A 56,563-nucleotide genomic window follows, 5' to 3' on the forward strand; every position below is an offset into this window, starting at 1 on the left:
TGGCGCCTTCCGAGGCCCGATCGATAACCGCCTTGCGTGAGGCCGTATCAGTTTTCTGCGTCCTGATATTGGCGAGACGCCTCTTTTTCTTCTGTTCGTTTTCAATGTCCGTCAAGAACAGCGCGTAGAGAACGCCGCCGGCCGCAAGCCCGGCGAGAGCGATCATCGCGACGACGGAAACGGGTAGACCGAAGATCACCATTCCGGTCGACCTCGCAGGTTGTACCGAACGCGGATCACGAGCCTGCTACCTCCATCGAATCGAGCGCGGCAGCAAGCCTTTGCTCCTCGTTGTAGTAACGGGCGCGGTCCCACATCGCCGGACGGCCAACGCCGGTGGAACGGTGCTTGCCGATGATGCGGCCGGATGCGTCCTCACCCTCCATGTCGTAGACCATGAGATCCTGGGTGATGATGACGTCACCCTCCATTCCGATCACCTCGGTGACGTGGGTGATGCGCCGTGATCCGTCGCGCAGCCTGGCCGCCTGCACGATAATGTCGACTGACCCGACGATGATCTCGCGGACGGTCTTCTGCGGCAGCGTGAAGCCACCCATCGCGATCATCGATTCCATACGGCTCAGACATTCGCGGGGGGTATTCGCGTGGATCGTGCCCATGGAACCGTCATGGCCAGTGTTCATCGCCTGAAGCAGGTCAAACACTTCAGGTCCACGCACCTCACCGACGATAATCCGTTCGGGACGCATGCGCAGGCAGTTCCTGACGAGATCACGCATGGTTATCTCACCCTCGCCCTCAAGATTCGGCGGGCGGGTTTCGAGACGAACCACATGCGGCTGCTGAAGCTGGAGTTCCGCAGAATCCTCGCAGGTGATGATGCGCTCGTCCCCGTCGATATAACGTGTCAGACAGTTCAGGAGAGTTGTCTTACCAGAGCCCGTACCGCCGGAAATGACGACGTTGCAGCGTACACGGCCAATGATCTGAAGCAGCGTCGCGCCCTCAGGCGATATCGATCCGAAGTTTACCAGCTGATCGAGGGTCAGCTTGTCCTTCTTGAATTTACGAATCGTCAGTGCAGTGCCGTCGATAGCAAGCGGCGGTGCAATGACGTTCACACGCGAGCCGTCGGGCAGTCGCGCATCGCAAATTGGGCTGGACTCATCGACACGTCGCCCGACCTGGCTGACGATCCGCTGACAAATGTTGAGCAATTGCTGATTGTCACGGAACCGGATGTCCGCATCGACCACCTTGCCATTTACCTCAATGAAGGCGTGTTCGGCGCCGTTGATCATGATGTCGGCAATATCATCGCGAGCCAGCAACGGCTCAAGCGGACCATAGCCGAGAACATCATTGCAGATATCGTCGAGCAGTTCCTCCTGCTCGGAAATCGACATCGCGAAATTCTTGATCGCGATAATGTCATTGACGATATCGCGGATTTCCTCGCGCGCGCTCTCCGAGTCCAGCTTGGCGAGCTGCGAAAGATCGATGGTTTCGATCAGCGCGGAAAACACCTGCATCTTGGTGTCGTAATACACGTCGTTGCGCTGCGTTTTCGCACGCGGCTTGTCTGGGCCGGGCGCGGAATAGCGCGCCGACGAGGCCCGCGCCGCAGTCGACATGGCCTCAGGGGGCTTCGGCAAGGGAACCTCGCCTGATTGCGGCTCGCGAGCCGGTTTTTCATTGGCAGCGGCCGACGCCTCGGATTCCGGCTCCGACCAATCCAGCTTTTCCGGTGCTGGTTCAGCCGTGCGAGCCGGACCGCCGAACGATCCACCCGATCCGCCGCTGCCTTTTTTTCCGAACATCAATCCGTTCCGCTACTGGGCCTTGCCAGGCCTACTTTTTCTTCAATTTCGATAATATTCCCTGAAGGCCGGATTTGGGCTTCTCCCGCACCACGCCCCTCCCTGTAACCACGTGGGCAATGTCGGAAAGATTTGCGACGATCGGGCTTGCCGCGTCCGTTTCGGCCAGCATGCGACCGTTGTTTGAAGCTGTGCCGAACAGATGTGCGTCAAACGGGATGATCGCAATCGGCTCGATCCCGAGTGGTTCAGCGAAATCGTCAGGGGCGATTTCCGGACGCTTTGGCGTGCCCACCTGATTGATTATCAGGCGTGGCGCAGGATCATTTGGACGAAGTTTCTTTAGGGTGTCGATCAGGTTTTTGGTATTGCGCAAATTCGCCAGTTCCGGTGCCGCGACGATGACCACCTCGTCGGCGCGCTCCAGCGTCCGCTTGGTCCAGCCATTCCAGACATGCGGGACGTCGAGCACGACACACGGTGCCGTGCGCTGCGCCACGTCGACCAGTTGCGAAAACGCGTCGGGATCGAAATCATACACCTTGTCAAGCATCGAGGGGGCGGCGAGAAGAGAGAGATTTTCGGCGCAACTGGCGAGCAGACGATCAAGATAGACCTCATCGATGCGATCGGAAGAAAATACCGCTTCGGCGATACCCTGCGCCGGATCCTGATCGAAATTGATGTTGGCCGTGCCGAACGGCAAGTCCATATCGGCGATAACCACCTGGCTCTGAAAAAGCGTCGAGATGGCCCATGAGACATTGTGCGCAATGGTGGAGGAGCCAACCCCGCCCTTGGCCCCGACAAAAGCCACCGTCTTGCCCAGCGGATCGGCATCCGGGTCAACGAACAATGTGCTAACGACGTTCATTAGATCGGCAATGGCGACCGGTGCTACGATATACTCCGAGATGCCGTTCCTGATCAGCTCGCGATAGAGCGTCACGTCATTCTGATGGCCGACGATGACGACCTTCGTGCTCGGGTCGCAGACTTCGGCCAGATCGTTCAGATCACGAAAAAGGGCATCCGGCGAGGATGTCGTTTCGATGATGATCAGATTGGGCGTCGGTGCGGTCTGGTAAAACTCCACGGCAGCACGGATGCCTCCCATATACACCCGCGTCTGGGCTTTGGCCATTCTACGATCCTCGCCCATGCGACCGACCGGAGCCGCAACGCCCTCCGACTCGCAAAAGGCCTGGATCGAAATGCGGGGAACCGGCCGTACGTCGTCCAAGGAGGCGATGTCACCCGCCTCGTCCGGGGCGTTGGCATTTAATTCTTCGCTGAAGGCTGCGTCTGACATGCTTTTCCTTCCCGCCTAGTAGGCGACCTCGGATGCGGCGCCGCGAGGCCCGGATTGATAACCTTCGATGACAGCAGCCCGTTGAATCGCGTCGATCTGGCTTGTCTCGCGCGGCCCCATCAAATCAACCGGATTGGCGATTATCGCCGCCAAGTTGCTTTGCGTCGCGCATCCGTAATTGTAATAATGGCGGTTCTCTGCCGTTTTGCTCAGATCCGCGGGCCAGTTGCCGCAAGGCGCTGTCGACGCCGCGACCGCATTGTATGACAGACGAACCGGCGCCGCCGGCCCGTAAGCGCCGGCGTCGTAATGCTGCACGATCACACGGCCCCGGGCCGCGCCGCCATCGGCGATGGCTTGAATGATCTGCGGCCGGACGAAGTCGACGGCGTGGGCATTCGGGGAGCCGGTGGGCATCATCAGGTAAAGAGATCCGGTCCCCGCACTTGCAAACGCCGATGCGAAGGCCCGAATGTTGCTCTTGACCGGAATGTTCAGTTCACGCTGGCCGGATGCAATCGGCACATCGAGCGTCTGTTCCTTTTCCGACAGAATGATCGGGTGCCGCGTACGGTAATCATCGGGAAGCCCGCTCACCTGGATGGGATCGGCGGTATTGCAAGCTGCGGTCGTCGCCGCAACCGCCAAGACACCAGCGGTCCTGACAAATGCTTTGATACTCATCGAGCCCACTCCTATTTGTAAATGAAGCCGACCGCGCCATGGTAACGGCCCTTCGGCAAATCTTTCTGAACGGTGCCGTATATGCGGTTAACCCGTCCGAGAAGGTTGGCGGTCCGGTCACTCGGCGGCGCGAAATTATCGGTCGGCAAAGCGATCTGGTTAGGCGCGACCGGCCGGACGAGATAGGGGGTGACCATGATGACCAATTCGGATTCGTTGCGAACGTAATCGCGGCTGCGGAACAGCCTGCCCAGCACCGGCACCTTCGAGAGGCCCGGGAACCCGCTTATGACCTGACGGACATCATCGCGTATCAGCCCGGCTATCATCATCGCGCCGCCGGACGGCAGTTCTACGGTCGTGTCCGCAAGACGCTTGCGAAGAGAAAGCACGTTGGTGGACGGTCCGCCTGCCACCCCGATGCTGAGCGGGACGGTGCCTTCTACCGTCGGTTCCGATACGGATGTCCGTACCTTGAGGCTGATCCGTCCAGGCGCGAGGACGACAGGGGTGAACTCCAGGCCGATCCCGTAATCGAGCGTCTCAATATCGTACGTGATGCCATCCTCGCCGGAGGTCGATCCCTTGATGATGTTGTACTCCCCGCCGACGCGGAACACCGCTTTCTCGCCCGAGATGGCTGTCAGGGTAGGCGATGCGAGCGTCTTCATGACGCCGGCCTCCTCCATCGCGCGGAAATAGGCATCGATCTCAACACCGCCGATCGATGCACCAAGACCGAAGCCACTGTTGGAGAGCGGTTTACCCAAGGCACCTGCGATACCTTCCGAAATTCCCGAGAAGGTGATTCCGTTGTTCGCCGCTGTCCCGTTGCCGATGATGTTGACGCCCAGTTGCTTCATCACGGAACGCTGCACTTCCGCGACTGTCACCTTGAGCGTGACCTGATCCCCGCCGACGATATCGAGAAGATTGACGATCTGGCTGTTGCCACGACGGAAGAAGAAGCTGAAACCGTCGCTGGTGGCGTCGCCGCCCTTGACGAAGATCTCTGCGAGCTGCCCTGCCTTGGCGGCGTCCTGCGGCGTCTGAACGGTGCCGGTCAGAACGATATTGTCGTTGATGATCTCGGTCTTGATTGAAGAATCGGGGATGAACCGGGCGAGGTACCGGTCAAGGCCCGACACGTCGCGCTCGACCCGGAGATCGAGGCTGACCACCTGCTTGCCGGCGCGGTCAAAGATGAAGATGTTGGTCTCGCCGACTTCCTTGCCGAACAGGTAGATCCGGCGAGCCGTGCGCGTGACCGCATCCGCGACTTCCGGGTTGGCGACGAGGATGTCATGCGCATCGACCGGGAGGTCGAGCACGATGGATTTGTTCAAGCCGAGCGAAACCCGCTCGCTTCCGCTTGTGTCACGGCCAACCTTGATGATGCTGCTCGCCTTCGCGTCCGTTAGGAATCCGGCGGTACGCTCTGCAGGCAGAATTGCTAGAAAGCTGAATGCGACACCCGCCAAGGCGAGGGATCTGGCGAGACGGGTGAGACACATGGCCGGAAGGTCCCTTTTTGCTGGTTTAGCGTCAAAGCGAGAGAGATTACGGATCATCGTGTCTGTACCTCGCTGCGCTGGCCCGATTTGATCACGGTGATCGCGCCGCCGCTGGCGGCCGCGCCGCTAAGAAGGTGCTCCGCCCCCTTGTCGCCGCCGTTCGTATCGACGTCACGCACTGAGCGCAGAGCCAGCGTCAGGCGGTCCGCCATCTGTTGCGCCACGGTGATAATCTCTGCCTGTCGAGGGGTGAGTTGGAGGGTCGCGGTCTGACCCACCTGAACAAGCCGACCGTTCTCGTCCTCACGGATGGTCTGGTCGATCGCCAACACCCGGATGTTTTCGAGAATGGTCTCGGTGACGAAGCTGCCTTCGCGGCCCGGCGGGCGCGTGGTCATTATAACGTCAACGTAATCGTCCGGAAGAATGAAGCCACCGGCGGAGGTATCCGCGGCGATCGCGGTGGCGACAGCGCGCTTTCCGGGCGGCAGGATGGAAGACATGAAGCTCTGATCCGGGCCGAGCAGCTTTATCGAACGAACGGGCTCCCCCTGCGCAATCGTCGAGCGGACCACTGAGCCGGTGAGTTCCATGATCGCTTCGGGTCTGACGGATCGGGTAATAAAATCGGGCGAGAGCGAGCCGACCGGCCAGTCCTGCCAGCGCAGTTGCCCGTCCAATGCCGTCCCCGTGGGAATGGTCTTGCTGGCGACGAGCACCTCGTCCAGTTCGATGGCGGGCGCAACCTCGGCTACTTCCGCAACTTGTGTTTGGGAAGGCGACGCCATGTTCATGGCGATATATCCCGCAACGCCGGCAGAAAGAATCGCTATCAATAGAATGACAATACGCTTCGACATGACGATACCCGCTTTCCGGATCTATTCCGGACCTCTTGGCGGCATCTTTCGAGTGCAATGGTGTAATTACGGTTAATGAGGCCGTAATTGTCTTGCTTAACGGAGCGTGAATATCCGGAGTGGGTTATGTCATCCGGCGAAATGGGCGAGTGCCCATCGCATTGCGGAGGTCTCTGGGAACGCCCACAATCCGCCAATCCCGAGTGCGACGCCGTAAGGAACATCCTTCTCGTCGATCATGCGACGCAGCATCGGGACCTCGCCGGCGTAAACCGCAAGGGTTGATGTGCGGAAAAGCACCAGGAAAAGTGTGAACGCCCCACCGGCGACTGTCGAGATCAACAGGTAGTCGACGAGCGCCGGGCCGAACCCCATCCACAGGCCCGTGCTGGCGAGAAGTTTGGCGTCGCCACCACCCATTGATCCGGCTGCAAAAAGCGCGAATGTGACGGCCAGAACCAGCGCGAAAGCTGCCAGATGCATGCCGAACTCCAGCCAGCCAATGCCGATGAACGGCGCGACGAGCAGGAAGCTCCCGATCAGGGCGAGCGAGACGCGGTTGCTGATCGTCATCGTGAAAATGTCGGACAGCGCCGCGAATATCATCGAAAAGGGAAAGACGACCATGACAATGGCGGCAATCATTGTGACCTCACTGCGGTACCATCCGCACCCTAGCGCCAGCGCACTGAAAATTCGGTAAACCGGGCGCCGGGAGAACGTTGCAAAAGCAAAGGCCCGCCTCCGGAATGAAGGCGGGCCTTTGTGTGATCGCTATCTGCCGCCTGTCGGCGGGAGCGAGATCAGGCAGTCGTGCCGACCTTCGTAGCAATTGCGTCGAACTTGGCGTTCAGGTTGGAACCGAGCGTGGTAGCACCGGCAATGATCGCGACGGCGATCAGTGCGGCAATGAGACCGTATTCAATAGCGGTCGCACCCGACTCGTCTTTCAGGAAACGTGCAAACATGGTTGAACTCCTATTCTCGTTTTCACAGCACCCCCGTCAACGCTCATTGGTGGCGCCGATCGGATGAGGGGAAACTACAGGGGTCCCATTGCCACTGGCTTAAGGAACACGGTTGCCAAACCGTTAAGAGAACAAACGACGTGAAATGGTGAACGAAGAGTTGACGTTCGGTCAGCTACGCCGGTTGGCCGCGTTCGCGAACCAGCATTCCCCGAAGCAAGGGTCGGCCCTCAATCTGCCGCAATCCGCGCGCAATGGGCGGGAGAGGCGATACCGGGCGCCAAGGCGGCGTGCGGATAGGGATCGTGAGGATTCCAAATCAAGGCAGCTCTGCCGGCGAAAGGCCGGCCGCAGACGGGCCGCCTCGAACCTAACCTCTATCAAAAAAGGTATTCGCCGATGCGCGTTCTCGTCACTGGTGCGGTTGTTGCCGCCACGCTTTTCCTCTCGTCCGCACTCTCACCGGCCATCGCCGACACGGTTACCGCCAAGGTGAAGCTGTGGAACGCCGAGACGAAAATTCTGACCCTGGATTCAAACGAGGAGTTCCCGATCGATGCAGGCGTTGAACTGCCGGAAGACCTGAAAGTGGGCGACACCGTCACGATCGACTACTCCTCGACGGAAGACGGTGTCACCGCAGTGTTCTCGGTCAAGAAGGCCGGCTGACCGCAGCTTCCATGACAAAACCTCCCGCGCGTCTGACCGGAAGCGCGGGAGGTGACCTTGTTACCGCCGCGGCGGGAGATCGTCCTTAGCGGGTGACGCTCGCCTGCTGCAGGAGTTCGACGCACTCGGCGTCCTTCTTCTCTTCCAGAAGGGTTTTTGCCTCTTCACTCATCAGCACGGTGCGCTTGAGTTCCCGCTCGCTGACGAACCAGGATTCATAGGGCTCCGACAACTCTTCCTCGCCGCCGACATAAACGAAGGAACCGTCCGCCATTGCCAGGATCAGCGGTTCCTTTGCGGCGGCCGCGGCGATCTGGCCGCGATTTTTCTCGCGCTCGTCGCGCAGGCTGGAGACGCCCTTGTCGAGTTCGTCCAGCATCGACTGGCAATTGCCGGTCCCGGCGGTCTGGATGTCATCGACCGGCTTGTCGCCGGTGCCGGTATCGTCAACCTGCGTTCCGGCTTCCACCAGCGCTTCGTCGGCGGCTTCCATCTCGCCCTCGCTTGGCTGCTGGGCCTTGGCTTGCGCACCACCCGCGTCCGGAACTTTCGCCGCAGCATCCTCGCCGACGACAACCTTGGTGCTGCCGGCCGGTGCGGCATTGTCCTGCGCCAGAGCCAAGGTGGAGACGCTGATCAGCGCAGCCGGAATGAGGGAAAAGAGGGTGGTTTTCTTCGCGGTGCGCATCGTCATCGTCTCCTCGGAAATGCGTCAGGTACAGCGTTTGAACGTGCACCCACGCAAATGGTTCCGGCGAACGCCGCCCGGCGAGGAGAGCCGGTTCGATCGCGATCGGAGCGGGCGCCGGGCCGAAGTCAGCCTTCGGCGCTGGCTCCGGGGCGCCGGATAAAGGACTTGTAGATATAACCCTGCCGGCCCTCATAGACGACCGCGCACCAGTGTTCGCAATCGTCCTGCGCCATGATGGAGGCGTTGGCGGGCACCACCGTGAGGACGGCGGCGTCGTTGTCGGGGCCGGCGCGCATGTTGACCCAACCGGCCGTCTGGCTCTGGGTCAGATCATGGCGGTGCGGCGGCGCTTCGGCGGGCGTCGACGCGACCTCGAAATTCTCCGCGCCCTCGGACGCCAGCTTTTCCTCGATCTCGGCGATGTCGCTCTCCGTCTCGGCGATCTCGACGCGCCCGGTGGAGCCCTCGCCCGCGATCATCGCCGATGCGAGCGGGGAGATCGAGCCGGTGCGCGAGGCGTCAACCTCTTCCCGGGCACCCGGCTGCGCGGGCGCGAGGCGCGCGAAGGCCGTGTCGACGCGTTCAGCCGCCGGTAGCGTTCTTGCCGGCGACCCGAACCGCGCGGACCCGGAGGGCAGCGCCCCGATTTCTTCCGTGAGCGCAACCGGTGCGGGTTGCGGCGTCTCCGGTTCGGCCGCCGGCGCGTCGGGCTCGGCCCGGGCAAGCGCAACGGGCCTTTCGGGTTCGCTCGCCGGTTTACTTGCCGCCTCGCCTGCCGGTTGGGCCGGCGTCTGCGCAACCTCTTGCTCGGGCGCCTGCTGCCGGTCCGCGGCCGCCGCCGCCCGGATTTCGGCAGGGGGCGCGACCGGGGCCTGGCGCGCCACGGCCATGGCGACGACCGCAACGGCCGCAACCCCGGCAATCGCAAACACGCCGGTGCGGCGCGGATTGCCTCCCGCCGCTCCGTCCGCCTGACCTGCAATTCCAGGCCTCGTGCCGTCCGCCACGCGGCCGGTCATCCCGTTCAACGCTCTACGCATGATCTTACCCCACGCAATTCTGTCGTGCGGCAGGCCGGCGCCCCTTCCGCGCCGCCGCCGCATCCCGAAAAAAGCAGCTAACCGCCGATATCCGCCCGGAATCGGGCATAACCGGCGAGAAACGTTCACTTTCGGAGTCGTTCGAAAACGCCGCGTGATTGGGGCCGCGTGCTTGCGAAGAGGGGAAAAGCGCCCCTCAATGCCCGGTCTTCGTCGCGGGCATCAGCGAAGTAGCGACGGCCGGGTGGGGTGTCCGGTCTCGTGCAACTGTACCCCCACCCAGCCGTCGCTAACTCGCTGCCGCTCACAAGCTCCGGCAATCCCTCCCCACAAGGGGGAGGGAAAGGCCGACTGGCCGTCGGCCACTCTTGGCCGCGCACGCGCAGCCGTCTCGCGCCAGCGAGACTGGCGTGAGCGAATGAACTGGAAGACGGGCGGCCGGGGGATCGCTCATCTGATTTTGGTTACGTGCGTTCCACAGGACCGCCCGCTCGGCGTTCTTGCGGCTTCAGTCCCCGCGGCGCCGTCTCCGTGAGAGAGAGGCTTCCCGCCGGTAGAACCCGGGGCCGATCCACTCACGGAGAAACGCCCCGGGCCGGGCGGGTCGGTGGAGTTTCAATCGCAAGCGGCGAGCCGCTGTCCGATTTTCCCTTCGTAAGCGGCAAGCCGCTGTCCGGGATCCACACGCCGCGAACCATCATGCCGCCCTGCCGTGGAGGTTCACCACCAAAACCGCGACACTCCCTCGCGGCCCGACAGGCACCGTTCCCCTCCCCGCTGCCGGTGCGCATCCGGGCTTCCAACGAGAGGACAGCACCGAGGATACCGCAGCGCCAAGAGGTGTTGATAAGTTTCTGGCGGAAAAATACGAAAGCCGCGTCCTTTCAAAGGGTTGGGCGGAAGGCGGCGAAAAAGTTATCGACATTTTGCCCCCTCTCCGGCCCTTCGGGCCACCTCTCCCCCGCTTCGCAGGGGAGAGGAAAGGCGCGGCGTGTGACGAGAGTCGGGGAGGATGTCGGGGGAGGTCCTCGTCACGCGGCGCGGCGCGGGCCTCAGAACCGGCGGGCGCGCTCCCAGACCGGGGCGGCGTTGGGGTGGGCGAAGACGCGGGAGCGCTCGCGGCCGCCGGGATGGATCGGCTCGAGAACGATGGCGCGGGCGGCGGTAAAGGTCTTGTGCGGGGTCATGGCGGGTCTCCTCCTGGATCGGTTGCCGGGAGCGAGACTGCCAACAGCGCGTTTCCGCCGTGTGTCGGGCGGGAAAGCGAAATGTTTCGATTGTTTCTGCGAGTGGCGGGGGATCTATCTCGCCCCTGATGGGCGAGAAAGCAAAATCAACGTCTTGGCGTTGGCCAAGCGTTAGATTTTGCAAGAGCGGGGGTTTTTGTCTCGATAATTGATGACCCCCTCTCTGGCAAAAACCAAGGGCTTAGCTTTAGCTAAACCCGGGAATTCAACTGGCGCTCCGCTATGGCTACGCGCGTTCGTCGCTCCAATCGACAAATCGTTGTCGATTGGCCGGCTGCGCCGACCGCTTCTCACCGTCGCTGGCGGGCCAGTTCTTCGTCCCGCCCTTAAGCTCCTCGCCAACGGCTCGTCGCTGGCGGGCCAGTTCTTCGTCCCGCCCTTAAGCTCCTCGCCAACGGCTCGTCGCTGGCGGGCCCCTATTGCCCGCGCAGCTCGTCCACGATCTTCTGCATGGCGACGGCGTCGTTGGAGAAGATCCACTCCACCTCGCGGTTGATCTCGCGGCAGAGGCAATTGCGCGAGGCGACGAAGCCGGTGCCGACGCGGCGGCCCTCGGCCTCGTGCGCGCGCCTGATCGCGCCGTTCAGCAGAAGATAGTGGCCGGTGATGCCGCCATAGGGGGTGCCGAGCGTGCGCCGGTGAATTTCCGCCATGTTTTCGAGCGCCACCGACAGGCAGCAGGAACGGGGCTCGATGCCGAGCGTCTCGAACAGGCCGGGGTCGAGCGCCAGGATGTGGTAGTCCCGGCCCGGTTCCAGCCCGGCGAGATGCTCGCGCAATATCCGTTTCTGGCTTTCGATTTCAGGAAAAATTTCCGCCTTCAGTTCCAGCATCAGATGGGTGTTGCCGCCGAAGCGTGTCACAAGTTCTGCGAGCGACGGCACGTCGGGCACGGCGGCGCGCAGTTCGGCAAACGTCACGTCGGCGGCCGTCACTTTCGGCCCGAAGACGCGCGCGGTATCGGGATCGTGGATGAGGACGGGGACGAGGTCGGCCGTCCAGCGGATATCGGTCTCGATGCCCCAGACGCCGCCCGCCCGCGCCGCCTCGAAGGCGGCAAGCGTGTTCTCGCGTGCGGTGGTGTTTTTGTCATGCTGGCCGCGATGCGAGACAATTTTACACTGTTCCATCGCCGCGTTGCACGGCTTTCGGCGCGGCACCGCCGCCATGACAAGATCGGCGGCGGCCTGGGCGGTGTTGCTGAGCCAGTGTTTCAAGCGGCGTGTCCCCGTGGGTCAAGGCGGCGAGGATAGCATGGGCGGGAATGGCGGGCTGCATACCCCCCCCCTTTGCGTAGCGGACTCGCATACAGGTAATTGCGTATCTTCGCCCCCTCTCTGCCTCGCCATTCGCCGGGCTCATGGCTCAACACCTCTCCCCCATTCTCCATGAGGGAGAGGAATCGCCCGCGCCGCCATCGCGCCTTTCCTCGCCCCTGCGAAGCGGGGGGTCTGAGAGGTCCGCGTCCCATACCACCCTTCGTCATCCTCGGGCTTGACCCGAGGATCCACGGACCAAAGGCGCCGTCCAGCCATGGATCCTCGGGTCAAGCCCGAGGATGACGACCTTTGGTTGAGCTTCAGGGCCAGCCGCAGACATCGAGACACGCGCCATCGCCGCCGCGTCTCGCCGGAACGCAGCCCGCCAATCCGCAGGTGCGGGCAGCGGCTATGAGGTGTTCAAGGCGTCCAGCGCGCGGATGCGCCGGCAGAGGGTTTTCGCGTTCACCGGCTCGCCGTGCGGCAGACGGGGCGCGTGGAAGGGCGCGGTTTCAGGGGGTTGGAATGCGGGCGGGTGGGATTTCTCCACCGTCGCCGACTAACCGCCCTTGCGCACCTGCCAGGCCATCCAGGCGAGCGCCGCGCCTTCGCTCAGAAGCTGGATGCCGACGAGGAGGCCGAGCAGCTAGGCGGCGGTGACCGGCATCTGCGCGAACAGGATCACGCCGAGGCCAAGGCCGACGATACCGGAGCCGAGGATCCAGCCCCAGTGCGGGAAGGGACGTGTGGTGAGTGCGAAGACGATCTTCGCCATGCCGCCGACGATGAAGAAGACGATCAGCGACAGGGCGCCCGAGATCAGCTGCAGCCAGAAATGCGGCACGTGGCGCCCACCGATCAGCCCCGTCCTCTGCAATATGCCGGCGCCTTCGTCGCGGCGCTCGAATATGCAAGCGAGCGCGCCGGGCGAAACCGCGATGATCGGCGCGACGTGGACTTCAACCCCTCGACCGCTGTCGCCACCGTGCTCACCGGTGCGCTCGTACATATGGGGAGTGGAAAGAGGGCGACGCCGCGGGCAGAGCCCGCGGTGAGCTTTGAAGCGGAGGATTTTGGGGGACGTGGTGTGACAGAATATGCGGTAGCGAGATGGACGCGCGGCGATCTAAATATTTAAGTCTCCAGCCTTCACCGGCCTTCGTGGTGCTGGTTTATAACGTTGCAGCAGCAATGCTTCTCATTGATAATGACGAATGATTTTTTGGACCTTGGCAGCGGTACTATATGACGCCTGAAATTATCTTTTTAGGTTTCTGCAATCGCGCCGAACTGAATCGGGAGCGCACAAGCTGGAATGTTATTGGCTTATCTAATTTATCATTTTCCAGCCTATTTCCGACGCGAGGTGCTCGTTTTATGGCGTTTTCGGTGGATACTGAGATCAAAGAAAAGGAGGTAAAGATAGGAATATACGACTCTTTAGAAAAGAAAGTCACTTCCCTGAATTTTCGCATTGAAGAAAAGACAGCCAAAAGCACTGATGCTCTCGACCCAATAGGGGAAAGAAGCTTTGTACTAACAGGCGGTCGCTGGCAAACTGTATTTTTGCCTACTGCCCAAGGTGACTTTTTAATTCCGAGACCAGGGATCTATTTTCTGAAGCAGTAAAAAGATAACAAAACTACAGAAGTGGGACATTTTCAACTCGTACATGTTACGCCACCTCCATTAACCCCCGAAAGGATTGAAGCAATCAAGAGTGACCCGCATTCAAGTAAATCCGTGCGCGTCAATGTGAAGTGTCGGGAGTGCGGTTCCGAATACAAAACTTACTTCGGACTTGAAAGAAATGAGGCGACTGAAAATGATCGGTGGAAATGGGCGGCTGAGATCGAGGACGAATCAGAATTTAGGTGTTCGTGCGGCAAGACCGTCTATCCGCTCAAATACATGAAAACAGGCCTTCAGGGATTGCTCGGAAAGCCGGTTTCGGAGGAAGAAGTCGAAATCACTCCGCTTTACGAAGGGACCGCCTTGCGTCGCGTGCGAGAGGACTTCCTCGATTTGATAAACTCGAATCCAAAAGAAGAAATCGTTCAAAAATTCATCCAGAAAAACCCTATTTTATTACATATGTTTTCGGCCAAAAAGATCATAGAAAAACCCACGATAGGAACTAAATACTATGCAGATTTTGCGATCTTAGATTCGCGTAACGATTTAATTCTCATAGAAATAGAACGCCCCAACACTCGCCTCATGAAGAAGGACGGACACCGGTCGCAAGAGCTCATACACGCATTTGATCAAGTTGGTGATTGGAAAATCCGCTTTGAAGAACATAGAATTTCTATTCTCGACGAAATCGGTGTAAGTCCAAGCGAAGTCAACAATGTCCGTGGCGCTGTAATCGCTGGTCGTGAAAAGGGGGCAGACGCTTCTCATCTAAGAGCGCTCAAGATGCGCCGCAACGATGATCTTCTTGTTATGACGTATGATGATATTATAGGCGCAATGGACACTCTGATCACAGAAATCGAGCGGCGATAGAGAAAAAGACTGCACTCTCCACCAGCTACCTCCCAAGTTTAGACAAGACCCCTCTCTTGCGATTTCTGGCACTTAGCCGTCGGCTAAGACGCTGAAATCGCTTTCTCCCCCACCAAGGGGGAGAGTCGGGCCGGGTCCCCTCTGCTCCGCAGCGTCCCGGCGTTCGCACGCTCGCGACGATTCACTGGATCGTCGCGTCGGGCAAATGCCCGAACGCTACTCACTCACCCACCTTCAGCACCTGGATAAACGCCTCCTGCGGGATCTCGACCTTGCCGAACTGGCGCATGCGCTTCTTGCCCTCCTTTTGCTTGTCGAGGAGCTTGCGCTTTCTTGAGACGTCGCCGCCGTAGCATTTGGCGGTGACGTCCTTGCGCATCGCCGAGATGGTCTCGCGCGCGACGACCTTGCCGCCGATCGCCGCCTGGATCGGGATCTTGAACATGTGGCGGGGGATCAGATCCTTCAGCTTCTCGCACATCAGCCGGCCGCGCTTTTCGGCCGCGGCGCGGTGGACGAGCATGGAGAGCGCGTCGACCGGCTCCTCGTTGACGAGGATCTGCATCTTGACGAGATCGCCCTCGCGGTAGCCGTGCAGCGCGTAGTCGAAAGAGGCGTAGCCCTTGGAGATCGACTTCAGCCGGTCGTAGAAATCGAACACGACCTCGTTGAGCGGCAACTCATAGGTGACCATGGCGCGCGCGCCAACATAGGACAGGTCGGTCTGGATGCCGCGGCGCTCCTGGCAGAGCTGCAGGATGTTGCCGAGATACTCGTCCGGGGTCAGGATGGTCGCCTTGATCCACGGCTCCTCGATGGAGGCGATCTTGACGACGTCGGGCATGTCGGCCGGATTGTGCATCTCGGTGGTCGAGCCGTCCGTCATGTTCATGCGGTAGACGACCGACGGGGCGGTGGCGATCAGGTCGAGGTCGAACTCGCGGGAGAGGCGCTCCTGGATGATTTCCAGATGCAGCAGGCCGAGGAAGCCGCAGCGGAAGCCGAAGCCGAGCGCGGCGGAGGTCTCCATCTCGAACGAGAACGACGCGTCGTTGAGGCGCAGCTTGCCGATGGCGGAGCGCAGATCCTCGAAATCGTCGGCATCGACCGGGAACAGGCCGCAGAACACGACCGGCTGGGCCGGCTTGAAGCCCGGCAGCATGGCGGCGGTCGGCTTCTTGTCCTCGGTGATGGTGTCGCCGACGCGGGTGTCGGCCACTTCCTTGATGGACGCGGTGAAAACGCCGAGCTCGCCGGGGCCGAGTTCCGGCACGACGACAAGCTTGGGGGTCAGCACGCCGACCCGGTCGACCGGGTATCGGGCGTCGGTGCCCATCATGCGGATGGTCTGGCCCTTCCTCATGACGCCGTCGATCACGCGGACCAGCACGATCACGCCGAGATAGGCGTCGTACCATGAATCGACCAGCATGGCCTTCAGCGGCGCGGCGCGGTCGCCCTCCTTCGGCGGCGGCAATTTCGTGACGATGGCTTCGAGCACGTCCTCGACGCCCTGCCCGGTCTTGGCCGAGATCAGGAGCGCGTCGGAGGCATCGAGGCCGATGACCTCCTCGATCTGTTCCTTGACGCGGTCGGGCTCGGCGGCGGGGAGATCGGCCTTGTTGAGGACGGTGACGATCTCGTGGTCGGCGTCGATCGCCTGGTAGACGTTGGCGAGCGTCTGCGCCTCGACGCCCTGCGACGCGTCGACGACGAGCAGCGAACCCTCGCAGGCGCGAAGCGAGCGCGACACCTCGTAGGCGAAGTCGACATGGCCGGGCGTGTCGATCAGGTTGAGGACGTAATGCTGGCCGTCCTTCGCGTCGTATTCGAGGCGCACGGTGTTGGCCTTGATGGTGATGCCGCGCTCGCGCTCGATGTCCATCGAGTCGAGCACCTGCTCCTTCATCTCGCGCTCCTCCAGCGATCCGGTCATCTGGATCAACCGGTCGGCAAGGGTCGACTTTCCGTGATCGATATGGGCGACGATGGAGAAGTTGCGGATGTTTTTCAGGGGTGTCTCGGTCATGGCGCCCATATAGGCGGAATGGGCGCGGGCGGGAAGCGGAGATTTGCGGCGAAGGCAACGCCAGGGGTGCTTCGTGCGCGCCACCGGCGAAAACGCCGGAAAGCAACGGACTCTAGCTTCCCGTTTCACATTTTATTGAGAGATTTCGCCCTATCGTGGGTGCTTGCCACACCGGGAGCGAACCGTGCGTTATTTTTTCACCCTTTTCCTCATCATTTCACAGATCTTCGCGATCGGATCGGTCCAGGCCGGATCGAACAACTGGACGGTCGAGCGCGTCAGCCGCACGGCCATGTATACGCTGGATACCGGCAAGACGTGGCGGATGGTGAAAACCGGCATGACGCTGCCGGATCGGGCCTGGGTCAACACCGGCAGCGGGGCCAAGGTGCTGCTGAAGCGCGGCAAGGACACGATCATGGTCGGTCCGAACACCATGGCCGCCGCCTTCAAGAACGGTAGCAGCAAGACGAAGGTGCATCAGGGCTTCGGCAAGGTCGAAATCGATGTCCAGAAGCGTGGCTACGACCACATGGCCGTGCAGACGCCGTTCATGGCCGCCGTGGTCAAGGGGACGAAATTCTCGGTGACCTCCAACAAGAGAACAAGCACCCTTTCGGTGGAGCGTGGTCTCGTCGAGGTGACCGACAGGGCCAGCGGCCGGGTCGCCAGCGTCGGTGCCGGCGGCCAGGCCTCCTCCCACGCGTCCGGCCAGGGCGGATTGAGCGTGTCGGGACGGAACGCCTCGGTCACCGCCAGCGCGGCGAGCCCTGCTGCGGGCAACTCCGGCAAGTCAGGCAAATCCGGCAAAGGGCAAGGCAAGGACGCCAAGGGCGAGAGCGGGAAGAGCGGTAAAGGCGGAAAGAGCGGCAAGGGCAAGAGCGGCGACGATGGTGACGAGAGTGACGAGAGTGACGATGGTGACGATGGTGACGATGGTGACGATGGTGACGATGGTGACGATGGTGCAGGAAGGAGCAACAGCGGCAAAGGCAACAGCGGCAAAGGCCGCGGCGACGATGGCCACGATGGCGACGACGACTAAGGGGCAGCCAATCTTCGTGCCCCGCGGAACCGGCTAAGTGTTCGCCCGCCCCTACATCGCGCTGCTGTTTTTCTTCGGGATGGCGGCGGTTCAGGCCGCGGGTCTGCTCAATCCAACCGACAGGTCGCTCGCCGACCTGCGGTTCGGTCTCCTCTCGAGGGAAGCGTCAGGCGAGATCGCGTTCGCCGCGATAGACAAGCAGAGCCTGGACGCGATCGGCACATGGCCATGGCCGCGCGAGATCCATGCGCGATTGATCGACCGGCTGGTCGAGGCGGGAGCGTCGGAAATCGTCCTCGATATCGACTTCTCGACCCCCTCCGTTCCCGAGCAGGACCGCTACCTTGCCGCGAGTATCGCAAACGCGGAAGGCCGCGTCGTCCTACCGGCCTTCCTGCAGAAAACGTCCGCAAGCGGCGCGGGAAGCGAACCGCGTCTGACAACCCCGCTCGAGATGTTCACCCGCGACGCCTGGCTCGGCACGGTGAATGTTTACCCGGATCCCGACAGCATCGTGCGGCGTTTCCCGCGGGGTCAGATGGCGGATGGCGAATTCGTGCAATCGATTCCTGCGATGATCGCCGGCTCGCCTATCGAAAAGCAGACCGCGATTGCTGTGGATTTCGGCCTGGATCTCAGTTCCATACCGGTCGTGAGCGTCGCTGACATCCTGCGGACGGACAGCGTTGCCGCGGCGATGGAAGGCAAGACCGTCATTATCGGCGCGTATGCCGCCGAATTGCGCGACACCTACGCGGTTCCGCGCCATGGCTTCATTCCCGGGGCGGTGCTGCAGATAATCGCCGCCGAGACGGAACTGGCCGGCAGGGATCTCGTCTTCGTCAAAGACTTCGCCGTCACGCTGTTCACGTTCGGCATGCTGGCGTTGATTTTTCTCGCGAACCGGCGCCGGGACATCTTCCTCACCGGTCTTTCCCTGGCAACCCTTGTAGCCGGAGCGGAATTGCTCGCCGGTTTCCTTTACGTCAAATTTGCAGTCGTGGTGCCGACCGCGATCATTCATCTGTCGGCGATCGTGGCATTCAGTGTCGCGGCGCTAGCCGCCAGCGAATTCTTTCGGTCGATGCTTGCCGAGCTTTCCATCGAATCGCGAAACACCAAAATGCTGCTGAAAGAGGTTTTCCGGGAGAACTTCGACGCGATCGTCGTCCTCGACGAGTCTGGCAACATCCTCCAGAGCAGCAAGGCATCGAGCGAGATCTTCGGCATCGATCGATCCGTAACAGCGGCGAACCTTACCGACGCAAGCCTCCTGCCCGACCAGATCGTGCGGGAATGCCGCGAGGCCCTAGCTGCACGAAAAAAGGACCGAAACCTGCCCGCGTCCGTTCGCCAGGCCGAAATCCGCGCTCCTGACGGGTCCCGAAGGTGGGTGGAATATTCAATCGGCGTGATTCAGCCAAAACGCGCACGTTCCCTCAAGAAGGGCGGCGGGGATGCCGATGCGCCGCTGGTGGCCTGCATCACCGCGCGTGACATCACGAAGCGACGGAATCTGGAAAGCCGGCTGCGCTGGGTATCGATGAATGATGAATTGACACGTTCGCAGCGCCGTCATGCGTTCATCGCTTCCGTCGACAAGTTCCTTGAACGTGAGCGGACACTGCCAGCCGGGTTCACCGTGGTCGCCGTCAACCTGCATCGGTTCAAGACGGTCAACGTCTCCCTAGGGCGCCCGGCCGGGGACGCCGTGCTGAAACAAGTGGCGGAGCGGATCGCGGCGTTCTCCGCGAGCGCGGACTCAGTCGCACGACTGGGAGGCGATACTTTCGCGGTGCTGATTACCTCGACGCCCACAGCTGAAACAGCCAGTGCGGCGTGCCAAAAGCTGATCGAGCATTTGCGCCAACCCTACCCCGTCACCCGCGGGGAATGCCACATCGGCATTCAGGCGGGCGCCTTCTTCGGCGGCCCCGGCACGCTCGGAGCGCTGAACGCCGAACAACTTCTCGGCAATGCTGAAGCGGCGCTCGACGAGGCCCGTACAAACGGCGGGTCACGGGTTGTCTTCTTCGACAGTGAACTTGCGGAAGCACGCACACGCAGCCGGGTGATCGAACGCGATCTCTGGTCGGCGATCGAGACATCGCAGATCACGCTGGCGTACCAGATGATAGTCACGCCTGAAGACCGCCGGGCAATGGGTGCCGAGGCGCTGGTGCGGTGGGAACATCCTGAACTCGGCAAGGTTGGCCCGGACGAGTTTATTCCGATCGCCGAAGCGAACGGCCTGATCGACTCGCTCGGACGATGGGTTTTGCGCCAAGCATGCCGGGACGCGGCCGGTTGGCATCACGATCTCGGCGTCTCGGTGAACCTCGCGCCGCAGCAGTTGCAGAACGGTGACATTCTATCGGAGGTGACCAGCGCGCTCGCTGCCTCAGGTCTGGCCCCCGAACGCCTCACCCTCGAGATCGTCGAGAGCGAGTGGCTCGAGATGTCCGGCACACTTCTCGACAGTATTCGCGCATTGAAGGGCCTGGGTGTCACGTTCGCTCTTGACGACTTCGGAACCGGCTATGCGGGGATCGGCTATCTGTCGAAGCTGCCCTTCGACAAGATCAAGATTGACCGCCAGTTCACTATGGGTATCGACGAAGCGCCCGAAGCGCGCGGAGTCGTACAGGCAGTGAAATCACTCGCCGACGCCTTCGGCATGACCGTCGTATGCGAAGGCGTAGAAAACGAGAGCCACGAGGCATTCATCCGCTCGATCGGCTGCCAGGAAGCGCAGGGCTATTTCTATCAGCGACCCCTGCCGAAGGAGCAGTTCGAAGCGGCTGCCCTCAAGGCGATGTCGCCCACCGCCGAACGTGCCACTCGCAAATCCGCTTGAACAATTCGCGCGGTTCAGCATTTATCGAGTGTCGTCCATATCGGCCCGGGAGGCCCTCCATGACTGCCAAAGCAATTACGCGCACCGCGATCCTCGCAACCGCGTTGGTGGCGCTTTCCGCCTGCGCCAACACGATCCGCGGCCTCGGCCAGGATACGGCCAATGCGGTCAACGCAACTCAGGGCGCCGCCTCAAACGTGGTGCAGGCTGCCAAGTAGGCTCACAGATATCGGCGTGGATGACGCGCCTCAGCCGTCATAGCGGTCGCGCCGGCGCAGCCAGGCCATCGTGTATTCCTGACCTTCCTCTTGCCTTCCCAGTGGTGTCAAGTCGAGGATGTTATAGGCTCCGTTGATGATGTCGAGGCCCCGCGCATAGGTGGAATAGGCGTGGCCAATTCCGCCATCCTTCAAACGGAGGAAGGCGCTAAGGCCGGGCATTTCCTCGCCAAACACCTTGCCGGAATAATTGTAACCCCGGCCGGTGGGGTCGCTCTTGCCCGGAAATGTCACTGCGAAATCCCGGCTGAAGCTCCCATCGCGCGACGAAACCCAGCGGAAGGACCAGCCCATCCGCTGACGATACTCGATGAGCTTTTCGAGCGGCGCGTTCGAGACGGCGCAAAAGGCGGTGTCGCGAGCGGAAAGATGGACGTCTATGCCGTCAAAGTTGTCGGCCCAGAAGGAGCAGCTCGGGCAACCTTCCTCCCAGTCGGGGCCGAACATGAAATGGTAGACCACAAGCTGGCGGCGACCACCGAACAGGCCGGCAAGCGATGTCTCGCCGGTTTCGGTATCGAACGCATAGGCATCGTCGACACGCACCATCGGCATTTCGCGGCGGGCGCGCGAAAGTGCGTCGCGGTCGCGGGTGAAGGCCTTTTCCCTAGCGAGAAGGCTCTTGCGAGCTTCAATCCACTCTTCCCGTGAAACCAGATTTTCCATTACTGCCTCCAAACCGGCGTCCTGAAATGGCGCGTCAATAAATTCAACTATGTGGTTGAATATCATCTGGCCGGCCGTTAGTCAACCATTCGGTTGAGTAGACGCGTCAGCAGGACCCTGCCTTTCCATGGAAAGAAAACGCGAGTCGTGCGTTGTGTTTCCTGAAAAACACACGGGAACCCTACTCATGGACATCATCCGCATTCTGCTCGCCATCATCCTCCCGCCGGTCGGCGTCTTCCTCCAGGTCGGCCTCGGCCTGCATTTCTGGCTCAACATCCTGCTCACCCTGCTCGGTTACCTTCCCGGCATCATCCACGCGCTGTGGATCATCCTGAGACGATGAGCAGCGCGGCTGAATATGACGGAAGCGCGCCGGTTCCGACCACCGGCCGTATGGCAGAACTCGATGCAATCGCGGATCTGCTCGACACCAAGTGGCGGATCCCGGGCACCGGCATCCGGTTCGGAGTCGATGCGCTGGCCGGCCTCATTCCAGGCGCGGGCGATGCGGCAACGGGTTTGGTATCGGCCTACATCATCTACAAGGGCGCCCGGCTCGGCGCCTCGTCGGGCGTGATAGGACGGATGGTCGCCAACACCGCGATCGACACCGTTGTCGGATCGGTGCCGGTGCTGGGCTCGGTCTTCGATCTGTTCTTCAAGGCGAACCGCAGGAACATGCGGCTGCTCAGAAGACATCTGGAAGGGCAGGACAGCCGCCGCCTTAGAAACCGCTGAACATTCGGTGCCGGCCATGAACGCGGCTCCCGGCGAACGCCCGCGCATCTTGCGCTGTCTCCGACCGCCGGGATCCGGGTGTGAAGCCTAAAGGGTCACAATCTAGGTATCGGCGACCTTCGCAGGCTCGATTTGCCGTGGCTCCGCATCCCCGGCCTCTTCCTCCGTGCGCCATTCAACCTGCTTGTAGTCGAAGCCGTATTTCAGCGTCGGTTTGACGATCTCGAAATAGGGCGACAAGTCGAAATCTCGGGGGGTGAAGAGGGAGTGGTGGCGAATCTGCAAAATTTCCCTGCGGGAGTATTCGGACGCCGCCCGCATGCGGCCGGGTATGACCTCGACTTCCGGCAGTATGGGATAACGGATCGACTGGAACGCCTGGGCGATCAGCGAGGAGCAGATGGCGCGCGTCGGGTCGCCCGAACCGAACTGGATCATGCGTCTGCGCCAGCGGACGGGAACGGGCGGGGTCGGGAAGAAATAGCGCAGCATGTCGAGCACGTTCTTGTTGTCGTATTTCAGACCGATCCTCTGGATCATGAAGTCGACGACGACCTTCTGATCGGCTGGCGATAGCCCGACCGCGCGGCATATGCGGGTGTTGTAGCTGGTATATTTCTCAAGCGGCACGGCCTCGCACCCCGTGCCGAGATTGACCTCTACGAGACGCAGGAAATTGCCCGACTGATCCGCCTGCCCGAGTGCATCCCCGACATAAAGGGCAGCGTGGCTCCAGGTCGACTGCGTAAGGTATTTGATCGCGGCCGAAATCTTGCGGTTGCCCTCGACCAGCAGGACGTCACCCGGCCGCAGGGTCCTGTAAAGCGTTTCGGGATCCGATGGCGTATAGGGCTTGTAGCCCGATGATTCCGACTGCAGCCGCTCCGCCATCCAGCGGCCGAGCCGGTCAAGTATCGTGTCCTTGCTTTCCATCGTAAATCCGTCCGGGCGCAGAGACCCCAACCGTCACAGGAACGCCGCCGCATTTCAAGCGTTAGCCATTTACCCTGACCAAGATGTGTCACCGTGTGAAGACAGGAGGATGCAATGGGTGAGCGAGAGCTGCGCAATGGCGAAAGGTCGGCCGAGAGCCTGAAAAGGGAAGCCGAGAAACGTAAAATAAGGATCGAGGAAAAGAAGGGAGAGCCGTTCAAGACGGGCGACGACCGGTTCGAGGATTTTCAGGACCGCGCCGACGAAGACGACTGAGGCCCAACGGGTTCAATCCGCCGCCGCGCGCCAGAGGGCGCGCACACGGCTGCGCACGACGCCCGCCTCGTCAGCAAGAAGATCTCCGGCTAAGCGCGAGAACTCCTGCCTTAGCCGGGCCGTCTCGGCAGTCGCCACCCGTGTTAGAACCTCGACATCCTCCTCCGAACCAAGGGCCTCCGGGTCGCGCACCGCCAGTGCCCGCAGCATCGACAGGTCGTGCTCGTCGCCGAGGATATTGCCGCCCTCCTTGGCGCGCATGGCACGCAGTCTCATCACGCCCGGCCAGAGCGCCCGCAGAAGTCTTACGTGCATCCAGTGATATTTTACCCGCTTGCGCAGTTCGTGCCAGTCGCTCGGGTCTCCGCTCGCATTGGCCTTGACATGAGCCCTGCGCGCACGAGCATACGATCTGCCGAAGCCCTTCCCGATGATTCGGGAGTTGCGGCCCCGAAGCGACAGGGAGGAAACCGCATCGATACCCTCCTCGCAGGCGGCGATCGCCGAGGAGATTCTTGCGTGCAGGTCTTCTTCGCCCGATGCCACGCTGTCGCGGCGTGCAGCGAGCCGGTGACGGATCGCATACAGCGTCGGCTGATCGTCGCCATATCGCCCTGCTCCCGCGAGCCGGTCCATCGTCTCGACAAGCGCAGCGGCGTCCCGCGCCGAAGAGAGTGAACGGGCCGCATCTCTCAGGCGCGCGTTTTCGCCGGCATAGAGATCGGGCGTACCGTCGCGCACCAGACGAAATAGGCCGCGCAATTTCTTGAAGCGCTTGCGCGCGTCATGGATGGCCGTGGGCCGCCCGCCACGCTCGGTGTACAAAATGTCGATTGCCCTGTGATACTGCCTGGCGGCAATGCGCGAAACTTCGCCGGCCAAGTCGCGGTCCGGCCTTATGCCGTACCTCACCCGACCGTCCCACCAGCAAACTCGCGCATGACCGGTTCCGGCAGACCGCTGGTTGCAAGAGCAGCGTTACTCCAGGCGCCATCGCCCGTGACCTCCCGGCCGATCCAGGCCGGAATCGGCGGATCGTCGCGCTCGCCGGCAAGTTCGACCTCGGCGACGACAAGCCCGGACAGCACGCCGCGGTACTCGTCGACCTCCCATTCATACCCTCTGAAGGGAACGAGGAAGCGTATCTTCTCAATCAACCGTCCACGGCTCGCTGCGATGAGTTCACGCGCCTCGGCCAAGGGTATCGCGTATTCGAATTCGTCGCGCGTGATTTGTCCATTGCTCATCTTAATGGCCAGTTCGGCCCTGGCATCGTCGGTGATCCGGACCCGCAACGACGCTGGTCCGTCGAGCGCCACATATGCCTGGACGATGTGCCGTGCACCGGCGGTCAAGGCTAGCCAAGTGTCGTCCCTTACCAGAAATTTTCTCTCGGTTTCCTTGGCCATGGGGCAGCTTTTCCGAAAATCGGGAGCCACGCAACCGTTTCGCGCGGATTGTCGACCACTTGACCTCCGAAGACATGCCGCTAAGTCTGGAACGATTCCAAACTTGGTTTTCCCGACATGCTTCACCGCTTTTTTCCCAATACCCGGCGCGACTTTTCGAGTCTCACCGAGCAGGAGGTTCTCGCGCTGGCGATTTCGTCCGAGGAGGACGACGCGCGCATTTATCTTGCCTATGCCGACGGGCTTCGCGAGGAGTTTCCCCAGTCCGCCAAGATTTTCGAGGAAATGGCCGAAGAGGAGACCGAGCATCGGGCGCAGCTGATCGAATTGCACAAGAAGCGGTTCGGCGACCGCATACCACTGATCCGGCGCGAGCATGTACGCGGCTATTACGAGCGCAAGCCCGACTGGCTGGTGCGTCCGCTCGGCATCGAGAAGGTTCGCAGACAGGCCGCCGAGATGGAGGCACAGGCGCACCGGTTCTACGTCAAGGCGGCACAGCAGAGCGAGGATGCCGACACCCGCAAGCTGCTGGGTGAACTCGCCCTCGCGGAGAGCGGCCACAAGACGGCCGCTGAGGATCTCGAGCGCAAGCACGTCCCGGAAGACGTGCGCGAGCTGGAAGACAAAACGGAACGCCGGCAGTTCATCCTGACCTATATCCAGCCAGGACTGGCCGGACTGATGGACGGCTCGGTCTCCACTCTTGCCCCGATCTTCGCCACCGCATTCGCGACGCAGGACACGTGGACAACCTTTCTCGTCGGCCTCGCCGCCTCGGTCGGCGCCGGAATCTCGATGGGATTCACCGAGGTCGCCTCCGACGATGGGGTGATCTCGGGCCGCGGCTCACCAATCAAGCGGGGCCTGGCGACGGGCATCATGACTACGGTGGGCGGCCTCGGCCACGCGCTGCCCTACCTCATCCCGCATTTCTGGACGGCGACGATCATCGCGATGATCATCGTGGTAGTAGAATTGTGGGCGATCGCATGGATTCAGAAGCGCTGGATGGAGACGCCGTGGAGCAGGGCGATCTTCCAGGTCGTGCTCGGCGGCGCGCTGGTTTTCGCGGCCGGAATGCTGATCGGCAACGCCTGACCGACGCATCTCGGCAACAGCTAAAGGGCGGGAGTCTGCCGCCCACCGTTCACGTCAAATTCATACACTGTGTGGCACGATTACAAGAGAAAGCCGGGGCAGCAAGCCCCTGGCCTGCCGGACATCGAACCATGCTGCTGCTCACATCATTCCAGCGAAATCTGAACGCGATCCGCAACTTCCTGTGGCCGGCATACCTGCCCGAGCGCCACTACATGCGCGGACCGGGACCAGCTTGCGCTCGAAGGACGCAGGCCGACCACTGAAGACTGGGGCCGCCACGGCAAATCGCCCGACCAGAGGCCGGGCGATGCGCTTGTTCCGATCAGATAATGCCGCTGCGGACTAGCGTCCGCCAGTCGCCGAAGCGCCAGACTTCGGTTTCCCAAGGTTCTGATTCTTCGTTTCTTCCTTGGCTTTGCCCGCAACCCGGCGGGCCGCCGACTTGACCTCGCCGGCAGTCTTCGCTGAACTGTCCGAAACGCTCGACGATCCAGACGCAGCGCCCTGCTTGGTTTCCTTGGCGACGGCAGAAACTTCGGCCGCAGTAGATTTCACAACCTTCTCGGCCTTCTCGCGCTCTTCGGAATAGATGCGCTCGGCCTCTTTAAAGAGCGTGTCGCGATACTCGCCAACGGCCTCGTTTTCCGCACGCGTGCGCGGAAGGGCACTTCCAAGCGCCGCACCAGCCGCGACCGCAAGGGCTCCGACAACAAGCGGCTGGTCATTGAAAAAATCGACCGCCTTGCGCTTGCCGTCTGCGGCGAGGCGCTCCGCTTCAAGTTGAGCATCCAGCGCTGCCTGGCGAGCAGCAATAACCCGCTTGCGGGCGTCCTCTGACAAACTCTCGGTGCCGTCATAAAGCCGCTGGCGCAACTCCGCGCTGCGTTTGCGCGTACGCTCGCCCATCCGGCGCGAGGCCCCAGTCAGGCGGTCCCAGCCTTCAGACACGGCATCGGCGGCGCCGGAAGCGGCGGACTTGGCGGAAGAGGCGATCTCACCAGACTTGCGACCGATTGAGCTGCCGCGTGACGTGCCGTTGCCCGAGCCCGTTCCGATGTCCGACCACGCCGATGCAGAGGCGCCGGTGGCACCGGGAGAACGCGCGTCAAGACCAGCGGCGTGGAGCCCGCGGTCATGCCGGGCCGATCCGAAACGGTCGTCGAGATCATCATAGTCGTCGTCGTGCGAACGCCGTCCCGGCCCGTCGCCGAAAATCATCCAAGCGAGACCCACACCCGTCAGGGCAAGGGCGATCGGATTGTCCCGCACAGAGCGGGAAACCGACCGTCCGAACTCACCGCCATGTTCGGTGAACTGGCGACCCACGCGGCGAGTGATTTCCTCAAGGGAGAAGCTGTTCTGCAATCCCTGCAGACTTGCGGCCAGTTCGGCGCGCTCTCGCTCGATATCCCGCTCGATTTCCGATGGTGAACGCTGATTACCTGTCATTGTACTGTCTCCTTCACGGCGTCGGCGTCACGGCGCACATTGCGTGCCGTCCTGGTAGGCGCCAAGCTGTTCAATTTCAGATCGTTCTTCCCCTTAGACATCAGGAGGAACGCGACGAGGGCCAAGGCACCGCCTACGATGAGTGCCGCCCATCCTGCACCCAGTCCGGCCTCGGCCAATGCTGCCACGAGTGCCGCGGCGAGGACATTGAGCGCGGTGAGAGCGAGGACGACAGCGCCTACGAGCAAGCCGATTGCCACACCCGCCGTCTTTACGTTTTCACTTACTTCAGCACGCGCGAGGTCGACCTCGAAGCGCACAAGATTGCTGATGTGGGTGAGCGCGTCGCCGAGCAGGCCGGTCGTACTGCGCTTGCGGGTCGCATAATCACTCATCGCGATACTCCCGTCGTCTGGTTGGAATAGGAGGGCTGGCTGCCCGAAACGGCGCCGGCGTTTGCCGAACCGGCAGACACCGGCCGCGACGTACTGGAAGGCCGTGTCATTTCGGGCGAATGCTCAGCCTCGGCCGATGCCTTCGCGAAACGGCTGGCGGCAAAGCCCAGCAGTACCGCACCGCCCAAGAACGCCATTGGATTGCGGCGAGCAAACGCGTTCACGTCCGAGACCATCTCACCGAAGTCCTTCCGGCGAAGCGCATCGGAAGCATCGCTCAGTCCCGAGGCGATCTGGTCGAAGGTCTTCTTCTGAAACGAAGACTCCCCGAACTCTCCTGACGCGCTCCGGAACGCGGAGGCGACACCGGAAATTTCGTCAGCAAAGGTTGACTTCGCACCCTCGGCGCGCCGTGCCGCTTCAGCCTTGGCAGCTTGGGTTGTCTCTGCTGCCTTGGCCCGGACGGCGTCAGCCGCATCGCTGGCAGCCTTCTTCACGTCTTCCGCAGTGCTGCCGCCGGATGACCCGGAGCCAGTTCCGCTTTGATACGGAGCAGTTGATTCTGTCATCTGTGTTCTCCCTTCAATCGATCAGGCTATGAGGCTGATGACTGCGAGGACGATCACCACAAGCCCTATCGTGTAAAAAATGCTGTACATTGCATCGTCCTTTCATCGTCCCTTTAGGAAGTACGAGGGACAGCAAAGGTTCCAAAGAGATGGAAAAACAGCTTTCCGAGACCAAAGCGGGAGCACGCGCGAGTAGGGCGGGCGCGACGCGCTGATGCCAAAACAACAGCGACCGGGCGCCAAGACGACGCCCGGCCGAACCGGAAACCTTCAGAAGATTTGGAGCGTTATTTCACCGAACCAACAATGGTCTGGTCCGGCATTTCAATCGACACCCAATGACCGGTATGGCGCGTCGACTGCCGTTTCAGATACGTATAGCCCGTGTCATGCCAGGACATGACCTTTGACGTCAGATTGTCGAGAATGAAGTCGCCCTTGTCAGTGCGTACCGTCAACACGGCATGGCCTTCGCCATCGGGCTTGCGCACGACCGTGATCAGCAGGTTGGTCTCCGGAAAACCCGCATTGAGGAGCATGCGCCGCTTGAGCAGAACATAGTCCTCGCAATCGCCGGTGTTCTCCGGGTAGGTCCAGACCTCTTCCTTGCCATAGATATCGAAGTCGCTGCGCGGCTCGATGACCATGTTGACGCGGGAATTTACGTCGAGCACGCGAGCCCAGTCCTGCGGGGTCAACGACAGCGGCGTAGTGCGGGAGGAGCGCCGCATACATTCGTCGCGATAGAGCCGGCAGAATTCGTAGTGCCCGATCGGCTGGGAGGTCATGGCACCGGTCTTCATTCCCCCGGCCGCGATTGCCCCCTGCGGCAACGCCGCGGCCCCGATCAAGATCGCCAGAAAAGCGAGTTTCCGTCCCACAGCAACCCTCCTTGCCAGTCCCCAACGGTTAACGGGAAGTTAACGGCTGACAAGGAATGCGACAACGCATCGAAAGGAACTAGTTGGGAATATGGTTACCGCCACAGGGCGGCAAATATCGCTTTCCGCGCCGCTGTGACGAAAGTGCGACAGTCGATTGAAGACGATATGACGGCCAAAGAGGGCGTTGCCAGGTGATTCGTCAGGCGGCGGGCTTGCGCCGGCCCGACTGGCTGGCGAACGTCGCCCGTGCGCGCATGAAGTCGAGCATGCGGGGCGCGATTTCGGACCGAAAGCGGGAGCCGTTGAAGACTCCGTAATGGCCAACTCTCGGCTGCTCGTAGTGGATCTTCATCGCGTCCGGAATGGACGTGCACAGCCCGTGTGCACCTTTGGTCTGGCCCCGACCGGTTATGTCGTCGTTCTCGCCCTCGATCGTCATCAGCGCGACACGGTGGATGGCGGAGGGATCGACCGACTCGCCGCGATGTTGCATCGTTCCATTCGGAAGCGCGTGCTTGATGAAGACGGTGTCGACGGTCTGCAGATAGAACTCGGCAGTGAGGTCCATGACCGCTAGATATTCATCGTAAAAGTCGCGATGCTTTTCGGCGGAGTCGCCATCGTCGCGCACCAGATGCATGAAGAAGTCCTTCTGCGCAATCAGGTGGCGGTCGAGGTTCATGGTCATGAAACCGGTGAGCTGCAGGAAGCCCGGATAGACGTCACGCATGAAGCCTGGGTTCGGGAACGGCACCTTCATAATGACGTTGCTCTCGAACCAGTCGATGCTCTTTTCTTCGGCGAGGCGATTGACCGCCGTCGGATTGCGGCGCGTGTCGATCGGCCCGCCCATCAGCGTCATGGACAGCGGCACGTTCGGGTCATCACGACCCTCCATCAGGGAGATGGCGGCAAGCACGGGGACGGACGGCTGGCATACGCCGACAATGTGAGTCTCCGGCCCGAGGAGGTGGAGCATCTCGATGAGGTAGTCAATATAGTCGTCCAGGTCGAAATGACCGTCCGACAGCGGAACACTGCGCGCGTCGATCCAATCGGTGACGTAAACATCCGCTTCAGGCAGGAAGCGCTCTACCGTGCCGCGCAAAAGCGTCGCGTAGTGGCCGGACATCGGCGCGACGAGCAGGACTTTGGGATCTTCGGGGCGCGGTTTCTCGAGATCACGTGCGAAGTGGATCATTTTGCAGAACGGCTTCGACCACACCACCGTTTCGCGCACGTCGACCGTCTTCCCCCCAACCTCAGTCTGGGGAAGATCGAACGCAGGCTTGCCATAACGACGGGTCGTGCGCTCGAAGACCTCGCACCAGGCGGCGACCGTTCGGCCCGCCCTGGTCTGGGAGATCGGGTTTAGGGGGTTGCGGTAGAACAGGCGTGTCGCATCGACTGCTGCCCGCCAAGGCTGCATCAGCGCATGGTTCATTTCGTAGAGATGATAAAACATTCGCTCGCGGTCCCCGTTGGCGTCGCCCGCGAAAAGCCATTCAGAATCAATGGATGACGCGCGCCGACATAGCGGAAAGTACATGGTTCATGGTGCATTGCAAAACGCGCCAGGGGAGAAAACGGTGCATTATTTCCCACTGTTGCAGCTTTGACTTACAACTTTCGTAGCATAAGCACCCTGTCGGAGATCTGGGCGCCGGGTGGAACCTCCCGTCGAACCTGGTCGGCGATCCCGGCGGGCACATCGTCGAGCGGGTGAATCACGAAGCCACGTCTGGAGTAGAAAAGCGCGTTGAACGGCACGTCGCGGAAGGTCGACAGCCCGACTGTCGTGTGGAACGTCCGGCGGGCCATGTCGATGACCTCCGAAAGCAGGGCCGATCCAACGCCGCCCCCCGGCGTCGGGGTCGACCGACAACTCCTTCAGCCAACAGATGCCCTGCAATTCGCTCGAGACGGCAAAGCCGAGCGGAACGTCCTGCCCGTCCGCGGCGACCAAGGTGGTATTCGATGTCACGAAATCTCTGAAATCGTCGGATGCCTGCGGTTCCTGCCCGATCACGTCGAATCCGTGCGCCGCAAGCAGGGTCGACGCACGCGCTTCGATATCTTGCAAATGCGAGATGTCGCTTTTCATTGCCTCGCGGATCGTGAACCCGGCGGGAGGGTCTGCCGCGGTCAGGCTTCGTGCCCTTGGACGACGATGAGCTCGCCGTCCGCGGCTTCCTGGCGGATGGACCTTGCGGCCGTGTAGGTGTCCGAATTGTAGCAGGCGAGCGCCTGCTCGAAGCTGTCGAACTCGATGACGACGTTGCGCGGACGTCCCTCGCCCTCGACCGCCTCGGACTTGCCGCCGCGAACGAGAAACCTTGCGCCGAACTCCCGATAGGCCGGCGTCGCGGTCGCGACATAATCCTTGTATCGCTCGGGATCATGCACGGTGATGCGCCCGATCCAGTAACCCTTCGCCATGAGTCGCTCCCAGTTTCAAATCCGGACATCTAGGCACAAAAAAGGGTGCGGACAAGCCGCACCCTTTTCCTTGAAACCAAAAGCCACGCCTTACTGGTCGATAACGCCGAGGCAGCGGTTCTTGACGCGCAGGCTGGTGACCGTGTCGCTGGTCGCATAGTCCTCGCAGATGCGCTTCACCTCGGCCCTCTGCTCCTCGCTGGCGGCCGAATAACGCATGCTGAAGTCGTCGAACATGCGCATGTTGCCGTCATCGTCAGCAAAGATGCTGCCAACTTCCGAGTCCATGTCAGTGGGCATCGGGAAGGGCTCGGGGTTCAGGGCCGATGTCTGCGCGAAAGCGGCACCCGTCATAAAGATGGCGGCAGCAGCGGCGGTCGTAAGCTTGGTCAACATAAAGTATTTCTCCCTTTTTCTTGTCTTACTTTTGAAAAACTTCTTGTTTTTCAGTGACGATACGGGGAGATAATGGACAGTCCGGAGAATAGTTCCTGTTATTCGGAAAAGGCGGATGACATTTCCGTGAGAATCCCGATCACGGCAGATTTGCGGTCGCCAGCCCCGACGATCGGGCGGCCGACGACAAGATGGCTGGCTCCCGATGCGACGGCCTCACCCGGAGTTACGATGCGCTTCTGGTCGCCGGCAGCCGCACCCGACGGTCTTATCCCGGGCGTGACGACGGCCATGTCGTGCCCCACGATTTCCCGCACGCCCTCAGCCTCGGCAGCAGAACACACGATGCCGCCCATGCCCGCCAACTGCGCTGCGCGGGCCCGCTTCATGACCAGCATGGCGGCTGTGTCGTGGTATCCGGCGTCCGACAGGTCGTGGTCGTCCATCGACGTCAGCACGGTGACGCCCAGCAGGCAAAGCTCCGTGCCTCGGGCGGCCTCGACGGCTACCGTCATGGTCTTGGGATAGGCATGAACCGTGAGCATGGAGACGCCGGTCCTGGCCACCGCCTCCACCCCCTTGGCGACCGTGTTGTCAATGTCCAGCAGCTTCATGTCGAGAAAAACGCGCTTGCCGGCAGCAGTCAGTTCGCGGGCAAGATCGAGGCCCCCGGCAAAGGCGAGATGGTAGCCGATCTTGTAGAACAATCCGGTATCACCAAGATCATCGACAACCGCCGCGGCCTCGGCCACAGTGGGAACGTCGAGGGCAATAATCAGGCGCTCCCGCGCGGCGTCGAGGGTCATGGAAGCCTCCGTCAAGCTCACAGGACGAGATGCCACGACCGGACAAGCCTCGCAAGGGCTTCAAGGGTACGGCTGATACTCCGCCGCCCGCGAACCACTGCAAGCACGATTTACTCAGCGCGCACGACGCGAGATCGAGTGGTCGAGGAGGGCCCGGCAAGCGCTCTTCAACTTCGATGCCAGACGCTCGTCGGCCAGCATGCCGTCCTCGCCGAACGCCTTCGACGCCCGGCTCACCGAACATTGCTCGGTGACGATCTGCGCGCCGACATTCATCAAAACGGAGCGGAGATGATAAAGACCGCGGATACCCCCGAGCGCGCCGTCGGATGCAGCGCCGAGGGCGATGGTGAGGCCCGCGTAGGGCTTCACCGGGCCACTGCCGTCGGACTTTACGAGGCTGACCCAGTCGATGGTGTTCTTCAGCAAGGGCGGGATCGAGGAGTTGTATTCCGGGCTGGCAATGAAAGCGGCGTCATGGGAGGCAAAAAAACGCGCCAGCCTGACCGCGTTTTCGGGGACGCCCTTTTCCTTTTTGAGGTCCTCGTCGACCAGTGGCAGCGGATAGTCCGCCAGCGAGATCATCGTCACGTCCGCCTCCATCTGGACGAGCGTCTTCATCGCGGCTTCCGCCAGTTGCCTGTTAAAAGAACCCGAACGCGTTGAACCTGCGAAAACCAGAACCTTTCGAAACATGAAATCCTCAATCGATACCGCGATGGGGTCGCGTCATTCTTCGCGCGCGTAGATCCAGACCCTTGCCGGCGGAACGTTCCTGAGCACCCACGGGGTGCGGGTCATGCGAACATCTTGCGAAGAAGGCGTGACCGGGGCGGCCACGCCGTAGGAGAACTGGACAAACGGCCTCCCCGGGGCAAGCAGATCGAGCGCCTCATTCAGCAGTGCCTGGCGCTTGCTCTTGGGGAAGTTGAGGAGGGGAAGACCGGAGATCACGGCGTCGAACGCACGGGGCCGGGACGCCGTCAGCGTCTGGTGCAGCGCAAAAGCATCGCCCTGAACCACGTGAAGCCGGGGATAGGCCTCGCGGAGCTGGCGGCAGAACCGGCGCGAATATTCGACGGTATAGAGACGGTCCTGAGGAAGGCCCGTGGCCAGAAGCGCCCTGGTGATCGCGCCGGTCCCCGGTCCCAGTTCCAAGACTGGAAGGCCCGACCCGACGTTGACGAAAGACGCCATCAAGGCGGCGGTTTCCGACGAGGTGGGAGCAACGGCGCCGACAGTGCGCGGCGCCATCAGGACCGAACCGAAGAAGCGAACCTGATCGGCAAAACGTTCCCTGATTACCGCTCGCTTCGTAAGCTTGCAGATTGGCTGGTTCAGGAACGGCAGGTCCTCATTCGCCAATGTCGAAGAATTCCTTCATCCGGGAGAAAAAACCACTCGATTGCGGACTGTTCTCCCGCGCCGAAATCTCATCGAACTCCTCCAGCAATTCGCGCTGGCGCTTCGACAAATTCTGCGGCGTCTCGACATTGATCTGAATGTAAAGATCGCCCATATGCGCCTGCCGCAAGACCGGCATCCCCTTCCCCTTAAGGCGGAACTGCCTACCGGGCTGTGTGCCCTCCGGCACCTTAACACGCGTGAACGCGCCGTCCATGGTCGCGACCTCAAACTGACCGCCGAGCGCAGCCTTGGTCATCGAAATCGGAACCTTGCAATAGAGATCCGCTCCGTCGCGCTGGAAAAACTCGTGCGGCTTTACCGATATGAAGATGTAGAGATCGCCTGCCGGGCCGCTGCGGAAGCCCGCCTCGCCCTCACCAGCCAGACGGATGCGGGTGCCGTCCTCAATGCCGGCCGGAATATTGACCGAAAGCGACCGCTCCTGCGTGACGCGGCCCTGGCCCGAGCAATGGGTGCACGGATCGTTGATGGTCTGACCGCGGCCGTCGCAGGTCGGGCAACTGCGCTCGATGGAGAAAAATCCCGAGGCCGCCCGCACCCTGCCCGAACCGCCGCATGTGGTGCAGGTCACAGGCTGCGAGCCCGGCTTGGCGCCGCTGCCCGAACAGACCTCGCAGACCATCGACGAAGGTACCCGGATTTGCGCGGTCTTGCCGTGGTAGGCGTCCTCGAGCGAAATTTCCATGTTGTAGCGGAGATCGGCGCCGCGCTCGCGGCCCCCGCTGCGGCGCCCGCGCGCGCCGCCCATCATCTCGCCGAAGATGTCCTCGAAAATATCGGAAAATCCACCAGCGCCGCCGAAGCCCCCGGCGCCGCCGCCCATTCCGCCATTCTCGAACGCGGCATGACCGAAACGGTCATAGGCCGCTCGTTTCTGCGGATCCTTGAGTGTCTCGTAGGCTTCGTTGACTTCCTTGAACCTTGCCTCGGCTTCGGTATCGCCGGGGTTGCGATCCGGATGGAATTGCATCGCGAGCTTGCGGTAAGCGCCCTTGAGCGCCTTCTCGTCGGCTTCGCGCGAAACTCCGAGCGTATCGTAAAAATCGGCCTTGGCCATTGTCTGCCGCTATCCCCTCAACAGATGAACCCTCCCGCCTGATGGGCGGGAGGGGCTGACTGTATCCGCCGGATCAGGCAGATTTCTTCTGATCGTCATCGTCGTCGATTTCTTCGAAATCGGCATCGACCACGTCATCGTCCTTGGCTGCGTCGGATGACGCATCGGCTTCGGCCGCAGCTGTTTCCTCGGCCTGCTGTGCTTCATACATCGCCTGACCGAGCTTCATCGAGGTTTCGGCAAGAGCCTGCGTCTTGGCCTTGATGGCCTCGGCGTCAGGCGTCTCGGACCCGACCTCTTCCTTGAGCGCCGCCAGAGCGTCCTCGATCGCCTTGCGGTCTTCCTCGGAGACCTTGTCGCCATACTCCTTCAGCGACTTCTCGGTGGAATCGACCAGCGATTCCGCCTGGTTCCTCGCCTCGACGGCCTCGCGGCGCGCCTTATCGCTCTCGGCGTTGGCCTCCGCATCCTTGACCATGTTTTCGATCTCCTCGTCGGAGAGACCGCCCGAGGCCTGGATCCGGATTTCATGCTCCTTGCCGGTGCCCTTGTCCTTCGCCTTGACGTTGACGATGCCGTTGGCGTCGATATCGAACGTGACCTCGATCTGCGGCACGCCGCGCGGGGCCGGCGGAATGCCGACGAGATCGAACTGGCCAAGCAGCTTGTTGTCCGAAGCCATTTCGCGCTCGCCCTGCGCAACGCGGATGGTAACGGCATTCTGGTTATCTTCCGCCGTGGAGAAAACCTGGCTCTTCTTGGTCGGGATCGTCGTGTTGCGATCGATCAGACGGGTGAACACGCCGCCCAGCGTCTCGATGCCGAGAGAAAGCGGCGTCACGTCCAGCAGTAGCACGTCCTTGACGTCACCCTGCAGCACGCCAGCCTGAATGGCCGCGCCGAGCGCAACAACCTCATCCGGATTCACCCCCTTGTGGGGTTCCTTGCCGAAGAAATCCTTCACGACCTGCTGGACCTTGGGCATGCGCGTCATGCCGCCGACAAGCACGACCTCGTCGACTTCGCCGGCTTTCATTCCGGCATCCTTCAGCGCGGCTTTCATCGGATCGATTGTCCGGTTGACGAGATCGTCGACAAGGCTCTCGAACTTGGCGCGGGTCAGTTTCATTGTCAGGTGCTTCGGACCGGAAGCGTCAGCCGTGATGAACGGCAGGTTGATCTCGGTCTGCGACGAGGACGACAGCTCGATCTTAGCCTTCTCGGCAGCTTCCTTGAGACGCTGCAGAGCGAGCTTGTCGTTCTTCAGGTCGATGCCCTGATCCTTCTTGAACTCGGCTGCGAAATATTCGACCAACCGCATGTCGAAATCTTCACCACCGAGGAAGGTGTCGCCGTTGGTGGACTTCACCTCGAAGACGCCGTCGCCGATCTCAAGGATCGACACGTCGAAAGTGCCGCCGCCAAGGTCGTAAACCGCGATCGTGCGGCCGTCCTTCTTGTCGAGGCCATAGGCCAGCGCCGCGGCGGTCGGCTCGTTGATGATGCGCAGGACCTCAAGTCCGGCAATCTTGCCGGCATCCTTGGTGGCCTGACGCTGGGCGTCGTTAAAATAAGCGGGCACGGTGATAACGGCCTGCTCAACCTTTTCGCCGAGATAGCCTTCCGCGGTTTCCTTCATTTTCTGCAGGATCATGGCGGAGATCTGCGACGGCGAATATTTTTCGCCGGAAACTTCCACCCATGCATCGCCATTGCCGCCCTCGACAATCTTGTAAGGCACCATCTTCTTGTCCTTGGCAACGGTGGGATCCGAATAGCGCCGTCCGATCAGACGCTTGACCGCAAACACTGTGCCTTCGGGGTTGGTAACCGCCTGGCGCTTGGCCGGCTGACCGACAAGACGTTCGCCGTCGTCGGAAAATGCCACCATGGAGGGCGTGGTGCGCGCGCCTTCGGAGTTCTCGATGACCTTGGCATCCTTGCCATCCATCACTGCAACGCAGGAATTGGTGGTTCCAAGGTCGATCCCGATTACTTTTGCCATTTCTTCTCTCTCCTAAGCAGACCGCCCGGACCCATTCCGGCATTCCATCAAGCGGTCCCTGTTTCCGGATTTTTGATGCGCCGCCGCGAAGGCCGCGACAACGTTGCGGCGTATATAAGAAGGGCCTTTTCATGCTGCAAGACTGAATGCAGGCGGAAAAATCGCCCCTACCGCGGAAAAACTCCACGGTTTGGCCGCGTGCGGCGGGATCACAACGCTGGCGAGAATACACCCTTCTCGGTCACGATCAGGTCCATCGCGATGTCATGGGGTTGTGGAAAGATTGTCCGAATGCGCGCGCATTCGTAGCCGACGCCGATCGCACGCGGCCTGGGTGAAAGGGCGGCAAGCGTGCGATCGAAGAACCCGCCGCCATAGCCGAGCCGATAAGCGGACCCATCGAAACCCACCACCGGCGGGAGCACGACATCGGGAACTATGTCGCGGCCGGATTCCGGAACAGGGATGTTCCAGACACCCTTTTGAAGCGGATCGCCCGGCTTCCAGGCGCGGAAAACCAGTGGGCGGCCCCGCTCGATGACGACAGGCAAGGCGCATATTCCGCCGTTCTCAAGGACCGGCTCCATCAACACGCGCAAATCCGGTTCGCCGCGAAACGGCCAGCAGAAGCCGACGGTCCTGCCGGCCGCGGGCATGACGAGCGGTGCTAGGCGGGACACAATCTCCGCACTCCACGCCCGGCGCTCCGCGGCGCCGAAATCCAGGCGTTTCGCGATAAGGCGCTCGCGTTCGGCCTTGCGCCAGCGCAGAACCTCGAGGCGCTGCCGCGGATCGATCTGCACAAACGCGCCATCCGCATCAATCCCGAGTTCGTGCGCGAAACAGGGCGCCGATCCGCCAGTGTTTCCGTCGTCTTGAGCGCTCTTCTTCATGGCTTCAGAGGGTGTGGCTCGATGCGATGCTCTCGCCTGCCATCTTACGGGTCAAATTCGAGGCCGGGACGACGACCGGCCGTGTCGCATCCAAAGCGGACAGATCCGGACGAGTCACACGGCAGGGGCAAGCCTGAATTGGTATTCAGACGTTATTTCAACGATTCGCGACGGTCCGATGTCCTCCAAAACGCTCTCTGTCGACAAGGCATTCCGCCAAGCAAAAACCCTGATGCGCAAGGGGGAGGTTGAAGGGGCACGCAGCTTGTATCAGGAGATCCTCGAGCGCTATCCGCAGAATGCGCGAGCACAGGAAGCGCTCGACGCACTCGAACAGCCGCAAGTCAGGATGCGCGGCGGTTTCACGGTCGAAAAAGCGAAAGACGCCCTCGCCTTGCTCGATCAGGGCAAGTTCGAGGAGGCCTTGATTCACGCCCGGGCTCTGATGGAGGCCTTTCCGCAGGTCCCCTTCGTCCATAACCTGACAGGCATCCTGCTGGAAAAACAGGGCGACAGCGACGGGGCCGTCGACAGCTACCGAAAGGCGATCGAGATCAACCCGCATTTCGGGGAAGCTTACATCAATCTTGGCGAGGCGCTGAATCAACGCGGGCAAGCGGATCTTGCGCTGCCGCTGCTGAAAGAAGCGGTACCGTTGATGGACGATCCCACGATGGCCTGGAACAATATGGGCAATTCGCTTCTTCATCTCGGACGGCTTTCGGAGGCCGCCGAGGCTTACGAAAAAGCGGTCGCGCTGAGACCGCGCTTCGCGGCAGCCTACCGAAACCTGTCGATGGTGAAAAAGTTTGTGCCCAATGATCCGATAATCGCAACGATCGGAGCAATGCTGCAGGAGAAGATGCCACCGGAAGATCACGCGCATCTGGCCTTCGCGCTGGCGAAGGCCTGCGAAGACATAGGCGAGAACAACCATGCCTTCGACCTGCTCGCTCACGGAAACCGGCTGATGAAACAGATCACCGGCTATACCACGGAGAAGGACAGCAAGGTCTTCGCCAAGATCAAGCAATTCTTCGCCGAGCCACCGCCGCCGCTGCCCGTTCAGGAGGACGGCGGGCCGCGGCCGATCTTCGTTCTCGGCATGGCCCGTTCCGGCACGTCGCTGGTCGAGCAAATCCTGGCGAGCCATTCGCATGTGTTCGGCGGCGGCGAATTGCCGGCGCTCGGCAAGGCGGTTCTGCCGGTGATGAACGCCGAGCAGAAAGATTTCGACCGCGCGGCGCTGGAAAAGATCCGATCGAGCTATCTCGGCGCACTGAAGAACCTTGGACAGTCCAGTCCGGTAATCGTAGACAAGCGGCCGCTCAATTTCCGCTGGATCGGCTACATCATGGCGGCCCTCCCGGAGGCAACGGTCATTCACACCCGGCGCAACCCGATGGCCACGGGCTGGTCGATCTACAAACAGTTCTTCCCCGCGCCGGGCATGAGCTTTTGCTGGGATCTGGCCGACATCGCCGCGTATACGGAGCTTTACGAAGACCTGATGGCGTTCTGGCACGAGAAATATCCAGGCCGGATCCATGATCTGCAATACGAAGCGCTGACGGAAAACCAGGAAGACGAGACGCGCAAGCTGATCGCGCATTGCGGGCTTGCGTGGGAAGACGGATGCTTGGAATTCCATCGCACGCGCCGCGCCGTCGCGACAGCCAGCGCCGCCCAGGTGCGCAAGAAGATGTACACGGGAAGCTCCGAAGCGTGGCGCAAATACGAGGACCGGCTCGGCCCGCTGCTCAGCCTGGCGGGATGACGGCGCCCGGCACTCGGTTTCGATCAATCACGGCGGGCGCGATCGCGGTTTTTCTTCCATTCAGCGGGAAGCTCCGGTAATTCGCCGTGGCGTGGCCGGCCAGCATCTCGAGCGGCCATTACACCGAGGTACCTGCGTGTCCGTCGAAAAATCGCTGAGAAAAGCCAGATCGCTCGCCAAGGCCGGCGACTTCCTTGCGGCGAAGCAGGCCTATGAGACGATCCTCGCGAACTATCCCGGGAACAAACGCGCGCAGGAGGGGCTGAAAAATCTGGCGGCTATCCGGGAAAACAGCCAAACCCCGACTCGTCAAGATGTGGAGATGCTGCTTTCACTGCACCGTGACGGCAAGCTTCACGACGCCTTGGCACGAGGCAAATCACTGGTGTCGCGCTATCCGAACGTCGCAGCGTTGCATAACATCCTGGGCGGGGTGTACGGCGAACTCGACCGTATCGAGGAAGCAATCGCCAGCTACGAACGGTCGATCGCGCTGTCACCGCAACAGGCCGACGCGCACAGCAACCTCGGCGCCGCGCTGAACCAGGCAGGACACCACGAACAGGGCCTCGCACATCTGGAAGAGGCGGTCCGCCTGCAGCCGGATTATGCGGAGGCCTACAACAATCTCGGTCTCACGCTCTCCGCATTGGGGCGGTCTGAGGAAGCCGTGAAACGGTTACGCCGGGCGATCGAGCTGCGGCCCGACTATGCAGCCGCGCATCGTCATTTGAGCAATGCGAAAAAATACATCGTGGGCGATCCGCACGTCGGGGAAATGCGAAAGGCACTCGCCACGATCCCGGGGCACTCGCAGGAAGCCGCTCACTTGCACTTTGCCCTCGGCAAGGCTTTCGACGACATTGACGAGCCAGGCACGGCATTCCGCCATTTTGCGGCCGGAAACCGCATCCGGAAATCGCGAAACGGAGATCTGATCGACCGGCACAGGAAACAGTTCGATCGTGTCAAAGCGATGTTCAGCCCCTCGCCGCCCCCCGTCGCGCCGGCCCACCTCGGAAAGCGGATGATCTTCATCGTCGGCATGCCGCGCTCAGGGACATCGTTGGTTGAACAGATCCTTGCAAGCCACTCGAGCGTGCATGGCGCAGGCGAACTCGGACTGCTTGACGAGACCTGCGGCAAGATCCTCGCGAGGGGCAAATCCACGGTCCCAGCGGCGCAACTCGCAACCCTGCGATCGGAGTATCTGACCGGGATCAGCCGAAGGGACATCAGGGAAAGCGTCGTGACCGACAAGATGCCGACGAACTTCCGCTGGATCGGCTTCATCGCGACCGCCTTCCCGGATGCGACGATCGTGCATGTCAGGCGGAATGCGGTCGCCACGTGCTGGTCGATCTTCAAGCAGTATTTTCCGACGAGCGGACTGGACTTTGCTTGGGATCTCGACGATCTCGCCCGCTACTACCGGCTGTACGAGGATCTGATGGATTTCTGGCACCGGAGGTTCCCGGGCCGAATTTCCGATCTGAAGTACGAGGCGCTGACCGAGCGCCAGGAGGCGGAAACCCGCAAATTGCTCGAGGCTTGCGGGCTGGACTGGGAACCGGCCTGCCTTGATTTCCACCGCACCAGCCGAGCGGTGAACACGGCCAGCAGCCACCAGGTGCGAAGGAAGATGTACACCGGCAGTTCGGACGACTGGACGCGATACCGGGCCCACCTCGGCCCGCTGCTTGGCCTCGCGGACTGACGGCGGCCGGCGGACGTGCTCAAAACGGAAAGAAAAAACGGATCGCCAGCACGCTCGCCAAGCCGACGAGGATGTTCATCGGCACGCCGATCTTGACGAAATCGAGGAAGCTGTAATTGGCCGCGCCATAAACCAGCGTATTGGTCTGATAGCCGATCGGCGTGGCGAAGCTGGCGCTCGCCCCCATCATTATGGCAATCACGACCGGCCGCGGATCGATCCCGATCTCGTTGGCGAGGCTGATGGCGATCGGGGTCAGGACCACGGCGACTGCATTGTTGGTCACCGACTCGGTCAGCACAGAGGCAAGCGCGTAAACCGCCATCAGGAGAAGGATGGGTGGAAGGTCGCTGAGGAGCGGCGCAAGGCCTTCGACGATCATTGCGACGGCCCCGGCATTCTCCAGCCCCTTGCCGACAATCAGCATCGAGAAGATAAGCACAAGGATGGAGCCGTCGATGGAATCCCAAGCCTCTTCTGCATCGAGGCATTTCAGGATCAGGAGCGCCGCGACGGCGACCATTGCCAGAACGCCGAGATCCATGATGTTGAAGGCGGCAAGCGCCACAACAGCGCCGAGAGCTCCGAGCGCAATGGGCGCGCGCGAGCGGCGATAGGCGCGGCCGGTCGGGCGTGAAATGGAGACCAACGCCGCCTCCTCCGCCAGTTCGTCGAACCCTTCGGCCGGCCCTTCCAGAAGAAGCTTGTCGGCGGGCTTGAGCCGCACGTTTGCAAGATCCGGCCCCGGGATATGTCCGTGCCGGCTGGCACCAAGAATCCGCAGACCGAACCTTCTTCCCAGCGAGAGATCAGCGATCCTCTCGCCGACATTGCGCTTGGCCGGTGCGACAACCGCTTCGACCACCACATTTTCACCAGGGCGACGCCGACCCAGACCGAGACGGAGGTGCTCCTCGTCGTTCAATGTAAGGAGTTCGGACGTGCTGCCGAGAAGAATCAGGACATCGCCTTTCACCAGCTGAATTTCATCAAGTTCGCTGCGGATAATGTTGCCGTTGCGCCGCAGGCCCACAATCCGCATGTCCGCATGGCGGAAATCCGTCAATTCGCCCAACGTCTTCCCGGTATAGGGCTCAGCATCGCGGATCGAGACCTCCGAGAGAAAGCTGCTTTCCGCCATCAACTTCTCTTCCGCTCCGCTTTCACGTCTCGGCAGCAGGAGAGGTCCCAAAAACATCATCACCGCGGCGCCCGTGAGGGTTGCGACCACGCCCACCGCCGTAATTTCGAAGATCGAAAAGGCCTCGAGACCGTTCGCGCGGGCCACGCCGTCGACCAGCAGGTTCGTCGACGTGCCGATCAGGGTGCAGGAGCCGCCGAGAATGGCAGCGTAGGAGAGCGGAATAAGCAAGCGGGTTGGGGCGAGGCCAGCGGCGCCCGCGAGCCGGATCACCACAGGAATAAGAATGAGAACGACCGGCGTGTTGTTGACGAAGGCGGAGGCGAACAATGTCGCGATGAGAAACGTCGCGATCGCCGCCTTCGGCCGCGTCGATGCGTGCGTGACAACAAGCTCGGCGAGTTGCTCGAGGACGCCTGTCCGCACCAGAGCCCCGGATATGACGAACATCGCGGCGATGGTAATGGGCGCCGTGTTGGAGAACACGCCCATTACTTCCTCGGCTTCGAGGAAACCGAGGAGCACGAACGCGGCAGCACCCGCAGCCGCGCTTACCTCGGGCGGATACTTCTCCCATATGAACAAGATGAAAAGAATGCCGAGAAGCACCAGCGCGACAAGCGGTTCGTATCCGACAACCAGGTTCGACATTCACGGCCCCTAGCAGCGGTACGCAGCGCCGCCGGGCAGTCAAGCTACGAGAACCGGATTTGGTTCCAAGGGCAAAGCCGAACGATATTTGTTGTGCCCCACGCCGACCCAGTTCCTGTCCCTAGCGGCCCAGAAGAATATCCATAACCGTCTTCCCGCCGCCACGCGTCCGTTCCTGGCCGACTCCGACTTTCGGGCGCGGCGCGCCGGTCGACGCCGTGGTGGTGGAATCCGGTTTCGGCGGCGCGAGATCGCCTTCCGGCCGAGGTTCCGCGCGAGAAGATCGTGCACCGCCGACATCGAACAGAGGACGCGCGGCGACCTCGTTTTGCGGGCGGGCGGTCGGCATCGCGATGGCATCCGAATATCCGGGCAGTGGCGCCACCGGAAGACCGCGATGGGCCTCCTGCATGAAAGCCTTCCATGCCAGCGCGGGCAGCGAACCGCCGGTGATTTTGTTAGTCGGCGAGGCGTTGTCGTTGCCGAACCAGATTCCGGTGGTGAAATTGCCGGTATAGCCGATAAACCACGCGTCGCGCGAATTCTGGCTGGTGCCCGTCTTGCCCGCCGCCGGGTGCGAGAACGCCGCCGCGCGGCCGGTGCCATCCGTCAGGGTGCGCGACATCATCGCGTTCATCATCCCCGCGACCCGCGCGTCGACCACACGCCTGCCGCGGCCCGCCGGATGCTCGTAGAGCACCTTGCCGTCGAGCGACGTCACGCGGCGGATGACGAAGGGCTCCGCCGAAAAACCGCCATTGGCGAACGGCACATAGGCCGAGGTCAGTTCGATCAGCGTGACCTCGGAGGTGCCGAGCGCCAGCGACGCGTTGGCGGTCAGGTCCGACTCGATCCCCATCCGCCGCGCGGTCGCGACGACATTGGCCGCGCCGGTCTCGACGATCAGCTGGGCGGCGACCGAGTTCAGCGATTTCGCCAGCGCCGTCTCCAACGTGACCGGGCCGTAATACTTGCCGTTGTAGTTCTCCGGCGTCCATTTGCCGATCCGGACCGGCGCGTCGTTGCGGACGCTGTCGGGCGTGCGGCCCTGTTCGAGCGCGGTCTGGAACACGAACGGCTTGAAGGCGGAACCGGGCTGGCGGCGCGCCTCGGTGGCGCGGTCGAACTGGCTGTTGGCGTAATCGTAGCCGCCGACCATGGCGCGCACCGCGCCGGAATTGTCGATCGAGACCAGCGCGCCCTGCGAGACCTTGCCCTTCTCGCCATGGGCGGCGATCAGGTCGCGGATCGTCTCCTCGGCGAATTTCTGCAGCGACAGTTCGACGGTCGTCTCGACGACGAGATCGCGGCCGATCTCGCCGACCAGCAGCGGCAGTTCCTCCATCACCGCGTCGGCGACGTAATGCTCCGAGCCGGTCCAGTAGGCGGCGGCGCGGGTGGCGGGCGCGGTCAGGGCGGCGGTCATCTCGCTGTCGGAGACCATGCCCTGGTCGCGCATCGCCGCGAGCACCACCTGCGCGCGCTTTTCGGCCAGCTGCGGGTTGCGCGCCGGGGACAGCCGCGACGGGGCCTTGAGGAGACCCGCCAGCAGCGCCGCCTCGGACAGGGTGACGTCGCGCGCGCTCTTGTCGAAATAGCGCCGCGAGGCCGCCTCGACGCCGTAGGAGCCGGAGCCGAAATAGACCCGGTTCAGATACATTTCGAGGATCTGGTTCTTGGTGTATTTCCGCTCCAGCCAGAGCGCCAGAAGCACCTCCTGGACCTTGCGCCCGATGGTGCGGTCGGCGGTCAGGAACAGGTTCTTGGCAAGCTGCTGGGTGATGGTGGAGCCGCCCTGCACCAGCCGGCGATGGGCGACGTTGGTCGCCATCGCGCGGGCGAGGCCGAGCGGATCGACGCCGAAATGGGAATAAAAGCGCCGGTCCTCGATCGCCACGGCGGCCTGGGCGATATGCGGCGACATCTGGTGGAGGCCGACCGCCTCGCCGCCGGTCGCGCCGCGATTGGCGATCAGCGATCCCCCGGCCGAGACGATCTTCACATTGGGCGGGCGGTCGGGGATCTGCCATGTCGTCGCCGAGGGCAGCTGCGCGCCGTACCACAGGACGACGCCGGCGGCGGCGATGCCGCCCCAGATGCCGAGGATGAAGGTCCAGTAGACGAGGCCGCCGACAAGGCCGAAGAAGCCGCGCCGCGCTTTCGTGCGGCCGCGCGCGGTCCTCTTCTTCGGCGCGCGGGCCGGCGAGGATTTGCGCTTCGCCTTCGATCTGCGCCTCGGGGGCGCGGCGCGGTCGTCGTCGCTGACCGAGAAATCGGCGGAACGGCGGCTGGCGCGCGCCTCCTCGAAGCGCGGCTCGATACGCCTTTTCGGCTTTCTTCGGCTGGGCATCAGGTCACTTTTTCCGTCACGCGAGACTGGGGGCGGCGGGTGCACCCTAAATGCGGCGATTTAAAGCGACGTAAACGGAAGGTGAATTGGACCGTTAAGATTGATGCGGCCGCGAGAGAGGGCGAATGCAGAGTGCCGGTCCGAAAGAGGGAAGCGGAGCGCTGAGCAAGGGGCCGGTTGCGGACTGGCCGGATTCGGCGACATCGTTCGATAAGCGGCCGTCCAGCTACCGCCCCCTAGGTGGCCATCGCCAACCACCGCGCAACCCACCAGAAGCGGACGCAGTTCAAATATAGCTCGACTCCTCATTCGGGAGAACTGCAACGTATGTGATTGATTCGGATAACTTGGCAGAGCGGGAGCGTGATGGCTGTCGATTGGAAAGAGTATCAACAGGAAGCTGCTGAGTTTTTCAGGTCACTTGGAATGACTGCGGACGTTGACGTGGCATTACAGGGCGCAAGAACCACGCATGACGTGGATGTGGTGGTAAGATCCAGACACGTCGGCTTCGAAGTCCTGTGGCTTGTCGAATGCAAGCACTGGAAATCGCCCGTTTCGAAACTTCATGTGCTCGGTCTTCGCGAGATCGTCACTGATCTTGGTGCCGACAGAGGGATCCTTCTTTGCGAGGCCGGTTTTCAATCGGGGGCGGTCGAGGCCGCGAACCTAACTAACGTGCACGCTAGCTGCCTGGCGAATCTTTCGCTGGAAACAAAAAAAGACATATCGGCTATGCAACTACGCGATATTGCCGATCGCGTAGCGACTGCGAAGTCGCTCTATTGGGATTTGGACAAGAGCTATCGGATAAAGGTCGGCCTTCGAGCGGACACCTTTGAGCACGGCTACTCCGGTGATTTGATTGTTCAATATTCTGAGACAGTGCTGGGAGAGTGACGGAATCCTCAAGGGTTGGATCGGAGCGCGTATCCGCAAAGGGGCCGGTAGCAGACTGACTGCTTCTGCGTGCAATCCAACTGAAAGCGGACATTCTGTGTGCGAAGGTCCAGCCGTTCATTTGGGGCCGGCTGTAGAGGGCGGCGTTCGACGAAGACGCGTTGGGTAACAGACATTCAGGGCGCTAACGCGCCGACAACAGCATCCCGCCGGCGCGTGGCGCGGGCTCCTCTTAAGAAAATCTTACTCGACGAATTGCATAAGTGCGGATTTCGGAAATATAACGCAGCCATGGGGACAAGCTATCAATATAGACGGCAGATTCTTGCGCTTGATGACGACCAGCTGGAAGAGTTTGTCCGTCAGTGGGCATTGAAAAAAGCTGAATACGTAGAGGTCGAGCGCTTCACCGGCACCGGAGACATGGGAAGGGACGTGGTGGGGTTTTTATCGCCCCAACGGCATGAAGGCCCATGGCATAACTATCAGTGCAAACAGTATGGTCGCACACTGCCAACGGAGACCGGTATCTCCGAGCTTGGGAAAGTCTTGTACTATGCCTTCAAGGGCGAGTTCACCGCGCCGAAGAAGTTCTTTTTCGTTGCCCCTAGAGGGATCAATCGCAACCTCAAAGCGTTGATTTTCAAACCTTCGAAGTTCAAGGCAACCATGATCACTGAGTGGGAAAAATACTGCGCCCACTCTATCGTTGAAAACGAGCACATCCCGTTGGATGAGGAACTAAAAGCTTTTATTGAGGCTTGGGATTTTTCTCGAATAGCCCCGATCTCCGTCGATCTCATGCTTACCGACGCAGCTGCGATACCCGTGCTTTACCATTGGTTTGGCGCTGATCCTGGCCCGGCTCCTATCGGCGTAGCGCCTCTCGATGTTCAGGCGATCGAGTTGCCTTACATCCAGGGGCTTCTCGATGCCTACGGTGAACGTGAAGGCGCCGCGTTTGCCGACCATACTGCCGCGGCCGCGCATGCAGTTCACGGGCCTCACCTTCGCATGCAGCGCGAACGATACTTTGATGCTGACGCGTTCACCAGGTTCTATCGAGATAATACGACCACGAAGGACACCGACGATCTCAGGAACGAGATACTCCATGGCATCTATGAGACGCACGCTGCTAACCATGACGACATGCTATCGCGGATAAATGCCGTGATGATCCAGGCCGGCAACACGCAGCCAGTAGGTCCGCTCGCCAAATATGCGCGCACTCCGGTCAAGCAGGGTATTTGCCACCACTTTGTCAATGAGGGGCAATTGAAATGGAAGCTATAGACGCTGTGCGTCCGCCTCCGTTGTTCAATAGCGCGCTCGAGACCGGCGTCCGCGCTATTGTGGTCCTGAACGCTGCCTTTCCTCGTGTATTTGACCTGGCGCAACTGACTTGGTTTGATCACCTTGTTGTGCACACAGCCGACGTTGGCGGACCCAAGAGTTTGCACCCTGACTTGCCTCAGCGCACCGGAGAGTTACTCGTGCGCCGACGTGTGGTCGAAGAGGGTGTTCAGTTGATGCGTCGCTTGCACATGATCAACGCCATTGCCGACGTCAACGGGATTGCCTACCAAGCATCGGAGCACGCATCCGCGCTCGTCGAGACGATGCAAACCCCTTACGCTCTGGAACTCAAGTCGAGGGCGGAATGGTTGGCCCAGAAGCTAGATGAGCTTTCGGGCGACCAACTGGCTGACCTGATATCGGAGAAGATTGGGCGCTGGGCAGTTGAATTCCAAGGCGAAACCGGGCCGGAAAGCTCCGCGTTATGACGGTGTCTCAGCATCCAATCGCCCTTAGAGGACTTTCGTTCACTGGGCCTGACTGCCCCCTCGCCGAGGTCGATTTTGACATTGGCCTGAATCTGCTTTTCGGCGCGTCTAACACCGGTAAATCCTTCATGGTGAAGGTGCTCGACTTCATGCTGGGAAGTTCGCGACCCTTGCCCGAGATTAGTGAGCGCGATGGCTATGACCGTGCATGGCTCGCGCTAACCCTACCCAGCCAAGGCGATGTGACTCTAATGCGATCGCTGGCTGGCGGCGCATTTGAGCTCCATTCGGGACATGTCTCGGCCGTGGAGCGTGGAAAGAATGTTCGCACGCTTTCGGCGCGTCACGACCGTTCGAATGACGACAATCTGTCCCAGCTCCTCCTGAACGAACTGGGGTTCGGCAGCAAGTCCATTGCAGTGGATGCCAATGGTAAGCAGCGGAGCCTCAGTTTCCGCGACATCGTTCGTTTTTGCCTCGTTGATGAGACGATCATTCAAAGTGAGACATCGCCCGTCGAGGCTGGCCAGTATACAACGGTGACGGCCGAGCGGAGTGTCTTCAAACTGATGCTCACAGGCGTCGATGACAGTGCCGTGGTGCCGATGGTCAACAAGACTGTTTTTCGGACGCAGACCAATGCCAAGTTGGAGATTCTCGACGAGATGATCGCCAACATCGACGAGAATCTCACAGCAGACTACCCCGATGCTAACGGCTTGGCGGACCAGTATGAAAAGCTTACCGGTACTTTTACTGCGGCACAGGAGGAAGCTCAGCTCTCTCAGGATCACATACGCGCGCAACTTGACCGCAAGCGGGATGCTGCCAGCAAGCTGGCCGGAATTCAGCAGCGGCTTACCGAAGTCGCTATGAATCTGGTGCGCTTTGCGCAGCTGGACGAGGTTTATTCGTCGGACGTGCAGCGGCTCGAGACCGTCGAAGAGGCCGGGTTCCTTCTGTTGTTGGGGAGCGATAAAGACTGCCCGCTCTGCGGCGCCGCCCCTGATGCCCAAAGCCATGACCACGGCCTAACTGACATCGAAGAAATTCGCGCCGCTTCTGCCGTCGAAATTGAGAAGATCGTCAGGCACCGAGCCTCTCTCATGGAGACTGTCAACGCGTTGACCCTCGAGCGCGAAACATTGAGATCGGATCTCGCCACGCAAAGCACCGAGTTGGACAAGGCCGACGAAGAAATTCGTCGGCTGTCGCCGGAGGCTAGAGAAAAGCAGCAGTTATTGGCAGAGCTCACTTCAGTTCGGGACCATGTCAAACACGGCCTGGACCTATTGTCACAGAAGCAGGCTTTGGTGGATAGGCGAGCTGAGATGGCTAACGTAAAACCGGCATCCAATTCGGATAAGCCGCGTCTCGGGGTTTCCAGCACGGTGGCGCACGACTTCGCCCAAACCGTTAGTGACGTGTTGCGGGAGTGGCAATTCCCTGGAAAGCGCCACGTTACCTTCGATGAGGTTACGTATGATCTGCGGATCGATGGCAAACACAGGCGGGACAATGGCAAGGGTGTGCGGGCAGTCACTCACGCGGCGTTCAAGGTCGCATTGCTCATTTTCTGCCGGGAACGAGGCTTGCCGCACCCGGGTTTCCTAGTCCTGGATACGCCGCTACTGACATATCGCGACCCAATTCGGTCCAAGGAAGGGCCATTGGCGGCAGATGAGCAAGAACTTCGAAACACATCGCTTCGAGATTTTTTCTTCGAACACTTGGCGAGCCTCTCGTTCGCCGAGTTCATAATTGTCGAAAACATCGATCCCCCGTTAGGCATTGAAGAGCTCGGTCATACACAAGTCTTTACCTCCGATCCAAATTCTGGCCGATTTGGCCTCTTCCCGTCTCGCGCCGGCGGGTGAATGGCAGCAAAGCCATGGTCGGCCTTTAGGGAGCAGCTCAGTTGGCTTTATTGGCCGGAATGAGGGCGCAAAGCGGTCAGACGTAGAGCGCGCGAATGGCACGAGGCCGAAAGCGCCGGTCAACGCCCAGCGGCACCCCGCCGCCTTCCCGCCCCGCGCGCGGGCGCTAGGCCGCAAGGGCGTCGAGGGGAAGCGCGATCCTGCGCACGAGGCCGTCGTCGCGGTAGTCCGTCTCGATCGATCCGCCCAACTGGCGCTCGATGCTCAGGCTGATCAGCTTGGAGCCGAAGCCGGCCCTCATGCCGGTCGGGTCGGGCGCAGGGCCCTTGGTCTCGCGCCAATCGAGGGTCAATTTGTCGCCGGCGACCTCCCAGGCGATGCCCAGATGACCCTGGTTGTCTGACAGCGCCCCGTATTTCGCGGCGTTGGTGGCAAGCTCGTGCAGGGCGAGCGCCAGCGCGGTCGTCGCCTTCGATCCGAGGGCGACGGCGGGGCCTTCCCACGTCACCTGCCCGAGATGCGCGTGGTAATGCGGCTCGAGAATCGTCGAAAGGAGCCTCTGAAACGGGATCGAAGGACCCGAGCCCGCGCCGAGGGCCACGGGAATGATCAGCTCGTGCGCCTGCACCAACGCCTTGATGCGCAATTCCACCGCCGTGGCGAATTCATCGACGGAATCCTTCTGCCGCCGGCTCTGCCGGATGATGCTGGAGACATTGGCAAAGAGGTTCTTGATGCGGTGGCTGAGCTCGTCGAGCACGAGCTGGCGCTCGGCTGCGGCATGGCGAAGGGCAAGCTCGGCCTCGAGAACATGCGACAGGTCCTGCAGGGACTGAAGCTCGTCCTTCGTCCATTCGCGGGGCGAGCTATCGATCGCGCAGAAGGCGCCGAGCGTCTGCCCGTCCGGCGCATGCACCGGGACGCCGAGATAGGCGACGACGCCGAGATCGGGAATCGCCAGATTGTCCTTCAGAAGCGGATGGTCGCGCGCGTCGCTCACACCGAGCGGCCGGTCGGCGCTGACGACATACTGGCAGAAGGAATGGGTGAGCGGGGTTTCGCGCGGGCTCTCCAGACCGATCTGCGCCTTGAAGAACTGACGCTCACCATCGACCAGCGACACCAGCCCGACCGGCGTGCCGGTGATGCGCGTCGCCAGCCGGACGGCGCGGTCGAAGGCCTCCTCGGGAAGGCTGTCCATCAGGCCGGTGGCCTTGAGGGCGGCGAGGCGTTCGGGGTCGTTCAGCCTCGTCTCGTGGCCGTCCGGTTGGGTCTCCGAAAATTTCATATGCAGCGTCACCCTCTCACCGCCCTCCGCTGTCTTCCGCGAAGGACGATCCAAGCGGCCATCCCCGAGACCGCCGGGCGCGTTTTCATGGTCACTGAACAACTTACCCTGCCCAAAGTCAAAACCCGACAACCGTGTCGGGGCCCGGCGTGAGGGATTATTCCGCATGGGTCAATAGCAGTATCTTGCAGCAGGGCGTCTCAGGCCGCGCCGCCGATCAGCGGACACAGCGCCTCGGCCAGACGTTCCGGAGGAGTCGGCTTGATGAACACCGGCGAATCCGGATAGCGGCCCCGAAGATCCTTCGGAAGCGCGACACCGGTGCAGAAGACCACCGGTATGCCGGCCGCCAGGAGTTTCTCGGCCAGGGGCGTCACCTCGCCATCGAGCAGGTTCACATCGAGGATAGCGCCGTCGGGACTGTGTTCGGCCGCAGCCGTCAAGGCCTCGCCGATCCGCGCGAACGGACCGATCACCTCTGCGTCGCAGGCCTCAAGCTCGGCCGCCAGATCCATGGCCACCAGCATGTTGTCTTCAGCGACAAGGATCCTGGCTCCGCGCATACAAGGACTCATGTCTCGTTTACTCCGTAACCGGTGCATAGGGATTGGGTGCGGCGGCACCGAGGGTGGCGCGTATCCGCACCTCGATGCCTTCCGGCGGGAAGCGGATTTCAGTCGACCCATCCAGTTGCCGGCCGAGCAGGCGCTCCAAGAGAACCGATCCGAAGCCGCTCCTCGCCGGGGTCTCGACCGGCGGGCCGCCGCGCTCCACCCAGTCGATGAGGATCTTGCGGCCGTCCCCGCAGTCCTCAACGCTCCACGTGACGCTGACCCGGCCGGCATCATTGGAGAGCGCGCCGTATTTGACGGCATTGGTCGTGAGCTCGTGCACGGCCATGGACAGCGCCACCGCGGCGTCGTTGGGCAGCGCGACCGCCGGTCCCTCAAGCGCCACGCGGCTGCCGTCGTCATAGGGGCCAAGCTCGTTGAGGAAGATGTCACGCAGGCGCGTGCCGGCGCGCGTGCCTTCGGTCAGCAGGGTGTGGCTGCGCGCAAGCGCTGCTATGCGGCCGGTCAGGCCCCTGCTGAACGCTTCCATCGTCGGCGAGTTCCGCAGCGTGAAGCCGACGATCGACTGGACGGTCGCGAGATTGTTCTTCACCCGGTGGTGGAGTTCCTGCACCAGCAGGTTGCGTCGTTCCTCGGCTTCCTTGCGTTCGTCGATGTCGATCACCGAGCCGATGTAACCGAGAAAGTCGCCGTTCGGGCCGAAACGCGGGGCCGCCGCGTCCATCACCCACCGGTAGACGCCGTCCGCCCGCTGCAGGCGGTATTCGCTTTGAAAGGCCTCACGACGCTGGTCCGCGGCAAGGAAGACCCGCTTGGCTTCCTCCCGGTCCTCGGGATGAATCGTCTCAAGCCACCCCAGGCCGAGCGCATCCTCCAGCGACTGGCCGGTAAAGTCGCAGAAGAGCCTGTTCACATACGTGCAGCAGCCATCCGCGCCGGTTACCCACAGCATCACCGGGGCGTTATCGGCCATGTTGCGGAACCGTTCCTCGCTTTCCCTGAGCGCATTCTCGCGCGCCTTTTCCTCGGCAATGCCGCGGACCTCGATGATCGTTCCGACCGGCGCTCCGCTGTCGTCCCTGATCGGGCTCGCGGTGAAGGCGACCGGGTAAAAGCTTCCGTCCTTGTGAACGAACACCTCCTCGCCCTGCATCCGGTTTCGCTCCGGGAAGGCCCGGTCGATCGGGCATTCCTCCAACGGATAGGGACGACCGTCCGGCCGGGTATGGTGGACGACATCGTGCAGGGCACGCCCCCGTGTCTCCTCGAGCGTATAACCGGTCAGACGCTCGGCGGCCGCATTCATGTAGGTGCATTGCTGCCGCTCGTTCATCAGGAAGATGGCAACGGTCGCATTGTCGAGGACAGCGTTCAGCCGGCGCTGGACCTCCTGAAACCCTTCCGGGTCCGTGTCCTGACGCCTTCCGCCGCAATCCTGCGTCCGCTTGTCCATTTCTCTCCGGTTTCCCTGTGCAACGCATCAGAACGCTCAACAGCCGAAGAGCCCCTTTAGTTCCCCGAAGGAGACGGGTCCGGACCAGCCGGGTTGGGCGAAACTGCCCGGAAAACCGGGATATTCAGATAAAAGAACGACGTCAGGGAACCTTCCAGCGCTGGAACCCCGTTGCACTCCCCGTATTCACGTTCTGAAGGGAGACGTTGCCATGTCGTATTGGCGTTTTTTCGCGATGATCCTCACCTCCACGGTGGTGATGTTCGGGCTGATGTATCTGAACACCTACCTTTTCAGCCACCTGTTCTGGTCGGAGACCAGGAGCTACATGGCGCTGCTGATGGGCGCGGCGATGGCGATCATCATGCTCGCCTACATGCTGTCGATGTACTCCAACAAGACGCTCAACATGGCGATCTTCGGCGGCGCGGCGGTGGTCTTCCTCGTGGCGCTGTGGCTGGTCCGCAGCCAGATCACGGTCGGCGACACCAGCTACATGCGCGCCATGATCCCGCACCACTCGATCGCGATCATGACCTCGAGCCGCGCCAATATCTCCGATCCGCGCGCGCGCAAGCTCGCCGACGAGATCATCTATGCGCAGGACAAGGAAATCGCCGAGATGCGGTACCTGATCAACGATATCGAGGCTTCCGGCGACGCAACCGAACAGGGCAGCGACGCGCCGGCGCAGATCGTCAGCCTCGAGGAAGCGCTGTCGACGGCTGAGGTCGCCATTCTCGATCCGGAATTCATGAAGGACGACGAGATCGCCCAGCTGTTCCCGAACGGCGCGGCCTGCACCTTCACCTATACGCCCGACAGCCCGCCGGTTCTGGCCATCGGCCCGCAGGAAGGCGGCGGCGCAGCGGCGCTCGTCAAGATCAGCGGCGATCTGGTGCAGCTCGATGCGGCAACGGGCGAGGCGTCGGAGCCGGCGCTCCAGGCCGAGGGCATCTCGGTGCGCGTCGCGGCCGCCGAGGAAGGCGACAGTCTGGACGCGACCGCAGCGGAGCCGGCGGAGGCCAATCTGGTGCTGGAGCTCGATGCGGGCCTGCGCGCCGGCTTCCGCGGCTTCTACCGCTGCGCCGGATAACGAAGAACCCGAGGAGATCCAGCAATGCCGCAGACCGCCCAGAAAGACGCCAAGCTCTACCGGATGGTTACGGACGACCATGTCTGTCCCTACGGCCTGAAGGCAAAGGACCTGCTCGAGCGGGAGGGCTTTGCGGTCGACGATCACAAGCTGCGGAGCCGCGAAGAGACCGACGCGTTCATGGCAGACCACAATGTGGAAACCACGCCGCAGGTGTTCATCGACGGCAAGCGGATCGGCGGTTACGAAGCATTGCGAGAACATCTCGGCCACGAGGTGAGTGACGAGGAGGAAACCTCCTACCGTCCGGTCATCGCGATCTTCTCGGTCGCCCTGCTGATGGCGCTCGGCCTCAGCTGGACGTTCTCCGGCTCCATCCTGACGCTGCGCGCCTTCGAGTGGTTCATCGCCATCTCGATGTGTCTGCTGGCAGTGCAGAAATTGCAGGACATCGAGAGCTTCTCGACCATGTTCCTGAACTACGACCTGCTGGCCCAGCGCTGGGTGCGGTACGGCTATGTCTACCCGTTCGGCGAAGCGCTGGCGGGAATCCTGATGGTTGCCGGCGCGCTGATCTGGATCGCCTCGCCCGTGGCGCTGTTTATCGGCACAATCGGCGCGATATCGGTGTTCAAGGCGGTCTATATCGACAAGCGCGAACTGAAATGCGCCTGCGTCGGCGGCAGCAGCAAGGTGCCGCTCGGCTTCGTGTCGCTGACCGAAAACCTGATGATGGTATTCATGGGCATATGGATGGCGGTCAGATGGGGCGCGGGCCTATGACCTATGGGCGGCGCCGGGTCATGATCACCGCGTCCTCGCCATCGGCATAATTGTTGGCCCGGATGCCCGACCTGTCGAAACCGTGACGCTTGTAGAAGCGGATAGCCGCTCTATTGGTCGGCCGGACGAAAAGGCGGACCGTCCTGCGGCGGGCGAGCGTCATCGCCTCGGCGAGAAGCGCTTCACCGATGCCGCCGCCGCGCAGGGAAGTTTTCACCGCGATGTAATCAAGCGCGGTCCACGGGCGAAAGGGGCGGTTGTTGAGGACGGCATAGCCGACCACAACGCCGCCGCGCTCGGCAGCGATGACATCGGTGCGGCCGCCGATAAGGAAAGCCTCGAAACCCTCGCGGGTCAGGCAATGGGGGTCCTCGCCGAACGCCTCGCGCTGGAGCGAAAGCAGCACATCGACGTCGCTGTCGCACGCCGTGCGTAAGGTCATTTCTGCCCGATCCGTGCGCCGTCTTTCAAATGCAGCCATACCGCCGCCTCTTCAGAGTCCGCGAAATCTAGGCGGACAACGTTTCCAGTCTCTAAAGAGCCCTGCACAGACGCTGCCTTTCCCGCCACCTCATTTTGACATGCATCAAGGCTTTCCGGGACCACATCGTATCCTCTGAAGCTCCTTTGAAAGGAGCCAGACGATGTTTCGCACAAGCCGAACAATGGCGGCGCTGGCCGCCGCACTGGTCTTCGCGCTCGCGCCGGGCGGCGTTTTCGCCGACGCGGGCCATGGCAAGGCGAGCGAAGAGGACGATCACGGCGATGCCCGGATGATCGAGACGATGCGCGATGCCCACCGCGATCACGAACACGGTCACGACTTCGAGGCGATGGAAGAGATGTCGCCCGAACAGGCAACGCGGATGATCAACCTGATGCGCGAGGTCGGACTGGCTCTTCCGCCGATGAACGCGGGCCGCGGGCGTGCGCTGTTCGTCGACAAGGGATGTGTCGTCTGCCATTCGGTCAA

57 protein-coding genes (2 of these 57 cut by a window edge) are annotated in these 56,563 nt (G+C 61.6%); 19 read left to right on the forward strand and 38 right to left on the reverse strand.

All coding sequences use genetic code 11. From position 1 onward, the window contains the following. From LC298_RS01580 to LC298_RS01615, 8 genes are all read right to left on the reverse strand, one after another. Window positions 1-196, reverse strand: the 5' end (the start) of a protein-coding gene (locus tag LC298_RS01580) for a type II secretion system F family protein (protein WP_131565883.1). Its footprint begins 818 nt before the window's first position; only the first 196 of its 1,014 coding nucleotides appear in the window; the start codon lies at window positions 194-196; its stop codon lies off the left edge, out of view. Between the two features lie 40 nt (window positions 197-236). Further along, complete coding sequence (locus LC298_RS01585; RefSeq protein WP_131565278.1) at window positions 237-1,784, reverse strand: TadA family conjugal transfer-associated ATPase; 1,548 nt, start codon at window positions 1,782-1,784, stop codon at window positions 237-239. 31 nt (window positions 1,785-1,815) lie between these two features. Beyond that, window positions 1,816-3,096 (reverse strand): CpaE/TadZ family protein, encoded by a 1,281-nt coding sequence (locus tag LC298_RS01590; protein ID WP_131565276.1) that lies wholly within the window; start codon window positions 3,094-3,096, stop codon window positions 1,816-1,818. Window positions 3,097-3,111: 15 nt separating this feature from the next. After that, window positions 3,112-3,780 carry a CpaD family pilus assembly protein gene (locus tag LC298_RS01595; RefSeq protein ID WP_131565274.1) on the reverse strand — a complete coding sequence of 223 codons (669 nt, stop codon included), beginning with the start codon at window positions 3,778-3,780 and terminating at the stop codon, window positions 3,112-3,114. An 11-nt stretch (window positions 3,781-3,791) separates the two neighbouring features. Next, the gene (locus tag LC298_RS01600; protein ID WP_131565272.1) at window positions 3,792-5,294 is read right to left on the reverse strand and encodes a type II and III secretion system protein family protein; all 1,503 of its coding nucleotides are present in this window, start codon (window positions 5,292-5,294) and stop codon (window positions 3,792-3,794) included. A gap of 53 nt (window positions 5,295-5,347) precedes the next feature. Then, a complete protein-coding gene (cpaB, locus tag LC298_RS01605; protein ID WP_131565270.1) occupies window positions 5,348-6,154 on the reverse strand; it encodes a Flp pilus assembly protein CpaB in 807 nt (268 codons plus the stop codon). 129 nt (window positions 6,155-6,283) lie between these two features. Further along, window positions 6,284-6,799, reverse strand: a complete 516-nt coding sequence (locus LC298_RS01610; protein WP_131565268.1) for an A24 family peptidase — start codon at window positions 6,797-6,799, stop codon at window positions 6,284-6,286. Window positions 6,800-6,957: 158 nt separating this feature from the next. Further along, window positions 6,958-7,122, reverse strand: coding sequence for a Flp family type IVb pilin (locus LC298_RS01615; protein WP_131565266.1), 165 nt, complete (start codon window positions 7,120-7,122; stop codon window positions 6,958-6,960). Between the two features lie 399 nt (window positions 7,123-7,521). On the opposite strand from LC298_RS01615, the gene LC298_RS01620 reads away from it, so the two are divergent. After that, window positions 7,522-7,791, forward strand: coding sequence for a hypothetical protein (locus LC298_RS01620; RefSeq protein ID WP_131565264.1), 270 nt, complete (start codon window positions 7,522-7,524; stop codon window positions 7,789-7,791). An 85-nt stretch (window positions 7,792-7,876) separates the two neighbouring features. Here the strand turns inward: LC298_RS01620 and LC298_RS01625 are convergent, their stop codons facing one another. The 5 genes from LC298_RS01625 to LC298_RS01640 form a co-directional block, all read right to left on the reverse strand. Then, a complete protein-coding gene (locus tag LC298_RS01625; protein WP_131565262.1) occupies window positions 7,877-8,485 on the reverse strand; it encodes a hypothetical protein in 609 nt (202 codons plus the stop codon). A gap of 122 nt (window positions 8,486-8,607) precedes the next feature. Next, window positions 8,608-9,522: an SH3 domain-containing protein gene (locus LC298_RS01630; RefSeq protein ID WP_131565260.1), complete on the reverse strand. Its 915-nt coding sequence runs from the start codon at window positions 9,520-9,522 to the stop codon at window positions 8,608-8,610. Window positions 9,523-10,574: 1,052 nt separating this feature from the next. Next, a complete protein-coding gene (locus tag LC298_RS17955) occupies window positions 10,575-10,709 on the reverse strand; it encodes a hypothetical protein (RefSeq protein ID WP_263288980.1) in 135 nt (44 codons plus the stop codon). A 476-nt stretch (window positions 10,710-11,185) separates the two neighbouring features. Continuing rightward, window positions 11,186-11,986, reverse strand: a complete 801-nt coding sequence (locus LC298_RS01635; protein WP_131565258.1) for a glycerophosphodiester phosphodiesterase — start codon at window positions 11,984-11,986, stop codon at window positions 11,186-11,188. 688 nt (window positions 11,987-12,674) lie between these two features. Then, complete coding sequence (locus tag LC298_RS01640) at window positions 12,675-13,037, reverse strand: DUF308 domain-containing protein (protein ID WP_131565256.1); 363 nt, start codon at window positions 13,035-13,037, stop codon at window positions 12,675-12,677. A gap of 236 nt (window positions 13,038-13,273) precedes the next feature. Between LC298_RS01640 and LC298_RS01645 the strand changes: the two genes are divergently transcribed. Continuing rightward, on the forward strand, window positions 13,274-13,657 hold the full coding sequence (locus LC298_RS01645) for a hypothetical protein (protein WP_131565254.1): 384 nt from the start codon (window positions 13,274-13,276) through the stop codon (window positions 13,655-13,657). A 21-nt stretch (window positions 13,658-13,678) separates the two neighbouring features. Beyond that, window positions 13,679-14,539 (forward strand): Shedu anti-phage system protein SduA domain-containing protein, encoded by an 861-nt coding sequence (locus LC298_RS01650; RefSeq protein ID WP_131565252.1) that lies wholly within the window; start codon window positions 13,679-13,681, stop codon window positions 14,537-14,539. A gap of 220 nt (window positions 14,540-14,759) precedes the next feature. On the opposite strand, the gene lepA is transcribed toward LC298_RS01650, so the two are convergent. Continuing rightward, complete coding sequence (gene lepA, locus LC298_RS01655; RefSeq protein WP_131565250.1) at window positions 14,760-16,568, reverse strand: translation elongation factor 4; 1,809 nt, start codon at window positions 16,566-16,568, stop codon at window positions 14,760-14,762. A gap of 184 nt (window positions 16,569-16,752) precedes the next feature. Between lepA and LC298_RS01660 the strand changes: the two genes are divergently transcribed. Genes LC298_RS01660 through LC298_RS01670 form a run of 3 tightly spaced genes read left to right on the forward strand, consistent with a single transcriptional unit; the run spans window position 16,753 to window position 20,688 of the window. Next, window positions 16,753-17,613: a FecR domain-containing protein gene (locus tag LC298_RS01660; RefSeq protein ID WP_131565249.1), complete on the forward strand. Its 861-nt coding sequence runs from the start codon at window positions 16,753-16,755 to the stop codon at window positions 17,611-17,613. 37 nt (window positions 17,614-17,650) lie between these two features. After that, window positions 17,651-20,470, forward strand: coding sequence for an EAL domain-containing protein (locus tag LC298_RS01665; RefSeq protein WP_131565247.1), 2,820 nt, complete (start codon window positions 17,651-17,653; stop codon window positions 20,468-20,470). A 59-nt stretch (window positions 20,471-20,529) separates the two neighbouring features. After that, window positions 20,530-20,688 carry an entericidin domain-containing protein gene (locus LC298_RS01670; RefSeq protein WP_131565244.1) on the forward strand — a complete coding sequence of 53 codons (159 nt, stop codon included), beginning with the start codon at window positions 20,530-20,532 and terminating at the stop codon, window positions 20,686-20,688. Window positions 20,689-20,718: 30 nt separating this feature from the next. Here the strand turns inward: LC298_RS01670 and LC298_RS01675 are convergent, their stop codons facing one another. Next, window positions 20,719-21,414, reverse strand: a complete 696-nt coding sequence (locus LC298_RS01675) for a DUF899 domain-containing protein (protein WP_131565242.1) — start codon at window positions 21,412-21,414, stop codon at window positions 20,719-20,721. Window positions 21,415-21,601: 187 nt separating this feature from the next. Between LC298_RS01675 and LC298_RS01680 the strand changes: the two genes are divergently transcribed. After that, the gene (locus tag LC298_RS01680) at window positions 21,602-21,760 is read left to right on the forward strand and encodes a YqaE/Pmp3 family membrane protein (protein WP_131565240.1); all 159 of its coding nucleotides are present in this window, start codon (window positions 21,602-21,604) and stop codon (window positions 21,758-21,760) included. After that, entirely contained in the window at window positions 21,757-22,155 is a 399-nt protein-coding gene (locus tag LC298_RS01685) for a DUF4112 domain-containing protein (RefSeq protein WP_131565238.1), read from the forward strand. The genes LC298_RS01680 and LC298_RS01685 overlap by 4 nt, the downstream gene beginning before the upstream one ends. A 102-nt stretch (window positions 22,156-22,257) precedes the next feature. Here LC298_RS01685 and LC298_RS01690 read toward each other — a convergent pair whose 3' ends face one another. Further along, window positions 22,258-23,088 (reverse strand): C40 family peptidase, encoded by an 831-nt coding sequence (locus tag LC298_RS01690; RefSeq protein WP_131565236.1) that lies wholly within the window; start codon window positions 23,086-23,088, stop codon window positions 22,258-22,260. Window positions 23,089-23,202: 114 nt separating this feature from the next. Here LC298_RS01690 and LC298_RS01695 point away from each other — a divergent pair, with 114 nt between their 5' ends. After that, window positions 23,203-23,364 (forward strand): hypothetical protein, encoded by a 162-nt coding sequence (locus LC298_RS01695; RefSeq protein WP_158284681.1) that lies wholly within the window; start codon window positions 23,203-23,205, stop codon window positions 23,362-23,364. 12 nt (window positions 23,365-23,376) lie between these two features. On the opposite strand, the gene LC298_RS01700 is transcribed toward LC298_RS01695, so the two are convergent. Beyond that, window positions 23,377-24,246, reverse strand: coding sequence for a CHAD domain-containing protein (locus LC298_RS01700; protein WP_158284680.1), 870 nt, complete (start codon window positions 24,244-24,246; stop codon window positions 23,377-23,379). 26 nt (window positions 24,247-24,272) lie between these two features. Continuing rightward, window positions 24,273-24,773 (reverse strand): CYTH domain-containing protein, encoded by a 501-nt coding sequence (locus LC298_RS01705; RefSeq protein WP_131565232.1) that lies wholly within the window; start codon window positions 24,771-24,773, stop codon window positions 24,273-24,275. A gap of 117 nt (window positions 24,774-24,890) precedes the next feature. Here LC298_RS01705 and mbfA point away from each other — a divergent pair, with 117 nt between their 5' ends. After that, on the forward strand, window positions 24,891-25,874 hold the full coding sequence (gene mbfA / locus LC298_RS01710) for an iron exporter MbfA (protein ID WP_131565231.1): 984 nt from the start codon (window positions 24,891-24,893) through the stop codon (window positions 25,872-25,874). Window positions 25,875-26,219: 345 nt separating this feature from the next. Here mbfA and LC298_RS01715 read toward each other — a convergent pair whose 3' ends face one another. From LC298_RS01715 to LC298_RS01780, 14 genes are all read right to left on the reverse strand, one after another. Continuing rightward, window positions 26,220-27,326, reverse strand: a complete 1,107-nt coding sequence (locus LC298_RS01715; RefSeq protein WP_131565229.1) for a DUF3618 domain-containing protein — start codon at window positions 27,324-27,326, stop codon at window positions 26,220-26,222. After that, window positions 27,323-27,721, reverse strand: coding sequence for a phage holin family protein (locus LC298_RS01720; RefSeq protein WP_131565227.1), 399 nt, complete (start codon window positions 27,719-27,721; stop codon window positions 27,323-27,325). Before LC298_RS01720 ends, LC298_RS01715 begins: the two co-directional genes overlap by 4 nt. Beyond that, window positions 27,718-28,290 carry a hypothetical protein gene (locus tag LC298_RS01725; protein ID WP_131565226.1) on the reverse strand — a complete coding sequence of 191 codons (573 nt, stop codon included), beginning with the start codon at window positions 28,288-28,290 and terminating at the stop codon, window positions 27,718-27,720. Before LC298_RS01725 ends, LC298_RS01720 begins: the two co-directional genes overlap by 4 nt. Before the next feature lie 287 nt (window positions 28,291-28,577). Continuing rightward, window positions 28,578-29,093 carry a transglutaminase-like cysteine peptidase gene (locus tag LC298_RS01730; protein ID WP_131565881.1) on the reverse strand — a complete coding sequence of 172 codons (516 nt, stop codon included), beginning with the start codon at window positions 29,091-29,093 and terminating at the stop codon, window positions 28,578-28,580. Window positions 29,094-29,373: 280 nt separating this feature from the next. Continuing rightward, entirely contained in the window at window positions 29,374-30,639 is a 1,266-nt protein-coding gene (locus LC298_RS01735) for a polyhydroxyalkanoate depolymerase (RefSeq protein ID WP_131565224.1), read from the reverse strand. 155 nt (window positions 30,640-30,794) lie between these two features. Next, window positions 30,795-30,995 (reverse strand): hypothetical protein, encoded by a 201-nt coding sequence (locus LC298_RS01740; protein ID WP_131565222.1) that lies wholly within the window; start codon window positions 30,993-30,995, stop codon window positions 30,795-30,797. Window positions 30,996-31,319: 324 nt separating this feature from the next. Beyond that, a complete protein-coding gene (locus LC298_RS01745; protein ID WP_131565220.1) occupies window positions 31,320-31,613 on the reverse strand; it encodes a DUF1330 domain-containing protein in 294 nt (97 codons plus the stop codon). Window positions 31,614-31,703: 90 nt separating this feature from the next. Then, the gene (locus LC298_RS01750; protein WP_131565218.1) at window positions 31,704-32,009 is read right to left on the reverse strand and encodes a hypothetical protein; all 306 of its coding nucleotides are present in this window, start codon (window positions 32,007-32,009) and stop codon (window positions 31,704-31,706) included. Window positions 32,010-32,107: 98 nt separating this feature from the next. Continuing rightward, window positions 32,108-32,815, reverse strand: a complete 708-nt coding sequence (gene pyrF, locus LC298_RS01755) for an orotidine-5'-phosphate decarboxylase (protein ID WP_131565216.1) — start codon at window positions 32,813-32,815, stop codon at window positions 32,108-32,110. A gap of 114 nt (window positions 32,816-32,929) precedes the next feature. Further along, window positions 32,930-33,511, reverse strand: a complete 582-nt coding sequence (locus LC298_RS01760; protein WP_131565215.1) for an NADPH-dependent FMN reductase — start codon at window positions 33,509-33,511, stop codon at window positions 32,930-32,932. A gap of 33 nt (window positions 33,512-33,544) precedes the next feature. Further along, on the reverse strand, window positions 33,545-34,180 hold the full coding sequence (locus LC298_RS01765; RefSeq protein WP_223385494.1) for a class I SAM-dependent methyltransferase: 636 nt from the start codon (window positions 34,178-34,180) through the stop codon (window positions 33,545-33,547). After that, on the reverse strand, window positions 34,170-35,300 hold the full coding sequence (gene dnaJ / locus LC298_RS01770; RefSeq protein WP_131565213.1) for a molecular chaperone DnaJ: 1,131 nt from the start codon (window positions 35,298-35,300) through the stop codon (window positions 34,170-34,172). The genes LC298_RS01765 and dnaJ overlap by 11 nt, the downstream gene beginning before the upstream one ends. A 73-nt stretch (window positions 35,301-35,373) precedes the next feature. Beyond that, window positions 35,374-37,305, reverse strand: a complete 1,932-nt coding sequence (dnaK, locus tag LC298_RS01775) for a molecular chaperone DnaK (protein ID WP_131565211.1) — start codon at window positions 37,303-37,305, stop codon at window positions 35,374-35,376. A 209-nt stretch (window positions 37,306-37,514) separates the two neighbouring features. After that, complete coding sequence (locus tag LC298_RS01780) at window positions 37,515-38,198, reverse strand: 5-formyltetrahydrofolate cyclo-ligase (RefSeq protein WP_131565209.1); 684 nt, start codon at window positions 38,196-38,198, stop codon at window positions 37,515-37,517. A 178-nt stretch (window positions 38,199-38,376) separates the two neighbouring features. Between LC298_RS01780 and LC298_RS01785 the strand changes: the two genes are divergently transcribed. Then, complete coding sequence (locus LC298_RS01785) at window positions 38,377-39,975, forward strand: tetratricopeptide repeat-containing sulfotransferase family protein (RefSeq protein WP_158284679.1); 1,599 nt, start codon at window positions 38,377-38,379, stop codon at window positions 39,973-39,975. 136 nt (window positions 39,976-40,111) lie between these two features. Beyond that, window positions 40,112-41,692, forward strand: a complete 1,581-nt coding sequence (locus LC298_RS01790; RefSeq protein ID WP_158284678.1) for a tetratricopeptide repeat-containing sulfotransferase family protein — start codon at window positions 40,112-40,114, stop codon at window positions 41,690-41,692. Between the two features lie 19 nt (window positions 41,693-41,711). On the opposite strand, the gene LC298_RS01795 is transcribed toward LC298_RS01790, so the two are convergent. Both LC298_RS01795 and LC298_RS01800 read right to left on the reverse strand, forming a co-directional pair. Beyond that, window positions 41,712-43,484, reverse strand: a complete 1,773-nt coding sequence (locus LC298_RS01795) for an SLC13 family permease (protein ID WP_131565204.1) — start codon at window positions 43,482-43,484, stop codon at window positions 41,712-41,714. 121 nt (window positions 43,485-43,605) lie between these two features. Then, window positions 43,606-45,834, reverse strand: coding sequence for a transglycosylase domain-containing protein (locus LC298_RS01800; protein ID WP_131565202.1), 2,229 nt, complete (start codon window positions 45,832-45,834; stop codon window positions 43,606-43,608). A gap of 366 nt (window positions 45,835-46,200) precedes the next feature. Here LC298_RS01800 and LC298_RS01805 point away from each other — a divergent pair, with 366 nt between their 5' ends. The 4 genes from LC298_RS01805 (at window position 46,201) to LC298_RS01820 (ending at window position 50,398) form a co-directional block, all read left to right on the forward strand. After that, on the forward strand, window positions 46,201-46,734 hold the full coding sequence (locus LC298_RS01805; protein WP_131565200.1) for a restriction endonuclease: 534 nt from the start codon (window positions 46,201-46,203) through the stop codon (window positions 46,732-46,734). Window positions 46,735-47,025: 291 nt separating this feature from the next. Next, window positions 47,026-48,030: an ABC-three component system protein gene (locus tag LC298_RS01810; protein WP_131565198.1), complete on the forward strand. Its 1,005-nt coding sequence runs from the start codon at window positions 47,026-47,028 to the stop codon at window positions 48,028-48,030. Then, window positions 48,018-48,521 carry an ABC-three component system middle component 2 gene (locus tag LC298_RS01815; protein WP_131565196.1) on the forward strand — a complete coding sequence of 168 codons (504 nt, stop codon included), beginning with the start codon at window positions 48,018-48,020 and terminating at the stop codon, window positions 48,519-48,521. Before LC298_RS01810 ends, LC298_RS01815 begins: the two co-directional genes overlap by 13 nt. After that, window positions 48,518-50,398, forward strand: a complete 1,881-nt coding sequence (locus tag LC298_RS01820; RefSeq protein ID WP_131565195.1) for a coiled-coil domain-containing protein — start codon at window positions 48,518-48,520, stop codon at window positions 50,396-50,398. The genes LC298_RS01815 and LC298_RS01820 overlap by 4 nt, the downstream gene beginning before the upstream one ends. Window positions 50,399-50,564: 166 nt before the next feature. On the opposite strand, the gene LC298_RS01825 is transcribed toward LC298_RS01820, so the two are convergent. The 3 genes from LC298_RS01825 to LC298_RS01835 form a co-directional block, all read right to left on the reverse strand. Beyond that, complete coding sequence (locus LC298_RS01825; RefSeq protein WP_158284677.1) at window positions 50,565-51,686, reverse strand: HWE histidine kinase domain-containing protein; 1,122 nt, start codon at window positions 51,684-51,686, stop codon at window positions 50,565-50,567. 200 nt (window positions 51,687-51,886) lie between these two features. Continuing rightward, window positions 51,887-52,249: a response regulator gene (locus tag LC298_RS01830; RefSeq protein ID WP_131565191.1), complete on the reverse strand. Its 363-nt coding sequence runs from the start codon at window positions 52,247-52,249 to the stop codon at window positions 51,887-51,889. 19 nt (window positions 52,250-52,268) lie between these two features. Beyond that, a complete protein-coding gene (locus LC298_RS01835; RefSeq protein WP_131565190.1) occupies window positions 52,269-53,711 on the reverse strand; it encodes a sensor histidine kinase in 1,443 nt (480 codons plus the stop codon). Window positions 53,712-53,922: 211 nt separating this feature from the next. Here LC298_RS01835 and LC298_RS01840 point away from each other — a divergent pair, with 211 nt between their 5' ends. After that, window positions 53,923-54,807, forward strand: a complete 885-nt coding sequence (locus LC298_RS01840) for a DUF305 domain-containing protein (protein ID WP_131565188.1) — start codon at window positions 53,923-53,925, stop codon at window positions 54,805-54,807. A 24-nt stretch (window positions 54,808-54,831) separates the two neighbouring features. After that, a complete protein-coding gene (locus LC298_RS01845) occupies window positions 54,832-55,590 on the forward strand; it encodes a MauE/DoxX family redox-associated membrane protein (RefSeq protein WP_131565186.1) in 759 nt (252 codons plus the stop codon). Window position 55,591: 1 nt separating this feature from the next. Here the strand turns inward: LC298_RS01845 and LC298_RS01850 are convergent, their stop codons facing one another. Continuing rightward, the gene (locus LC298_RS01850; RefSeq protein WP_158284676.1) at window positions 55,592-56,032 is read right to left on the reverse strand and encodes a GNAT family N-acetyltransferase; all 441 of its coding nucleotides are present in this window, start codon (window positions 56,030-56,032) and stop codon (window positions 55,592-55,594) included. 202 nt (window positions 56,033-56,234) lie between these two features. On the opposite strand from LC298_RS01850, the gene LC298_RS01855 reads away from it, so the two are divergent. After that, on the forward strand, window positions 56,235-56,563 hold the 5' portion of the coding sequence (locus LC298_RS01855) for a c-type cytochrome (protein WP_223385495.1). Its footprint extends 259 nt past the window's final position; the window shows 329 of its 588 coding nt (coding positions 1-329); the start codon lies at window positions 56,235-56,237; its stop codon lies beyond the right edge, outside the window.

The sequence above is a fragment of the Oricola cellulosilytica genome, from assembly GCF_019966575.1.
Classification (GTDB): Bacteria; Pseudomonadota; Alphaproteobacteria; order Rhizobiales; family Rhizobiaceae; genus Oricola; species Oricola cellulosilytica.

Coding starts and splice junctions, on each gene's coding strand:
- LC298_RS01585 (WP_131565278.1), bottom strand. CDS start 1,784: ATGTTCGGAAAAAAAGGCAGCGGCGGATCGGGTGGATCGTTCGGCGGT.
- LC298_RS01590 (WP_131565276.1), bottom strand. CDS start 3,096: ATGTCAGACGCAGCCTTCAGCGAAGAATTAAATGCCAACGCCCCGGAC.
- LC298_RS01595 (WP_131565274.1), bottom strand. CDS start 3,780: ATGAGTATCAAAGCATTTGTCAGGACCGCTGGTGTCTTGGCGGTTGCG.
- LC298_RS01600 (WP_131565272.1), bottom strand. CDS start 5,294: ATGTGTCTCACCCGTCTCGCCAGATCCCTCGCCTTGGCGGGTGTCGCA.
- cpaB (WP_131565270.1), bottom strand. CDS start 6,154: ATGTCGAAGCGTATTGTCATTCTATTGATAGCGATTCTTTCTGCCGGC.
- LC298_RS01610 (WP_131565268.1), bottom strand. CDS start 6,799: ATGATTGCCGCCATTGTCATGGTCGTCTTTCCCTTTTCGATGATATTC.
- LC298_RS01615 (WP_131565266.1), bottom strand. CDS start 7,122: ATGTTTGCACGTTTCCTGAAAGACGAGTCGGGTGCGACCGCTATTGAA.
- LC298_RS01620 (WP_131565264.1), top strand. CDS start 7,522: ATGCGCGTTCTCGTCACTGGTGCGGTTGTTGCCGCCACGCTTTTCCTC.
- LC298_RS01625 (WP_131565262.1), bottom strand. CDS start 8,485: ATGACGATGCGCACCGCGAAGAAAACCACCCTCTTTTCCCTCATTCCG.
- LC298_RS01630 (WP_131565260.1), bottom strand. CDS start 9,522: ATGCGTAGAGCGTTGAACGGGATGACCGGCCGCGTGGCGGACGGCACG.
- LC298_RS17955 (WP_263288980.1), bottom strand. CDS start 10,709: ATGACCCCGCACAAGACCTTTACCGCCGCCCGCGCCATCGTTCTCGAG.
- LC298_RS01640 (WP_131565256.1), bottom strand. CDS start 13,037: ATGTACGAGCGCACCGGTGAGCACGGTGGCGACAGCGGTCGAGGGGTT.
- LC298_RS01645 (WP_131565254.1), top strand. CDS start 13,274: ATGACGCCTGAAATTATCTTTTTAGGTTTCTGCAATCGCGCCGAACTG.
- lepA (WP_131565250.1), bottom strand. CDS start 16,568: ATGACCGAGACACCCCTGAAAAACATCCGCAACTTCTCCATCGTCGCC.
- LC298_RS01670 (WP_131565244.1), top strand. CDS start 20,530: ATGACTGCCAAAGCAATTACGCGCACCGCGATCCTCGCAACCGCGTTG.
- LC298_RS01675 (WP_131565242.1), bottom strand. CDS start 21,414: ATGGAAAATCTGGTTTCACGGGAAGAGTGGATTGAAGCTCGCAAGAGC.
- LC298_RS01680 (WP_131565240.1), top strand. CDS start 21,602: ATGGACATCATCCGCATTCTGCTCGCCATCATCCTCCCGCCGGTCGGC.
- LC298_RS01685 (WP_131565238.1), top strand. CDS start 21,757: ATGAGCAGCGCGGCTGAATATGACGGAAGCGCGCCGGTTCCGACCACC.
- LC298_RS01690 (WP_131565236.1), bottom strand. CDS start 23,088: ATGGAAAGCAAGGACACGATACTTGACCGGCTCGGCCGCTGGATGGCG.
- LC298_RS01695 (WP_158284681.1), top strand. CDS start 23,203: ATGGGTGAGCGAGAGCTGCGCAATGGCGAAAGGTCGGCCGAGAGCCTG.
- LC298_RS01705 (WP_131565232.1), bottom strand. CDS start 24,773: ATGGCCAAGGAAACCGAGAGAAAATTTCTGGTAAGGGACGACACTTGG.
- mbfA (WP_131565231.1), top strand. CDS start 24,891: ATGCTTCACCGCTTTTTTCCCAATACCCGGCGCGACTTTTCGAGTCTC.
- LC298_RS01715 (WP_131565229.1), bottom strand. CDS start 27,326: ATGACAGGTAATCAGCGTTCACCATCGGAAATCGAGCGGGATATCGAG.
- LC298_RS01720 (WP_131565227.1), bottom strand. CDS start 27,721: ATGAGTGATTATGCGACCCGCAAGCGCAGTACGACCGGCCTGCTCGGC.
- LC298_RS01725 (WP_131565226.1), bottom strand. CDS start 28,290: ATGACAGAATCAACTGCTCCGTATCAAAGCGGAACTGGCTCCGGGTCA.
- LC298_RS01730 (WP_131565881.1), bottom strand. CDS start 29,093: ATGAAGACCGGTGCCATGACCTCCCAGCCGATCGGGCACTACGAATTC.
- LC298_RS01735 (WP_131565224.1), bottom strand. CDS start 30,639: ATGTTTTATCATCTCTACGAAATGAACCATGCGCTGATGCAGCCTTGG.
- LC298_RS01740 (WP_131565222.1), bottom strand. CDS start 30,995: ATGGCCCGCCGGACGTTCCACACGACAGTCGGGCTGTCGACCTTCCGC.
- LC298_RS01745 (WP_131565220.1), bottom strand. CDS start 31,613: ATGGCGAAGGGTTACTGGATCGGGCGCATCACCGTGCATGATCCCGAG.
- LC298_RS01750 (WP_131565218.1), bottom strand. CDS start 32,009: ATGTTGACCAAGCTTACGACCGCCGCTGCTGCCGCCATCTTTATGACG.
- pyrF (WP_131565216.1), bottom strand. CDS start 32,815: ATGACCCTCGACGCCGCGCGGGAGCGCCTGATTATTGCCCTCGACGTT.
- LC298_RS01760 (WP_131565215.1), bottom strand. CDS start 33,511: ATGTTTCGAAAGGTTCTGGTTTTCGCAGGTTCAACGCGTTCGGGTTCT.
- dnaJ (WP_131565213.1), bottom strand. CDS start 35,300: ATGGCCAAGGCCGATTTTTACGATACGCTCGGAGTTTCGCGCGAAGCC.
- dnaK (WP_131565211.1), bottom strand. CDS start 37,305: ATGGCAAAAGTAATCGGGATCGACCTTGGAACCACCAATTCCTGCGTT.
- LC298_RS01780 (WP_131565209.1), bottom strand. CDS start 38,198: ATGAAGAAGAGCGCTCAAGACGACGGAAACACTGGCGGATCGGCGCCC.
- LC298_RS01785 (WP_158284679.1), top strand. CDS start 38,377: ATGTCCTCCAAAACGCTCTCTGTCGACAAGGCATTCCGCCAAGCAAAA.
- LC298_RS01795 (WP_131565204.1), bottom strand. CDS start 43,484: ATGTCGAACCTGGTTGTCGGATACGAACCGCTTGTCGCGCTGGTGCTT.
- LC298_RS01800 (WP_131565202.1), bottom strand. CDS start 45,834: ATGCCCAGCCGAAGAAAGCCGAAAAGGCGTATCGAGCCGCGCTTCGAG.
- LC298_RS01805 (WP_131565200.1), top strand. CDS start 46,201: ATGGCTGTCGATTGGAAAGAGTATCAACAGGAAGCTGCTGAGTTTTTC.
- LC298_RS01810 (WP_131565198.1), top strand. CDS start 47,026: ATGGGGACAAGCTATCAATATAGACGGCAGATTCTTGCGCTTGATGAC.
- LC298_RS01815 (WP_131565196.1), top strand. CDS start 48,018: ATGGAAGCTATAGACGCTGTGCGTCCGCCTCCGTTGTTCAATAGCGCG.
- LC298_RS01820 (WP_131565195.1), top strand. CDS start 48,518: ATGACGGTGTCTCAGCATCCAATCGCCCTTAGAGGACTTTCGTTCACT.
- LC298_RS01825 (WP_158284677.1), bottom strand. CDS start 51,686: ATGAAATTTTCGGAGACCCAACCGGACGGCCACGAGACGAGGCTGAAC.
- LC298_RS01830 (WP_131565191.1), bottom strand. CDS start 52,249: ATGCGCGGAGCCAGGATCCTTGTCGCTGAAGACAACATGCTGGTGGCC.
- LC298_RS01835 (WP_131565190.1), bottom strand. CDS start 53,711: ATGGACAAGCGGACGCAGGATTGCGGCGGAAGGCGTCAGGACACGGAC.
- LC298_RS01840 (WP_131565188.1), top strand. CDS start 53,923: ATGTCGTATTGGCGTTTTTTCGCGATGATCCTCACCTCCACGGTGGTG.
- LC298_RS01845 (WP_131565186.1), top strand. CDS start 54,832: ATGCCGCAGACCGCCCAGAAAGACGCCAAGCTCTACCGGATGGTTACG.
- LC298_RS01850 (WP_158284676.1), bottom strand. CDS start 56,032: ATGACCTTACGCACGGCGTGCGACAGCGACGTCGATGTGCTGCTTTCG.